General features: G+C 68.4%; 55 protein-coding genes, 2 tRNA genes and 1 pseudogene (2 of these 58 running past the window's edge). 32 read left to right on the top strand and 26 right to left on the bottom strand.

Annotated features, from left to right (window positions below):
• Positions 1-786 carry the 3' portion of an SURF1 family protein gene (locus ACIBG5_RS28370; protein ID WP_396394491.1) on the top strand. Its footprint begins 78 nt before the window's first position, so the window shows 786 of its 864 coding nt (coding positions 79-864); its start codon lies beyond the left edge, outside the window; it ends in the stop codon at positions 784-786.
• Positions 783-1,136, top strand: a complete 354-nt coding sequence (locus ACIBG5_RS28365; RefSeq protein ID WP_360438077.1) for a DUF3817 domain-containing protein — start codon at positions 783-785, stop codon at positions 1,134-1,136. The genes ACIBG5_RS28370 and ACIBG5_RS28365 overlap by 4 nt, the downstream gene beginning before the upstream one ends.
• Positions 1,137-3,422: 2,286 nt before the next feature.
• Here ACIBG5_RS28365 and ACIBG5_RS28360 read toward each other — a convergent pair.
• The 8 genes and pseudogenes from ACIBG5_RS28360 to rpmH form a co-directional block, all read right to left on the bottom strand.
• Positions 3,423-4,379 carry a ParB/RepB/Spo0J family partition protein gene (locus ACIBG5_RS28360; RefSeq protein ID WP_396394490.1) on the bottom strand — a complete coding sequence of 319 codons (957 nt, stop codon included), beginning with the start codon at positions 4,377-4,379 and terminating at the stop codon, positions 3,423-3,425.
• Positions 4,380-4,523: 144 nt separating this feature from the next.
• The gene (locus ACIBG5_RS28355; protein ID WP_165553441.1) at positions 4,524-5,459 is read right to left on the bottom strand and encodes a ParA family protein; all 936 of its coding nucleotides are present in this window, start codon (positions 5,457-5,459) and stop codon (positions 4,524-4,526) included.
• Between the two features lie 476 nt (positions 5,460-5,935).
• Positions 5,936-6,607 carry a 16S rRNA (guanine(527)-N(7))-methyltransferase RsmG gene (gene rsmG / locus ACIBG5_RS28350; RefSeq protein WP_396394489.1) on the bottom strand — a complete coding sequence of 224 codons (672 nt, stop codon included), beginning with the start codon at positions 6,605-6,607 and terminating at the stop codon, positions 5,936-5,938.
• A gap of 27 nt (positions 6,608-6,634) precedes the next feature.
• Entirely contained in the window at positions 6,635-7,141 is a 507-nt protein-coding gene (locus tag ACIBG5_RS28345) for a protein jag (RefSeq protein WP_393386732.1), read from the bottom strand.
• A gap of 340 nt (positions 7,142-7,481) precedes the next feature.
• Positions 7,482-8,456, bottom strand: a pseudogene (gene yidC / locus ACIBG5_RS28340) (membrane protein insertase YidC); the annotation flags it as partial.
• Positions 8,457-8,465: 9 nt separating this feature from the next.
• Complete coding sequence (gene yidD / locus ACIBG5_RS28335) at positions 8,466-8,777, bottom strand: membrane protein insertion efficiency factor YidD (protein ID WP_360438067.1); 312 nt, start codon at positions 8,775-8,777, stop codon at positions 8,466-8,468.
• Complete coding sequence (gene rnpA / locus ACIBG5_RS28330) at positions 8,774-9,133, bottom strand: ribonuclease P protein component (RefSeq protein ID WP_360438064.1); 360 nt, start codon at positions 9,131-9,133, stop codon at positions 8,774-8,776. Before rnpA ends, yidD begins: the two co-directional genes overlap by 4 nt.
• Before the next feature lie 26 nt (positions 9,134-9,159).
• A complete protein-coding gene (gene rpmH / locus ACIBG5_RS28325; RefSeq protein WP_130386492.1) occupies positions 9,160-9,297 on the bottom strand; it encodes a 50S ribosomal protein L34 in 138 nt (45 codons plus the stop codon).
• Between the two features lie 1,216 nt (positions 9,298-10,513).
• Here rpmH and dnaA point away from each other — a divergent pair.
• The 6 genes from dnaA (at position 10,514) to ACIBG5_RS28295 (ending at position 17,799) form a co-directional block, all read left to right on the top strand.
• Complete coding sequence (gene dnaA, locus ACIBG5_RS28320) at positions 10,514-12,058, top strand: chromosomal replication initiator protein DnaA (protein WP_396394624.1); 1,545 nt, start codon at positions 10,514-10,516, stop codon at positions 12,056-12,058.
• 521 nt (positions 12,059-12,579) lie between these two features.
• Positions 12,580-13,725: a DNA polymerase III subunit beta gene (gene dnaN / locus ACIBG5_RS28315; protein WP_396394488.1), complete on the top strand. Its 1,146-nt coding sequence runs from the start codon at positions 12,580-12,582 to the stop codon at positions 13,723-13,725.
• Between the two features lie 26 nt (positions 13,726-13,751).
• Positions 13,752-14,672 carry a phosphogluconate dehydrogenase (NAD(+)-dependent, decarboxylating) gene (gnd, locus tag ACIBG5_RS28310; RefSeq protein WP_396394487.1) on the top strand — a complete coding sequence of 307 codons (921 nt, stop codon included), beginning with the start codon at positions 13,752-13,754 and terminating at the stop codon, positions 14,670-14,672.
• A gap of 1 nt (position 14,673) precedes the next feature.
• Positions 14,674-15,813 (top strand): DNA replication/repair protein RecF, encoded by a 1,140-nt coding sequence (gene recF, locus ACIBG5_RS28305; RefSeq protein ID WP_396394486.1) that lies wholly within the window; start codon positions 14,674-14,676, stop codon positions 15,811-15,813.
• Positions 15,806-16,384 (top strand): DUF721 domain-containing protein, encoded by a 579-nt coding sequence (locus ACIBG5_RS28300; RefSeq protein ID WP_396394485.1) that lies wholly within the window; start codon positions 15,806-15,808, stop codon positions 16,382-16,384. Before recF ends, ACIBG5_RS28300 begins: the two co-directional genes overlap by 8 nt.
• A 56-nt stretch (positions 16,385-16,440) precedes the next feature.
• Complete coding sequence (locus ACIBG5_RS28295) at positions 16,441-17,799, top strand: hypothetical protein (protein ID WP_396394484.1); 1,359 nt, start codon at positions 16,441-16,443, stop codon at positions 17,797-17,799.
• 13 nt (positions 17,800-17,812) lie between these two features.
• Here the strand turns inward: ACIBG5_RS28295 and ACIBG5_RS28290 are convergent, their stop codons facing one another.
• The 3 genes from ACIBG5_RS28290 to ACIBG5_RS28280 are packed head-to-tail and all read right to left on the bottom strand — an operon-like array spanning position 17,813 to position 19,598.
• Positions 17,813-18,370 (bottom strand): hypothetical protein, encoded by a 558-nt coding sequence (locus ACIBG5_RS28290; RefSeq protein WP_396394623.1) that lies wholly within the window; start codon positions 18,368-18,370, stop codon positions 17,813-17,815.
• A gap of 2 nt (positions 18,371-18,372) precedes the next feature.
• Positions 18,373-18,966 (bottom strand): hypothetical protein, encoded by a 594-nt coding sequence (locus ACIBG5_RS28285; RefSeq protein ID WP_396394483.1) that lies wholly within the window; start codon positions 18,964-18,966, stop codon positions 18,373-18,375.
• Positions 18,963-19,598 (bottom strand): hypothetical protein, encoded by a 636-nt coding sequence (locus tag ACIBG5_RS28280; protein ID WP_396394482.1) that lies wholly within the window; start codon positions 19,596-19,598, stop codon positions 18,963-18,965. Before ACIBG5_RS28280 ends, ACIBG5_RS28285 begins: the two co-directional genes overlap by 4 nt.
• Positions 19,599-20,049: 451 nt before the next feature.
• On the opposite strand from ACIBG5_RS28280, the gene gyrB reads away from it, so the two are divergent.
• The 6 genes from gyrB to ACIBG5_RS28250 all read left to right on the top strand — a co-directional run bounded on the left by gyrB (position 20,050) and on the right by ACIBG5_RS28250 (position 26,159).
• Positions 20,050-22,026: a DNA topoisomerase (ATP-hydrolyzing) subunit B gene (gyrB, locus tag ACIBG5_RS28275; RefSeq protein ID WP_396394622.1), complete on the top strand. Its 1,977-nt coding sequence runs from the start codon at positions 20,050-20,052 to the stop codon at positions 22,024-22,026.
• An 81-nt stretch (positions 22,027-22,107) separates the two neighbouring features.
• On the top strand, positions 22,108-24,789 hold the full coding sequence (gene gyrA, locus ACIBG5_RS28270) for a DNA gyrase subunit A (RefSeq protein ID WP_396394481.1): 2,682 nt from the start codon (positions 22,108-22,110) through the stop codon (positions 24,787-24,789).
• A complete protein-coding gene (locus tag ACIBG5_RS28265; RefSeq protein WP_396394480.1) occupies positions 24,789-25,709 on the top strand; it encodes a DUF3566 domain-containing protein in 921 nt (306 codons plus the stop codon). The genes gyrA and ACIBG5_RS28265 overlap by 1 nt, the downstream gene beginning before the upstream one ends.
• Positions 25,710-25,828: 119 nt before the next feature.
• Positions 25,829-25,905: transfer RNA gene (locus ACIBG5_RS28260), tRNA-Ile, on the top strand.
• A gap of 33 nt (positions 25,906-25,938) precedes the next feature.
• Positions 25,939-26,070, top strand: coding sequence for a DLW-39 family protein (locus ACIBG5_RS28255; RefSeq protein ID WP_396394479.1), 132 nt, complete (start codon positions 25,939-25,941; stop codon positions 26,068-26,070).
• Between the two features lie 13 nt (positions 26,071-26,083).
• Positions 26,084-26,159 (top strand) — tRNA-Ala (locus ACIBG5_RS28250).
• An 84-nt stretch (positions 26,160-26,243) separates the two neighbouring features.
• Here the strand turns inward: ACIBG5_RS28250 and ACIBG5_RS28245 are convergent.
• Positions 26,244-26,588, bottom strand: coding sequence for a ClpX C4-type zinc finger protein (locus ACIBG5_RS28245; protein ID WP_360438032.1), 345 nt, complete (start codon positions 26,586-26,588; stop codon positions 26,244-26,246).
• 111 nt (positions 26,589-26,699) lie between these two features.
• On the opposite strand from ACIBG5_RS28245, the gene ACIBG5_RS28240 reads away from it, so the two are divergent.
• Positions 26,700-27,536 carry a class I SAM-dependent methyltransferase gene (locus ACIBG5_RS28240; protein WP_396394478.1) on the top strand — a complete coding sequence of 279 codons (837 nt, stop codon included), beginning with the start codon at positions 26,700-26,702 and terminating at the stop codon, positions 27,534-27,536.
• Here the strand turns inward: ACIBG5_RS28240 and ACIBG5_RS28235 are convergent.
• The 3 genes from ACIBG5_RS28235 to ACIBG5_RS28225 all read right to left on the bottom strand — a co-directional run bounded on the left by ACIBG5_RS28235 (position 27,518) and on the right by ACIBG5_RS28225 (position 29,714).
• On the bottom strand, positions 27,518-28,105 hold the full coding sequence (locus ACIBG5_RS28235) for a dihydrofolate reductase family protein (protein ID WP_396394477.1): 588 nt from the start codon (positions 28,103-28,105) through the stop codon (positions 27,518-27,520). The two genes, ACIBG5_RS28240 and ACIBG5_RS28235, sit on opposite strands and share 19 nt — an antisense overlap.
• A complete protein-coding gene (locus ACIBG5_RS28230) occupies positions 28,102-28,908 on the bottom strand; it encodes a metalloregulator ArsR/SmtB family transcription factor (protein ID WP_396394475.1) in 807 nt (268 codons plus the stop codon). Before ACIBG5_RS28230 ends, ACIBG5_RS28235 begins: the two co-directional genes overlap by 4 nt.
• Before the next feature lie 302 nt (positions 28,909-29,210).
• On the bottom strand, positions 29,211-29,714 hold the full coding sequence (locus ACIBG5_RS28225) for a nitroreductase family deazaflavin-dependent oxidoreductase (RefSeq protein WP_396394474.1): 504 nt from the start codon (positions 29,712-29,714) through the stop codon (positions 29,211-29,213).
• 56 nt (positions 29,715-29,770) lie between these two features.
• Here ACIBG5_RS28225 and ACIBG5_RS28220 point away from each other — a divergent pair, with 56 nt between their 5' ends.
• From ACIBG5_RS28220 to ACIBG5_RS28205, 4 genes are all read left to right on the top strand, one after another.
• On the top strand, positions 29,771-30,568 hold the full coding sequence (locus tag ACIBG5_RS28220) for an LLM class flavin-dependent oxidoreductase (protein ID WP_396394473.1): 798 nt from the start codon (positions 29,771-29,773) through the stop codon (positions 30,566-30,568).
• 39 nt (positions 30,569-30,607) lie between these two features.
• Positions 30,608-31,246 (top strand): SDR family NAD(P)-dependent oxidoreductase, encoded by a 639-nt coding sequence (locus ACIBG5_RS28215; RefSeq protein WP_396394472.1) that lies wholly within the window; start codon positions 30,608-30,610, stop codon positions 31,244-31,246.
• Positions 31,247-31,339: 93 nt separating this feature from the next.
• Positions 31,340-31,951: an FMN-binding negative transcriptional regulator gene (locus ACIBG5_RS28210; protein WP_360438011.1), complete on the top strand. Its 612-nt coding sequence runs from the start codon at positions 31,340-31,342 to the stop codon at positions 31,949-31,951.
• 250 nt (positions 31,952-32,201) lie between these two features.
• Entirely contained in the window at positions 32,202-32,846 is a 645-nt protein-coding gene (locus tag ACIBG5_RS28205; protein ID WP_396394471.1) for a VanZ family protein, read from the top strand.
• 79 nt (positions 32,847-32,925) lie between these two features.
• Here ACIBG5_RS28205 and ACIBG5_RS28200 read toward each other — a convergent pair whose 3' ends face one another.
• The gene (locus tag ACIBG5_RS28200; protein ID WP_396394470.1) at positions 32,926-33,531 is read right to left on the bottom strand and encodes a pentapeptide repeat-containing protein; all 606 of its coding nucleotides are present in this window, start codon (positions 33,529-33,531) and stop codon (positions 32,926-32,928) included.
• Between the two features lie 146 nt (positions 33,532-33,677).
• Here ACIBG5_RS28200 and ACIBG5_RS28195 point away from each other — a divergent pair, with 146 nt between their 5' ends.
• On the top strand, positions 33,678-34,565 hold the full coding sequence (locus tag ACIBG5_RS28195; RefSeq protein WP_396394469.1) for an NAD-dependent epimerase/dehydratase family protein: 888 nt from the start codon (positions 33,678-33,680) through the stop codon (positions 34,563-34,565).
• A 30-nt stretch (positions 34,566-34,595) separates the two neighbouring features.
• Complete coding sequence (locus tag ACIBG5_RS28190) at positions 34,596-35,354, top strand: protein phosphatase 2C domain-containing protein (RefSeq protein ID WP_396394468.1); 759 nt, start codon at positions 34,596-34,598, stop codon at positions 35,352-35,354.
• A gap of 9 nt (positions 35,355-35,363) precedes the next feature.
• Here ACIBG5_RS28190 and ACIBG5_RS28185 read toward each other — a convergent pair whose 3' ends face one another.
• The 3 genes from ACIBG5_RS28185 to ACIBG5_RS28175 form a co-directional block, all read right to left on the bottom strand.
• Entirely contained in the window at positions 35,364-36,287 is a 924-nt protein-coding gene (locus ACIBG5_RS28185) for a DUF4328 domain-containing protein (protein ID WP_396394467.1), read from the bottom strand.
• Positions 36,288-36,356: 69 nt separating this feature from the next.
• Positions 36,357-37,931 carry a glycerol-3-phosphate dehydrogenase/oxidase gene (locus ACIBG5_RS28180; RefSeq protein WP_396394466.1) on the bottom strand — a complete coding sequence of 525 codons (1,575 nt, stop codon included), beginning with the start codon at positions 37,929-37,931 and terminating at the stop codon, positions 36,357-36,359.
• On the bottom strand, positions 37,928-38,560 hold the full coding sequence (locus ACIBG5_RS28175) for a TetR/AcrR family transcriptional regulator (protein ID WP_396394464.1): 633 nt from the start codon (positions 38,558-38,560) through the stop codon (positions 37,928-37,930). The genes ACIBG5_RS28180 and ACIBG5_RS28175 overlap by 4 nt, the downstream gene beginning before the upstream one ends.
• Positions 38,561-38,678: 118 nt before the next feature.
• On the opposite strand from ACIBG5_RS28175, the gene ACIBG5_RS28170 reads away from it, so the two are divergent.
• From ACIBG5_RS28170 to ACIBG5_RS28160, 3 genes are read left to right on the top strand one after another with little or no spacing between them, the layout of a single operon-like run.
• Complete coding sequence (locus ACIBG5_RS28170) at positions 38,679-40,238, top strand: FAD-binding oxidoreductase (RefSeq protein WP_396394463.1); 1,560 nt, start codon at positions 38,679-38,681, stop codon at positions 40,236-40,238.
• A gap of 29 nt (positions 40,239-40,267) precedes the next feature.
• Positions 40,268-40,987 (top strand): SDR family oxidoreductase, encoded by a 720-nt coding sequence (locus tag ACIBG5_RS28165; protein WP_360437986.1) that lies wholly within the window; start codon positions 40,268-40,270, stop codon positions 40,985-40,987.
• The gene (locus ACIBG5_RS28160; RefSeq protein ID WP_396394462.1) at positions 40,984-42,015 is read left to right on the top strand and encodes an S-adenosylmethionine:tRNA ribosyltransferase-isomerase; all 1,032 of its coding nucleotides are present in this window, start codon (positions 40,984-40,986) and stop codon (positions 42,013-42,015) included. Before ACIBG5_RS28165 ends, ACIBG5_RS28160 begins: the two co-directional genes overlap by 4 nt.
• Positions 42,016-42,208: 193 nt before the next feature.
• On the opposite strand, the gene ACIBG5_RS28155 is transcribed toward ACIBG5_RS28160, so the two are convergent.
• Positions 42,209-42,811 carry a TetR/AcrR family transcriptional regulator gene (locus ACIBG5_RS28155; RefSeq protein ID WP_396394461.1) on the bottom strand — a complete coding sequence of 201 codons (603 nt, stop codon included), beginning with the start codon at positions 42,809-42,811 and terminating at the stop codon, positions 42,209-42,211.
• Positions 42,812-42,856: 45 nt separating this feature from the next.
• Between ACIBG5_RS28155 and ACIBG5_RS28150 the strand changes: the two genes are divergently transcribed.
• Positions 42,857-43,273, top strand: coding sequence for a PPOX class F420-dependent oxidoreductase (locus tag ACIBG5_RS28150; protein ID WP_396394459.1), 417 nt, complete (start codon positions 42,857-42,859; stop codon positions 43,271-43,273).
• Here ACIBG5_RS28150 and ACIBG5_RS28145 read toward each other — a convergent pair.
• Positions 43,270-44,010 (bottom strand): rhomboid family intramembrane serine protease, encoded by a 741-nt coding sequence (locus ACIBG5_RS28145; protein ID WP_396394458.1) that lies wholly within the window; start codon positions 44,008-44,010, stop codon positions 43,270-43,272. The genes ACIBG5_RS28150 and ACIBG5_RS28145 overlap by 4 nt on opposite strands.
• A 62-nt stretch (positions 44,011-44,072) precedes the next feature.
• Positions 44,073-44,615: a peptidylprolyl isomerase gene (locus ACIBG5_RS28140; RefSeq protein WP_131511674.1), complete on the bottom strand. Its 543-nt coding sequence runs from the start codon at positions 44,613-44,615 to the stop codon at positions 44,073-44,075.
• A 247-nt stretch (positions 44,616-44,862) separates the two neighbouring features.
• Between ACIBG5_RS28140 and ACIBG5_RS28135 the strand changes: the two genes are divergently transcribed.
• A complete protein-coding gene (locus ACIBG5_RS28135) occupies positions 44,863-45,756 on the top strand; it encodes a hypothetical protein (protein WP_396394457.1) in 894 nt (297 codons plus the stop codon).
• Positions 45,757-45,841: 85 nt separating this feature from the next.
• On the opposite strand, the gene ACIBG5_RS28130 is transcribed toward ACIBG5_RS28135, so the two are convergent.
• Positions 45,842-46,192, bottom strand: a complete 351-nt coding sequence (locus ACIBG5_RS28130; protein ID WP_396394456.1) for a hypothetical protein — start codon at positions 46,190-46,192, stop codon at positions 45,842-45,844.
• A gap of 174 nt (positions 46,193-46,366) precedes the next feature.
• The gene (locus ACIBG5_RS28125; RefSeq protein WP_396394455.1) at positions 46,367-46,840 is read right to left on the bottom strand and encodes a methylated-DNA--[protein]-cysteine S-methyltransferase; all 474 of its coding nucleotides are present in this window, start codon (positions 46,838-46,840) and stop codon (positions 46,367-46,369) included.
• Positions 46,841-46,961: 121 nt separating this feature from the next.
• Here ACIBG5_RS28125 and ACIBG5_RS28120 point away from each other — a divergent pair, with 121 nt between their 5' ends.
• The 3 genes from ACIBG5_RS28120 (at position 46,962) to ACIBG5_RS28110 (ending at position 50,913) form a co-directional block, all read left to right on the top strand.
• Positions 46,962-47,687 carry a DUF4328 domain-containing protein gene (locus ACIBG5_RS28120; protein WP_396394454.1) on the top strand — a complete coding sequence of 242 codons (726 nt, stop codon included), beginning with the start codon at positions 46,962-46,964 and terminating at the stop codon, positions 47,685-47,687.
• A 235-nt stretch (positions 47,688-47,922) separates the two neighbouring features.
• The gene (locus tag ACIBG5_RS28115; protein WP_396394452.1) at positions 47,923-50,118 is read left to right on the top strand and encodes a DUF4328 domain-containing protein; all 2,196 of its coding nucleotides are present in this window, start codon (positions 47,923-47,925) and stop codon (positions 50,116-50,118) included.
• A gap of 12 nt (positions 50,119-50,130) precedes the next feature.
• Positions 50,131-50,913, top strand: coding sequence for a sugar phosphate isomerase/epimerase family protein (locus tag ACIBG5_RS28110; RefSeq protein WP_396394451.1), 783 nt, complete (start codon positions 50,131-50,133; stop codon positions 50,911-50,913).
• Here the strand turns inward: ACIBG5_RS28110 and ACIBG5_RS28105 are convergent.
• Positions 50,892-51,440, bottom strand: coding sequence for a TetR family transcriptional regulator (locus ACIBG5_RS28105; protein WP_360437953.1), 549 nt, complete (start codon positions 51,438-51,440; stop codon positions 50,892-50,894). The two genes, ACIBG5_RS28110 and ACIBG5_RS28105, sit on opposite strands and share 22 nt — an antisense overlap.
• A 93-nt stretch (positions 51,441-51,533) precedes the next feature.
• On the opposite strand from ACIBG5_RS28105, the gene ACIBG5_RS28100 reads away from it, so the two are divergent.
• A complete protein-coding gene (locus ACIBG5_RS28100; protein ID WP_396394450.1) occupies positions 51,534-52,679 on the top strand; it encodes an FAD-dependent oxidoreductase in 1,146 nt (381 codons plus the stop codon).
• Here ACIBG5_RS28100 and ACIBG5_RS28095 read toward each other — a convergent pair whose 3' ends face one another.
• Entirely contained in the window at positions 52,680-53,681 is a 1,002-nt protein-coding gene (locus tag ACIBG5_RS28095) for a LacI family DNA-binding transcriptional regulator (RefSeq protein ID WP_396394449.1), read from the bottom strand.
• Positions 53,682-53,806: 125 nt separating this feature from the next.
• On the opposite strand from ACIBG5_RS28095, the gene ACIBG5_RS28090 reads away from it, so the two are divergent.
• Positions 53,807-55,309 (top strand): alpha-N-arabinofuranosidase, encoded by a 1,503-nt coding sequence (locus tag ACIBG5_RS28090; RefSeq protein ID WP_396394448.1) that lies wholly within the window; start codon positions 53,807-53,809, stop codon positions 55,307-55,309.
• A 26-nt stretch (positions 55,310-55,335) separates the two neighbouring features.
• Positions 55,336-55,799, top strand: the start of a protein-coding gene (locus tag ACIBG5_RS28085; protein ID WP_396394447.1) for a family 43 glycosylhydrolase. The gene runs 1,759 nt beyond the window's last position; only the first 464 of its 2,223 coding nucleotides appear in the window; the start codon lies at positions 55,336-55,338; its stop codon lies beyond the right edge, outside the window.

Below are 55,799 nucleotides of genomic sequence, written 5' to 3'. Positions count from 1 at the left end.
GCGGTGATGTCCGTGCTGGGTGTGTGGCAGTTGGACGTGTACCGGTCGAAGACGGACGCGGCCACGGCCAAGCGGGCCGAGGGTGCGCCGGTCGCGTTGCAGTCGCTGTTCTCCATCGACGAGGGTCTGCCGGCGAAGGCTGTCGGCCGGCGCGTGACCGTGAGCGGTACTTGGGCGGCGGGTGCGGACCAGGTGTTCATCGCGGATCGGCGGCAGGGTGATCGGGACGGGTTCTGGGTCGCGAGCCCTTTGATGGTTGACGATTCGGGTGCCGTGATGGTCATCCGCGGCTGGGTTGCCTCGGTCAACGATCCGGCCGCGGCGGCGCCCTCCGGGCCGGTCAAGCTGACGGGAACGGTGACGGCGTCGGAGGCTGAGGACTCGTCCGGCGACGCCGCCAAGGGGCGGGTGCTGTCGTCGCTGCGCATCCCGACGATCGTTCACATGGTCGACTACCGGTTGTACGACGCTTTCGTCATCCAGGCGTCCGTCGAGTCCGGCGACGTACCTTCCCCCGCACCGGCCGTCGTACCACCGCCTCCACCACCGACCGACCACGCCGGGCTCCGGAACGTCGCGTACGCCTTCCAGTGGTGGATCTTCGCGGCCTTCACCCTGTGGATGTGGTGGCGAATCGTCATGGACGCACACCGGACCGACTCGGAGTCTGACGGCTCCGGTGACGGGACCGATGGTGGGTCCGATGGTGGGTCCGGTGGTGAGCCTGGTGGAGAAGGTGACCGGGGCGGTGCGGCTGTGGAGTCGAGCGGTACCGTTTCAGCGTGACCTCACCAGCCGACCCCGCCACCTCCGCCACCCCGCAGCCACTCACGCCGGCCGTCCGCGGTGCACTCACCCGGTATCGCGTGATCGCCTACATCGTCGGTGTCATGCTGCTGGTGCTGCTGTTCGTCGCGATGCCGCTGAAGTACCTCGCCGACGACCCGAGCGCAATGGACGTCGTCGGCCCACTCCACGGCTTCCTGTACGTCATCTACCTACTCGGCACCTTCGACCTCTTCCGCCGAGTCCGCTGGTCCCTCCCCCGCCTGATCCTGATGGCCCTCGCCGGCACCATCCCCTTCCTCTCCTTCTACGCCGAGCGCAAAACCACCCACGAACTCCTGGGCCGCTAACCGCCCAGTTGCCTCTCGTCACACCCCTCCACGAGCTCACCCAGCCGACCCGCGCCTAGCGCAACCAGATCCACCACGCACGCCCGGACAACCGCCTCGCTCTCGTGGTCAGATTCCTGGCTCCCGCGCTGGAACTGGTGGCAGTTGTATCTGCGTTGGGGAGCGACGAGGTCTCGGAGGCTGGTGAGGTCACCTGCCGGCGAGTCCTTCAGCTGACTACCTCCTGCGGCGATGAGGCGATCCTCTGGAGCCTCTCCCTTGCCTGGCCACCGACCTCTTTACGCCACCAAGCCCGCGAATGTTTCACATGAAACATTCGCCGCAAGTCCCCAAGTATCTTTGTCGACAAATCCCACCGATCGTCCGACAGAGCCGCAGCCGACCAGAACCCCAGAATTCCTCCCCCAGCGCGATCCTCAGCACCCTCGCGCAGCAAGCCCGTGCAGGAGAGACACCACCGTCCAACTGCGAGCTGCGGCCATCAGAACGCTAAGAATCACGCCCACAGAGCAATCCAGCGGTTCCGCCGCACGCGTACCCCGCCGAACCCACGCAACCGGGTGACCCAGCCTCCTCGGGACTCCGCCCTGGGCCAACCGCGACCGACTCCTACGCCGCCGTTCGGTACACCCCGAGACGGTCAGACGAACAGCCGCGGCCAGGTCTACAACCCACCGCGGGTCTCATGTTTCATGTGAAACATCCGGGGGCTTCGTAGCGCAGATCCCGCCGAGCGAGTACTCCTCCCACCCCGGTGCGGATACCCCTTGGCAACTGCCCAGTCCGCCATCCCCCGGGCCTCCGACCGTACCGACAAGCGGGTAGGGAGAGCTCAGACCGGTTTGGGCGGGGCGCCTCGCTCACGGCGTCGCCGTCTTCGCGGTCGACCCGTCGGCCGGCTTCGGGCGACTACCTCCCTGGCTCAGGTTCACCTGAAGGCAGCCGTCCGAAACCGCGGCCAGTTCGGCCAGCGGGTACGGGTGGAATGGGGCCAGCGAGCTCGGACGATCTCGCCGACCCCAGGGCATCGGTGCTCTCGGCAGCTGCCCTCGTCCCCCGACCCGGGATCCGCCGGCGTCCGCTCGTACCGAAGGACGGGTAGTAGTCCCCCGGTTCGCAGCCAGGCCCGCTCCGCGGCGCCGCACCGCGCCGGGTTCGAGCTACTACCTCCCGTCCTTCGGTACATCCGAAGGACCAACCAGCTACACCTGATCGGCGGGAAGCCTCCCCTGGGTGGAGATCGTGCCGCCGAGGGAACTGCTGAACCAAAGGAACGCCCGCGTCGTCCGGCCAGGCCGGGTCGGGAGCGCCGACGTTGCCCCGCGGGGCACGAGCCGCTGGGTGGGACCGGGGCTGCCGCCCCGACCGAGCCAGGCCGGCGCGCGACGGCGTTGCCCCGCCAAGCACGAGACGCTGCGCGGGACAGGGGTGTCCGGCGATCCTGGGCTGCTCGACTTGGGCTGCTCGACTTGGGCTGCTCGACTTGGGCTGCCCGGCGCCGACTGCGCTAGCCGGCTCGGGCAGTCCGGGTAGGTCTGGCCAGCGGGCCGGCCCGAGTCGCCTGTCCGACTACGCCGCCGGGTTGGTCGGTGCGTGGGTGGGATGGATGAGCGTCGGAGCGGCTGTTCCCTCCGCTGGTCGGCCGAGTACGCCCGGAGGCCGACACCGGGTGATCGCGCCGTGGTTGCACACGTGGGATGTGCGCGCGCAAGCCGCAAGTCCCACTGGAGGATCGGCAACCGCTCCGCGTACCCCGGCACAGTCGGCTGCTCCAGGACTCCGGCACAGTCGGCTGCTCCACGGCTCCGGCACAGTCGGCTGCTCCACGGCTCCGGCACAGTCGGCTGCTCCACGGCTCCGGCACTGTCCGCTGCTCCAAGACTCCGGTGCGTCGAGGATGACGAGTCCCAACATGTTGCCCGTCACGCAGCTGCGGAGGTTGGCTCGTCGGGGTGCCCAGGATGGGGTCGGGATGCCTGGGGCGCATGGAGCAGGTCTTGGGTCGGTCGTGGTGGTCAGCGGCCGCCAGACGCGCGCGCAGCAAAGGTCGGGCGTGGGTGGCGGAGTTGAGTGGTGGCGTCGCGCCGGGCGTACTGGCGGGGCTTGCTCCTCGGGGAGTGCACGCGCGGGCGATGGGGCCGGCAGGCGGGAGCGTGGTTTGTGTCCGCACAGGAGCATGCCGAGGAGGTCGGAACCGCCAAGGCCGGGGTACTGCCCGCGAAGCTTGTGGTCCGGCCGCCAGGGTCGTGGCGCTAGCCGCGGCGGCGGGCGTCCTGCTTGCCTGGATTACGGGTTGGGCTTGTTGGGGTCCATGAGGGTGACGATGCGCTCTAGGTCGTCCAGGGACGCGAACTCGACGGTGATCTTGCCCTTGGTCTTGCCGAGGTCGACCTTGACGCGGGTTTCGAACCGGTCGGAGAGGCGGTCGGCCAGGTCGACGAGGCGGGGGGCGACCGGCTTGTTGCGGCGCCGTTGGGCTGGGGTGGCGTCGTCGGCGTTCATGTCGCCCAGGGCGACGATCTCCTCGACGGTGCGGACGGAGAGGCCTTCGGCGACGATGCGCTGGGCCAGGCGCTCGATGGCGTCGCCGCTGGGGAGGCCGAGCAGCGCGCGGGCGTGACCCGCGGACAGGACACCGGCGGCTACGCGGCGCTGTACGCCGGCCGGGAGTTTCAGCAGGCGCAGCGTGTTCGAGATCTGCGGGCGCGAGCGGCCGATCCGGGTGGCGAGGACTTCCTGGGTGCAGCCGAAGTCGTCGAGCATCTGCTGGTACGCCGCTGCTTCCTCGAGCGGATTCAGCTGGCTTCGGTGCAGGTTCTCCAGCAGCGCGTCCCGGAGCATCACGTCGTCCGAGGTGTCGCGGACGATGGCCGGGATCGTGGCGAGGCCGGCCTCCTGGGTCGCGCGCCAGCGGCGCTCACCCATCACCAGCTCGTACTTGTCGTGCTCCAGCCGGCGAACGACGATCGGCTGAAGCAGCCCGATCTCCTTCACCGAGTGGACGAGCTCCTCCATCGCCTCCTCGTCGAAGACGCTGCGCGGCTGCTTCGGGTTCGGGGTGATCTTCGAGACCTCGATCTCGGCGAACTCGGCACCCGGCACCGCGGTGAGCTCCGACTCACGCCTTGCGACCGGGGGCGCTCCCGGAATCGAACTGGACTTGCTGCCGAGGGTGGCGGTGGTCCCAGGGGCCGGCGTGCTGGGGATCAGCGCGCCAAGTCCGCGTCCGAGTCGGGTGTTCATCGCGCTCCCTCGAGTTCGACAACCTGCTGATGTCCTGCGGTCCTACCGAGCACCGTTTCACGTGAAACAGCCCGCCCAGGAATCCTGCTGGAGCAACCGTAACCGGTGTCCCAGTGCGCCGGGCGGGCCAGGGCCGTCGACGGATCAGGTGTTGTTGCGCATGGCGATCTCACGGGAGGCCTCCAAGTAGGAGAGCGCTCCGGCAGATGCCGGGTCGTACGCGAGCACCGTCTGTCCGTGGCTCGGTGCCTCCGAGATCCGGACCGAGCGGGGTACGGCGGTCCGCAGTACGGCGTCACGGAAGTGACCCCGAACCTCTGCCGCTACTTCACCGGCCAGCTTGGTACGGGCGTCGTACATCGTGAGGAGGATCGTGGAGACGTCGAGGCCCGGGTTCAGGTGCGACTTCACCATGTCGATGTGGCGGAGAAGCTGGGACAGACCCTCGAGCGCGTAGTACTCGCTCTGGATCGGGACCAGGACCTCGCGGGCGGCGGTCAGCGCGTTGACCGTCAGCAGGCCGAGCGACGGCGGGCAGTCGATGAAGACGTAGTCGTACTTCTCGCCCGCGGCTTCGGTCTCGGCCAAGTGCGCATCGAGGGCGCGCTTCAGCCGGCTCTCCCGGGCCACGATGCTGACGAGTTCGATCTCGGCACCGGCCAGGTCGATGGTTGCCGGGATCACCATGATCCCGGGGTGCTCGGCGCAGGGCTGGAGAAGCTTGCCAAGCGACTCGCCCTCGATGACCGCCTCATAGACACCCGGGGTGCCTTCCGAGTGATCGATGCCCAGGGCTGTCGAGGCGTTGCCCTGGGGGTCGAGGTCGATGACCAGTATCCGCGCGCCGTACAGCGCGAGGCCGGCGGCGACGTTCACGGTCGTCGTGGTCTTGCCGACGCCACCCTTCTGGTTGGCGACAACGAAGACCCGGGTCTCGGCAGGCAGCGGGAACTCGCGGCCCATAGTGCGTCCTTCATTCACCAGCAGGGTCCGTTCGGTGGCGGCGGCGATCGGAGTCTCGAGAAGTCGTCGCTGAAGCTCGTCCGACGTGGCCCGCGCGGCGATCTGTGCGGCAGTCATAGCGCCCATTCCAATAGGTGCGGGACTTGGCCCGAAGAGGATGTCGGTAGGGGTCGGGGCGGGTCTGCCCCCAGCTTCATCCACAGGCGTCTGTGGACGAATCCCCGTGTGCGGAGGCAGTTTCATGCGGTCGTCATCCACAGGCGGTGGAGACTCGGAGAAGTTGTCGTCGGCATCCACCAGCGATGCCGTTTCACGTGAAACACCATCATCTCCCGGCTCCCCGGTTTCACGTGAAACGGGAGATTCGTCAGGAGCGGATGCGGTGTCCAGTACTTGGTCGAGGCCGGTCGCGGCGACGGTTCGGAGAGCAGAACTGTCGATCGGCGGCCGGTACTCATCGCTCGCCGGCTCGGGGTCTGCCGTCAGCAGTTGGGAGTTGGATGCGGGTTGTGCGGGCCAGCCGATCGCTTGGGAACTCTTGGCTTCCCCGGTGCTCTTCTCGGGCCATCCGAGGGCACGACTCACCAACCCACTCACCTCCCGCGTCTTCCGTGCCGGGATCCCCCTGCAGCACGTCCGGCCACAATACTCACGACTGTCGTCGGCTGGGCCAGTTCATCGACGCCGAGTTGGTGAATGTGCCACAGCTCAGCTCCGCGGGCTTCGAGTTCGCGTTCGGAGGCGTCCAATTCCTCCTCGACGGACGAGCCTTTCATCGCCAGCATCAGCCCCCCTTCGACGCACAGTGGCAGGCACCACCCCGCCAGTTTGCCCAAGGGAGCGACGGCCCGGGAAGTCACCACGTCGTACGACGCCGGGGGAAGTTCTTCGGCCCGTGCGCGGACCACAGTCGCGTTCTCCAGTCCGAGGGACTCGACCGCCTCCTGGAGGAACGTCGTGCGCCGGAGCAACGGCTCGACGAGCGACACGTGGAGGTCTGGACGAACGAGAGCGAGCACGATCCCCGGCAGGCCGGCACCGGTGCCGATGTCGGCGACCGTTGACTCCTCGGGGACCAGTCGCTCGAGGACCGCGCAGTTCAGCAGATGGCGATCCCACAGCCGCGGAACCTCGCGAGGACCGATCAGCCCGCGGAGAGTTCCCTCGGTGGCCAGCAGTTCGGCGTACGCCGCAAGCCGGACCGCCGCCCGTGGATACAGCTTCTCCACGAGCGGCGGCGTTTCACGTGAAACAGGTTCGGTCACAAGGTCACACGTCCGGCGATCATCGGATCACGACGGCTGGACGACGACGCGGCGGCGCGGCTCCTCGCCCTCGGACTCGCTGGTCAGGCCGGCGGCGGCCACCACGTCATGGACGACCTTGCGCTCGAACGGCGTCATCGGGTCCAGGCGTACCGGGGTCCCGGTCGCCTTCACCTCCTCGACGGCCTTCCGGCCGACCTCTTCCAGCTCGGCCTTCCGGTTCGCCCGATAGTTCGACACGTCCAGCATCAACCGCGACCGCTCACCGGTCTCCCGGTACACGGCCAGCCGGGTGAGCTCCTGCAGCGCCTCGAGCACCTTGCCGTTCTCGCCGACGAGGTTGTTCAGCTCCGCACCGACGATCGAGACCGCGGCACGGTCGCCGTCGATGTCCATGTCGATGTCACCGTCGAGGTCGGCGATGTCCAGCAACTCCTCGAGGTAGTCGGCGGCGATGTCGCTCTCCGCCTCGAGCGCCTTCAGACGATCGGCAGCGGAGTCGGTGGACTCCTCTGTCGCCTCGTTGTTCTGCATGCCGTCGCTCACGGCCACTCCTTCACAATGTCGAGATCCGCCCCACGGGGACCCAGGTCATACGCAAGCAGGAAGAGGAATCGGCGCAGGCGGGTCAGCGTGATCCGCCGGACTTCTTCTGCGCCGCCTTCTTCTGGGCGGCCGACTTCGCCGCCGGCTGGCGCTTGGCTGCCGTCCTCTTCTTGCCGGCCGGCTGCTTCTTGGCAGCACCGGCCTGAGTCTTCTTCGCCGCGTTCGGCTGGGTGTTCGACGCCTGCCCATTGCTGGCGGCCTTCGCACCGTCCGCCGCGCCGTCGGAGTCCGATGCGCCGCTCGCAGCACCGCCGGCGGCAGCTCCGCCCCTGCGGTCGCTGCGCGACTGCCGCTTCGGCTGCTGCCGCTGCGCCGGACGCCGGTCCGAACCGGGCTCCGTCGTACCGTCGGCAGACGCCAGGCCCTCGTCGGCCGGCTTGCCCGCGCGCAGGTTGTGCTCGCGCTTGCGGGCCTCCATCGCGTCGTACGCCGGCGTGCCCGGAGCCGGGTTGCGACGGATCACGTAGAACTGCTGACCCATCGTCCACACGTTGGAGACGAACCAGTAGATCAGCACACCGATCGGGAAGTTGAAGCCACCGATCAGGAAGAAGACCGGGAAGACGTACAGCATGATCTTCTGCATCTGCGCGGCCTGGCCGGTCAGGGCTTCCTTCGGCATGTTCTTGCGCATCAGCTGCAGCTGCGTGGTGAACATCGTCGCGGTCATCAGGATGATCAGCACGACCGCGACGATCTTGACGTTGTTCTCGCCCGGACCGCTCGCCTTCAGGAAGGTCTGCGAGATCTCCGCTCCGAAGATCTTGGCGTGCTGCAGCGACTCGACGTACGGCTCCATGATCTTGCTGTGAGCCTTGCCGTTCGCCGCGTAGTCCAGCACCCGGAACAGGGCGAGGAAGATCGGTGACTGGAGCAGCAGCGGCAGGCACGAGGAGAACGGGTTCGTCCCGGTCTCCTTGTACAGCTTCATCATTTCCTGACCGAGCTTCTCCCGGTCGTGGCCGTACTTCTTCTGCAGCTCCTTCATCTTCGGCTGCAGAAGCTGCATGTTCCGGCTGGAGCGGATCTGCCGGACGAACAGCGGGATCAGCAAGGTGCGGATGACGACGGTCAGGCCGGCGATCGAGAGCGCCCAGGCCCAGCCGCCGTTCGGGTCGAGCACCTGGCTGAGTAGCCAGTGCCAGCCGACGAGCAACGCCGAGACAGCCCAGTACAGGGGCGTCATGACGGCGTTGAACAGGTCTACGATCCCGTCCCACAACGCGAGTTCGGGGATGGCCAGAAGAGTCACTCAAGCACCTCGCTGCGCAGGCCCGGCGTCGCTAGACGGCCCGGGCTGGTTGGCGGAGATCGAGTCTCCGCGCTGGTCGACATCTGTGGGTGGAACGGGGTCGTAGCCGCCGGGGTTCCACGGGTGGCAGCGAACGAGTCTCCTCGCCGCCAGCCAGCAACCGCGCACCGCGCCGTGGCGTTCGACCGCCTCCAGGGCGTACGCCGAACAACTCGGGTAGAACCTGCACACCTGCCCATACATCGGGCTGATGGTCAGCCGGTACAACTTCAGAAAACCGATGATCCCGCTCTTCACGGGATTGATCCTCATCGTGGGTCCAGGATCCGCCGCAGCGCGCCGTCGACGTCCGCGGCCAGTTCGTCGTACGACGCCGAAGCGGACGACGGAAGGGCGCGGACGACGGTCAGGCTGCCGGCCGGTAGATCAGGGAGCCGCGTGCTCAGGACAGCACGCAGACGGCGGTGGACCCGGTTCCGCAGAACCGCGTTGCCCACCGCCTTGTTCACCACGAATCCGACGCGAGCGGGCGCGGCCTGAGCGTCGTCCGCCCGGTCGTCCCGCACCAACAGATGGAGGACCACCGCACGCCGCCCGGCCCGCCGTCCCGATCGGACGGCGCGGCGGAAGTCGTCGGACCGGCGTAACCGGTTCGACGCGGGCAACACGAGGTGGTCACCGTCGAGGAGGTCGGTCAGGCCGCGAGGCGCTGACGACCCTTGCCACGGCGGGCGGCGATGATCGCGCGCCCGGCACGGGTACGCATCCGAAGACGGAAGCCGTGCTTCTTGTGCCGGCGACGGTTGTTCGGCTGGAACGTCCGCTTGCTCACTGGAATGACTCCGGTTACTCGAGATCACAATGATCGACAGATCCACTGATAGATCTGCCGCTGGTGCAGTCCTGCACACACGCCACTCAGGAACCAGTGTGGTCCAGCAGGGAGCGCAGCACAAAAGGGCCGGTTCAACACCGACTGATCAACGGTACGTGGCCGCCTGTGGACAGGTCAAACCAGCCATCCCCATAGTTATCCACAGGCCTGTGGACAGAATAGTGGGCACACGGTCGGTCACCGGTCGTCACGCAGTGGTCAGGATGGTCACCGACCGCGATCTGCCCGACACGACTACGCTCCGCCGTCTACCCGACACGCCGGACGTTTCCCCCAAATTGCTGTTCATAGCCTGTGGATGACGGCTTGTAGCAGGCTGGGCAGACTTGTTAGCGTCTCTCCCTCACACCAGAGGTCCCACACCCCGCGATCGGTAACCAACCTGCTCCACGCGTCGTTCACAGTTGTGGACAACCGTGTGGAAAGTACGGCGCCCGACTGCGGACAACGGCAACCGCGCCGAGCCGGAACGGGCGACGCACCGGCTGCACGGGTGTCGGGTCTAAAGGTCGCGCTGCCCGGGTCCAGCCCGGAACGCGCCGGCCACCGCAGCGATGGATTCGGGGAGCAACGCGTGGTCGAGGACCATTCCGCCAGTGCGGAAATCACAGAGGTGGAATACACCGTCGACGGCAGACAGGATCTGAGGCCGGAACCGGCGGTGGATTTCCGGTCCGAGATCCCGTCGGCCCCGGAGCCGGCGCCGCGGACCGATCCGGCCGATCACCTCAGCCCCTCTCTTCCGATTCCCCTCCCCGAGCCCCCCGAGTCCGGCTACCGCCCGCGGTACCGGGGCTACGGGTACCGCTCCGAGCTGGAGCGAGCAGCCACCGATCTGCCGACCGGCCCGGAGCCGACGCCGACGCCGGTGCCCACCCCCGAGCCTCCAGCGGGTACGGCGTACTTCGGTGCCGCACCGGTGGTCGGCAATCTCAGGTACTCCGGTGAGACCAGCAACAACTGGACCGGTGCACGAGGACCGGCTGAACCGCCAGGAAACGATCGCCCCGTGTATGGGGACGGAGCAGGACCGGTGCGGAACGAGGGTGATGGGCGTGCGAACAATGAGAGCGGCGCTGCTGAGGTTCGGGTGGCCGAGCCGCAGATCGGTCGGCCTCGGGTTGCCGAGCCACGATCCGAAGGACCGGGTCCGGTGACGGACCTCGGTGATGCCTGGACCCGGGTCCTCGCGGGCCTTCCGCCGAACCAGCGTGCCTGGCTGACCAACTCCCGCCCGGTGACGCTGCACGAGAGCACCGCCATCGTCGCGGTGCCCGACGACTTCACCCGCGGCCAGCTGGAGACCCGGCTGCGCCCCGACCTCGAGCGGATCCTGTCGGAGAGCTTCGGCCGCGACATCCGGATCGCCGTGACGGTCGACCCGTCGCTCGACCCGGAACTGCGTGAACCACAGGCGCCGCCGCAGCCCGTCGTCCGCGAGCCGCTGCGGACCGACGGGGCGTACCAGCCGACGATCCAGTCCGCGCTGAGCGAACCGGTCCACAACGCGCCACAGTTCAGCCCGCCGCAGCAGCCGGCGCCGCAGCACTACGAGCAGCCCCGCGGTCCCGCGCCGCAGCAGCAGCCGTTCGGTCACCAGCTCGGCTCGGTCGCCCCACCGCCGAACGGGATGCCCCAGCCGGCCACCGAGGCACAGGGGGAGGCGCGGCTGAACCCGAAGTACACCTTCGAGACCTTCGTCATCGGCAGCTCGAACCGGTTCGCCCACGCGGCCGCGGTCGCCGTCGCCGAGGCGCCTGGCAAGGCGTACAACCCGCAGCTGATCTACGGCGACTCCGGTCTCGGCAAGACCCACCTGCTGCACGCGATCGGCCACTACGTCCGCAGCCTCTACACCGGGGCCCGGGTCCGGTACGTGTCGAGCGAAGAGTTCACCAACGACTTCATCAACGCGATCCGCGACGACAAGGCGTCCCAGTTCCAGCGCCGGTACCGCGATGTCGACGTCCTGCTGATCGACGACATCCAGTTCCTCGAGGGCAAGATCCAGACCCAGGAGGAGTTCTTCCACACCTTCAACACCCTCCACAACGCGAACAAGCAGATCGTGATCAGCTCCGATCGCGCGCCGAAACGCCTGGAGGCGCTGGAGGACCGGCTGCGGAACCGGTTCGAGTGGGGCCTGATCACCGACATCCAGCCGCCCGACCTCGAGACCCGGATCGCGATCCTGCGGAAGAAGGCGGCCACCGAGCGACTGACCGCGCCGCCGGAGGTGCTGGAGTTCATCGCCTCGAAGGTGCAGACCAACATCCGTGAACTCGAGGGCGCACTGATCCGCGTCACCGCGTTCGCCAGCCTGAACCGGCAGCCGGTCGATCTGAGCCTGGCCGAGATTGTGCTGAAGGACCTGATCCCCGAAGGCAGCAAGCCCGAGGTGACGGCCAGCATGATCATGGGCCAGACCGCGTCGTACTTCGGTCTGTCGATCGACGACCTGTGTGGCTCGAGCCGGAGCCGGGTGCTGGTGACCGCGCGGCAGATCGCCATGTACCTGTGCCGCGAGCTGACCGACCTGTCGTTGCCGAAGATCGGTCAGCAGTTCGGCGGCCGCGACCACACCACCGTGATGCACGCCGAGCGGAAGATCCGGCAGTTGATGTCGGAGCGGCGCAGCGTCTTCAACCAGGTGACCGAACTGACCAACCGGATCAAGCACCAAGCGAAGCAGCAATGAGGCCCGGTGACCGCGTCCAGAATTCTGTACGCCGAGTGCTACGACGCGGTCACCGGAACCACACAGCCTGGGGATACTCCTGTGGATAACTGGGGGTATCACCGTGGACACATCGCTGTGTGTTGTGGATTGGCTGTGGGGACAGAATTCTTCATCACCAGGCGTCCTCAGACAGACCGGGATTCGTCCACACGCCGTCCACACGCCGATTCGGTACCTGACCTGCGAAGTCGTCGCTTTTCCACAGTATCCACCGGTGCTAAGAACCCTATGGAATCTGTAGAGAGTTCCCAGTCCACAAAACGATCGAGCGGCCCAACCTGGGGAAAACCCCGGTCTCGCGCCGGCTTGCGGCACCTGTCAGGCTGTCCTCGGAGCACAATGAGGGGCAGCACGCAGAACCACCGGAACGACGCCGACGCGACCCGCCCGAAGCGCCACGTCACGCCCGATTGGCGCAGAGCACACTTGTCCGTGGCAGGATCTGCCTGGCACACAGCCGAATCAGGAGGCACCCAGCGGTGAAGTTTCGCGTCGAGCGCGACGTACTGGCCGAGTCGGTGGCCTGGGCCGCGCGCAGCTTGCCCAGTCGTCCCAGCGTCCCGATCCTTGCCGGCCTCCTGGTCGAGGCCGAGGACGGGCAGATCACCCTGTCCGGTTTCGACTACGAGACCTCCGTCCGGGTCACCGTGCCTGCACAGGTGGCCGACAGCGGGAAGTGCCTGATCTCCGGCCGGCTGGTCGCCGACATCTCCAAGAGCCTTCCGAACCAGCCGGTGGACATCGCCGTCGACGGTGCGAAGGTCCAAGTCACGTGTGGCAGTTCGCGCTTCACGCTCCAGACGCTTCCCACCGAGGAATATCCGGCCCTGCCGGAGCTTCCGGCCGCGAGCGGGACGGTCAAGGCCGACGTCTTCGCCCAGGCGGTCTCGCAGGTGGTGACCGCGGCCGGGCGTGAGGACACGCTTCCGGTGCTGACCGGTGTCCGGGTCGAGATCGAGGGATCCATGATCTCGCTGCTGGCCACCGACCGCTACCGGCTGGCGATCCGCGAACTCGAGTGGAACCCGCAGTCCCCCGACGCGTCCGCGGCCGCGCTGGTGCCGGCCCGGGTGTTGTCCGAGACCGCGAAGGCGATGACCGGATCGGACGTCATCGTCTCGCTGGCCGCGCCGGGCACCGGTGACGGCATCGTCGGCTTCGAGGGCGAGGTCTCCGGCGGCAACCGGCGGGCGACCACCCGCCTGCTGGACGGCGAGTTCCCGAAGGTTCGCGGCATCATCCCGACCGACGCCGCGATCGCGACCCGGGTCCGGATCGACACCGCCACGCTGGTCGAGGCGGTCAAGCGCGTGGCCCTGGTGGCCGAGCGGAACGCGCCGGTCCGGCTGACGTTCAGCGACGACACCGTGACCCTGGACGCCGGCAGCGGTGACGAGGCCCAGGCGTCCGAGTCGATCGAGGCCCGCGTGTCCGGTGAGCCGGTGACCGTAGGCTTCAACCCGACGTACCTGCTCGACGGCCTGAACGCGATCGGTACGCCGGTAGCGCACCTGGCCTTCACGCAGGCGACCAAGCCGGCCGAGCTGACCGGTGTGCGGGACTTCGACGGTGATCCGATCAGCGAGTTCCGGTATGTCCTGATGCCGGTCCGCCTGAACAGCTGAAAGCCAACAGAACAAGGGGATTCACGATGGAGCTCGGCCTTGTCGGTCTCGGCAAGATGGGCGGCAACATGCGCCAGCGGATCCGCAACGCAGGCCACACCGTGGTCGGGGTCGACCACAACCCGGACATCTCCGACGCCAAGGACCTGGCCGACATGGTCGGCAAGCTCACCGCGTCCGGCCAGCCCAAGGTGGTCTGGATCATGGTGCCGGTGCAGGCGATCGATGCGGTCGTCGCCGAGCTCTCGGACCTGCTCTCCCCCGGCGACATCGTGATCGACGGCGGCAACAGCCGCTGGACCGACGACACCCGCCGGGCCGCTCAGCTCGCCGAGAAGGACATCCGCTTCGTCGACTGCGGTGTGTCCGGTGGCGTCTGGGGCCTGGAGAACGGCTACGCCCTGATGTGCGGCGGCGACAAGGACACCGTCGACATCGTGATGCCGATCTTCGAGGCGCTGAAGCCCGAGGGTGAGTTCGGCTTCGTGCATGCCGGCAAGGTCGGCGCCGGGCACTTCTCGAAGATGGTCCACAACGGCATCGAGTACGGCATCATGCAGGCGTACGCCGAGGGCTACGAGCTGCTCGAGGCCGCCGACGTCGTGGAGAACGTGCCGGAGGCGTTCGAGTCCTGGCGCGAGGGCACCGTGATCCGGTCCTGGCTGCTCGACCTGTTGGTCGCCTCGCTGAAGGACGACAACCACCTGGCCAAGATCCGCGGGTACGCCGACGACTCCGGTGAGGGCCGCTGGACCGTCGAGGCCGCGATCGACCACGCGGTGCCGATGCCGGCCATCTCGGCCGCGCTGTTTGCCCGGTTCGCCTCCCGGCAGGAGGACTCGCCGGCGATGAAGGCGATCGCCGCGATGCGCAACCAGTTCGGCGGTCACGCGGTGAAGGGCGCCGAGGCCGCGGATCCGTCGTACGCGACACCGCCCAAGCACTGAGGTGTATGTCACCGCCCTGGGTCTGCTCGACTTCCGGTCCTACGCGCAGGCGGAGGTCGAGCTCGCTCCGGGCGTGACCGCCTTCGTCGGGCCGAACGGCCACGGCAAGACCAACCTGGTCGAGGCGATCCACTACACCGCGACCCTCGGGTCACACCGGGTCGCGAACGACGCGCCACTGGTCCGGGCCGGAGCCACCAGGGCGATCGTGCGGACCGAGATCCGCAGCCAGTACGACCGGGACGTGGTCGTCGAGCTGGAAATCAATCCTGGGAAGGCAAATCGGGCCCGGGTGAACCGCTCGCCCGTACCGCGGCCACGCGAAGTGCTCGGCCTGCTCCGTACGGTGCTGTTCGCGCCGGAGGATCTCGCGCTGGTGAAGGGCGATCCGTCCGAACGACGCCGGTTCCTGGACGAGTTGCTGACCTTGCGGTCGCCGCGGATGGCCGGCGTACGGCAGGACTACGACCGCGTGCTCAAGCAGCGGAACTCGTTGCTGCGCAGCGCCTCGATGGCCCGCCGGCAGAACCGGGCCGGCGCCGCCGAGGGACAGTTGCGCACGCTCGAGGTCTGGGACTCGCATCTCGTCCGCGCCGGGTCCGAACTGCTCGCCACCCGGCTGGAGTTGCTGGAATCCCTGCGTCCATTGGTCTCGGGCGCGTACGACGCTGTTGCCCGAGGCAAGGGTAATGCGCGGCTGGAGTACAAGTCGTCGGTCCTGCTCGAGCCCGGTGTGGTGTCGCGGGAGCAGCTCGCCGAGGTGCTGGGCGCAGCGGTCCGGGACAAGCGGCAGGACGAGCTCGAGCGGGGTGTGTCTCTGGTCGGACCCCATCGCGACGACGTGGTACTCGGGCTCGGGGACTTGCCCGCGAAGGGGTATGCGAGTCACGGTGAGTCGTGGTCGTTCGCGCTCGCGCTGCGGCTGGCGTCGTACGAACTGCTTCGAGCGGACGGGGGTGAACCGGTGCTGATCCTGGACGACGTGTTCGCCGAGCTCGACACGCAGCGCCGGGACCGGCTGGCCGAGTTGGTCGCGCCGGCCGAGCAGGTGCTGGTGACCGCGGCGGTCGGCGCGGATGTGCCCGCTGAGCTCACCGGTGTCCGGTTCGATGTCGGTGAAGGATCCGTGCGGCGTGCCTGAACCCCGGAATTCCTCTGAGAGCGGCTTCGAGAGCGAGGCGGCTCCGGAGCGTCCGGGCGAACCTGACCACGACAAGCAGGGACTGGACCTGGCGAAATCGCTCGCCGGGCGGCTGAAGCAGCAGGCCGCGAACGGCCCGATCAAGCCGGTCAAGCGGACGCGCCGGCGGCCGCGGATCGACGGCGCCCAGATCAGCAGCGCGCGTCCGGACGACCGGGATCCACAGAAGCTGACCAACACGCTCGGCCGGCTGATGCGCGACCAAGGCTGGGAAGTCGACGTCGCCGTACACGGCGTGATGGCGCGCTGGCCGTCGATCGTCGGTCCGGAGATGGCCGAGCACTGTACGCCGGAGTCCTACGAGAACACCGTGCTCACCGTGCGTACGTCGTCCACCGCGTGGGCCACCCAGCTCAAGCTCCTCGCCCCCGACCTGGTCCGCCGCCTCAACACCGAACTGGGCGACGGCACGGTCACCCAGGTCAACGTGCAGGGCCCCCACACCCCCAGTTGGCGCAAGGGCCCCCGCACCATCCGCGGCGGCCGCGGCCCCCGCGACACCTACGGCTGAACCAACTGCCGAGCAAGTTGCTCCAGCGACCCGCGACTCCCCTAGGATCGGGCGCGATGCGCACGATCGTCGATGGTTTCCGCGAGATGGTCCACCTGATCGGAGACACCTTCCGGCTCTGGTGGCGGAACCTCCTGCCCCTGACGACCTGGTGGCTGGCCGGCTTCCTCGGCTTCAAGGCCTGCGTCGAGGCCGCGATCTGGCTGGACGAGCATGCGCACTCGAGCCTCGGTACCGGCGTGTTCTCGATCGGTGTGCTGCTCCAGATCGCCGCCGCCGTCGGCATGATCCGAACCTGTGCGACCTCGCTCTACCGCTGGCGCGACGCAGCGTCCAACCAGAGCGAGGAGACCTCCGACCCGACGCAGCAAGGCGTGATGGAGTTGCTGGCCGTCACCCTGCTGCCGCTGGTCGCGGTGTGGTCGGCCTGGGGATTCCTCGAGGACCAGATCGGATCGCTGACGTCCACGAACAACGTCCAGCGTGGTCTGCAGTCGGGTGCCGCCTTCTTCGAGCTCGGCGGCGGCCAGTGGCACAAGTACCTGCCGGCGATCGTGATCCTGCTGGTCCTGCGCCGGGTGATCGAGGCGGTCGACGACCGCTGGCCGAGCCGGCCGGCGAAGTTCGTCCAGGTCTGGGCAGAGGCGTTCTTCCTGCTGATCACGGTCGTCGTCACACCGTTCGCGGTCGCCGACGCCAAGGACTGGATCAGCGAGCGGAACTTCTGGTACTGGTCGCTGGACTGGTGGGGCGGGCTGAAGGACTTCTTCGCGGGGATCCACATCCCGATCCCGGCCGGGATCGAGTTCCTCTGGGGCTTCTTCTGGGAGAGCCTCTGGCCGCTGTTCAAGCTCGGCGTCGCCGAGCCGCTGACCTGGCTCGCGATCACGACCGTCGTCTTCGGTCACCGGGTGCTGACCAGTGGCGGTGTCTTCAAGGGCACCCGGGTGGAGCGCCGCCTCGGCGATCAGCTCGAGCAGGAGGCACCGCAGCAGAACCGGATCGTTGCCCTCACCAACAAAGCCCCGAACCTGCTGCTCGGCGGACTGCGGGAGAAGTTCTACCCGACGCTGAACGCGTTCCGACTGCTGGTCCGGGTCGGCCCGGTCTTCCTCGGCGTCGTCTGCATGGTCTACACGTTCTGGCTGCTCGGCAGCGACTGGGCGTTCGTCCTGATCCAGCGGGCGATCGGACCGGAGAGCATGCACTGGGGCCTGATGGTCCACGAGATCGCAGACCTGGGCCAGAGCCTCATCTTCGAGCCGCTACGGATCGCCTTGCTGGCGGCTGCGTTCGACCTGTGTATCTCGGTCGGAGCCCAACGCCGTGCCGAGGCCGCCGAGGCGGAAGCGGCCAAGGCGGAAGCGGCCAAGGCGGAGACGAACGAGGCGGACAAGCAGCCGGTCAACGCCTGACGGCGGGCCGCCCTCAGGGAGTCAGGATGACGCGCCGGCGCTCTTCCAGGTTCTGAACGACGACGCCGGTCAGATGCGGGACGGCCGACTCGGGGACGACGTACACCCCGGCGAGATCTCCAGGCTTGTTCCGGTAGAACGGCTGGTCCTCGTTCGTGCAGTACGTCGGCAGCTCGAACTTGTACGGCTGCTTGGTCTGCCAGAGGTTGCCGCGGTCGTCGCGCAGGCTGGCCGTGCAGCTGAAGCCGTTCTCCTTCATGTACAGGCCGTCGAGCGGCTTCACCGTCATCTTCGCGACCACGATGACCGAGCCGGCCGGCTTGTCGTCGAGCGAGATCTCCTCACCCTCGTCGTCCACGAGGGTGGTGTAGGTCTCCAGCGAATCCAGCTTCCACTCGACGTCGCCGATCGTCACCGGTCCCTGCTTGACCACCTCGGTGACCCGGCCCTCGTCGAACAACTCCTCGTCGTTGTCGATGTAGTCCCGCAGCATCAGGAAGCAACTCGTCGACAGCAGCGCGAGCATCAGGGCGAGCTGTACGCCCCACCGGACCGCGCGGTGCCTGGTCATCTTCACGCCACCCTCACCTCGCGGTTCCCGAACACGTACTGGGCCGCGGCTCCGTCGACGAGCCGCTGAGCCACCTCTTCACTCGGGATGCCGAGGTCGACGTCGATGGCGACGTACAGGACGTTGTACAGCGGCGCGGGATCGAGCCGGAGCGTCAGACCCTTCAGATCCGACGGGTTGACCTCGAAGACGACGGCGCCGATCTGGGCGAAGCCGGGGTCCGGGAAGTCGACGCCGGACTCGGTGATGCCCAGCGGCCGGTAGATGGTGCCGCCGTCGGCGCGCAGGGTCGGGTTGCCCGACAGCGGCTCGGAGACCCCGCGGACGGCGTCCCACTCGAGCGCGATGAACACGCCGTCCGTCTCGATCGGTTCGTCGTCCTCACCCGCGCTGCTCTCCATCACCGTCTTGGCGAACTTCATCCGGTTGATCGTCACGGACGAGTCGCCGTACGGGAGTTTCTCGCCGATCGTGCCGTGCACGACCTCCACGTTCTGCTTCTCGTACACGTGGTCCGGGGTGGCGAGCCGGGTCAGTCCACCGAGCAGGATGAACAGGACACCGACCAGGACGGTGGCGGGGCGATACAGCTTCACTTCTTCTCCCCGTTGTCGACGACGATGGCCGGCTTGAGCTGGACCACCGCATCCGCCTCCGGTTGCTGCCAGTACGGGTCCTCGTTCGCGCCGAGGAAGCCTTGGTCGGACTCGAAGCGCTCGCCGAGGACACCGATCTCGACCACGTCGGCGGTGAAGTCCGGCGGTATGTCGAACTTGGTCACGCAACTGACCGGGGGCAGACCGAAGACGACGACCCAGCCCAGCTGTCCACGGCAGGTCGCCCCGTTGGACTCGATCAGATCCTTGCCGTCGCCGGGGACCAGGCGGAGCAACCGGCCGTCCAGGGAGTCGCTCGTGTCCTCTTCGTCGTCCATGTTCTTCAGGTCGAAGTACACCAGCAGCTCGGCCTCGGCCGGCGAGTACTCCTTCTTCGGGTGCTGGACGATCTCGGCCTTGGTGAAGTTGTACTCCCACTTGCCGGACGTCACCGTCACCGGCGCGGTCAGCGTGGGCACGGTCCGGCCCGTCTTCTCCTTCCACCCACCGGTGGCGAGGACGATCAGGGCCAGGACGACGACGAGGGCGATCGCGATCAGCCACTTGCGCCGATGCCGGTGGATCACCCGCTCCGCGATCATGGCGTCGATGACGTCGTCGAGACTTTCCACGGCAGCGATCCTAAGGGCGATGGGGTGCGCGACGGCCCGCCTCGTCCACGCCCGCCGCGGTCTGTTCAACCGGTCTGTACCGGTTCACGTCGTCTCAGTTCCCAGACGGTCAGTGGTGAACCGACCGGAGGCCACTGAGCGGCCGTGAGCGCTTTCTGGCCCCCCACCCGCGAGAGGGGACATGGAGATGAGGGAGAAAAGACGCCCTGACCCGAGTTTCAGGCGCCTGGTGGCAGGTTCTGCTTCGGTCGACAGGTAAGATGGAGCCTGTAGAGCGAACCGCGCCTCTGACAACACTGTAGGGGGCGGTTTCCACTGTGCAGCGATGCTCCGCGAACGCGGGGTCCGAGGAGGACAACAGCCGGTGACCGACGAGCCGACCGAGATCGACGCCAACCAGTCCGCCGACCCCATCGGCACCGCCGCACCCGACAGCGTGGAACTTCCCGCGATGCTCGACAAGATCCCGTCGAACATCGTCGAGCGCGAGTACGACGCGAGTGCGATCCAGGTCCTGGAGGGTCTGGACGCGGTCCGGAAGCGACCGGGCATGTACATCGGGTCCACCGGTGAGCGTGGTCTGCACCACCTCGTCACCGAGGTGGTCGACAACGCCGTCGACGAGGCGATGGCCGGGTACGGCGACCGGATCGTCGTCACCCTGCTGCCCGACGGCGCGGTCAGCGTCGAGGACAACGGCCGCGGCATCCCGGTCGACATCGTCGAGTCCGAGGGCAAGCCGGCGGTCACCGTCGTACTGACCGTCCTGCACGCCGGCGGCAAGTTCGGCGGCGGCGGCTACAAGGTGTCCGGTGGTCTGCACGGGGTCGGTGTGTCCGTCGTGAACGCGCTGTCCAGCCGGCTCAAGGTCGACGTGAAGTTGAAGGGCAAGCTGTACACGCAGTCCTTCTCGCACGGCGTCCCGGACGCCGACCTCGCCGAGATCGGTACGTCGGAGTCGAACGGGACCACCGTGACGTTCTGGGCGGACCCGGATGTCTTCGAGACCACGACGTACTCCTACGAGACGCTCACCACCCGCTTCCGCGAGATGGCCTTCCTGAACAAGGGCCTGGAGATCGTGATCCGGGACGAGCGGCCGGACCACACCGAGGACGGCCACCCGGTCGAGCAGGCGTTCAAGGCCGAGAACGGCCTGGTCGACTACGTGAAGTACCTGACCGGCATCCGCGAGACCGTGCACCGCGACGTGATCTCGTTCGAGGCGGCGTCCAACGGCGAGAACAGCATGAGTCTCGAGGTCGCGCTGCAGTGGAGCGGCTCGTTCCAGGAGTCCGTGCACACCTTCGCGAACGCGATCAACACCCACGAGGGTGGTACGCACGAGGAAGGCTTCCGGGCCGCGCTGACCTCACTGGTCAACTCGTTCGGCGAGGACCAGGGCATGATCAAGAAGAAGGAGGACAGGCTCACCGGTGACGACATCCGGGAGGGTCTGACGGCGATCATCTCGGTCAAGCTGGCCGAGCCGCAGTTCGAGGGCCAGACCAAGACCAAGCTCGGCAACACCGAGGTCAAGGGCTTCGTCCAGCGGGTCGTGAACGACAAGCTCGGCGCCTGGTTCGAGCAGAACCCGGCCGAGGGCCGCGAGATCATCCGCAAGGCGACCGCCGCGGCGAGCGCCCGGATCGCGGCCCGCAAGGCGCGCGACCTGGCCCGCAACCGCAAGGGTCTGCTGGGTGGCGGCGGCCTACCGGGCAAGCTGGCCGACTGCCAGTCGACCAACCCGGAGGAGTGCGAGGTCTACATCGTCGAGGGTGACTCGGCCGGTGGCTCCGCCAAGGGCGGTCGGGACCCGAAGTTCCAGGCCATCCTGCCGATCCGCGGCAAGATCCTGAACGTCGAGAAGGCCCGGATCGACAAGGTCCTGCAGAACAACGAGGTCCAGGCGATCATCTCCGCGCTCGGCACCGGTATCCACGAGGACTTCGACGAGGACAAGCTGCGGTACCACAAGATCGTGATCATGGCCGACGCCGATGTCGACGGCCAGCACATCCGGACCCTGCTGCTCACGCTGCTGTTCCGGTTCATGCGCCCGCTGATCGAGCGCGGACACGTGTACGCCGCGCAGCCGCCGCTGTACAAGATCCGCTGGAGCAACCACGCCGACGAGCTCGCGTACACCGACCGGGAGCGCGACGGCCTGCTCGAGGCCGGCGCCGAGGCGGGCCGGAAGCTGCCCAAGGAGAATCCGATCCAGCGCTACAAGGGTCTGGGCGAGATGAACGCGAACGAACTGTGGGACACCACGATGGATCCGGCCAACCGGGTGCTGCTGCAGATCACCCTGGACGACGCGATCCGCGCCGACGAGACGTTCCAGACGCTGATGGGAGACGACATCGAGGCGCGGCGCAGTTTCATCCAGCGCAACGCCAAGGACGTCCGCTTCCTCGACATCTGATGGATGGGTGGTCCGTTGCCCCGGGCCACGATCCGCTGGCGCCATCGACCGACGTACTGACCTGAACGGGACGAGCTTTTCATGACCGAGACCCCCACCACTCCGGGCCACGACCGGGTCGAGCCACTCGACCTGCAGACCGAGATGCAGCAGTCGTACCTCGACTATGCGATGGCAGTCATCGTCGGCCGCGCACTGCCCGAGGTCCGCGACGGCCTCAAGCCGGTGCACCGCCGCATCCTCTACGCGATGTACGACGGCGGCTACCGGCCGGACCGTGGTTTCAACAAGTGCTCTCGTGTCGTCGGTGACGTGATGGGTCAGTACCACCCGCACGGCGACTCGGCGATCTACGACACCCTGGTCCGGCTGGCGCAGCCGTGGGTGATGCGGGCCCCGCTGATCCAGGGTCAGGGCAACTTCGGTTCCCCGGGCAACGACCCGGCGGCCGCGATGCGGTACACCGAGTGCCGGATGGCGCCGCTGGCGATGGAGATGGTCCGCGACATCGACCAGGACACGGTCGACTTCCGGGCCAACTACGACGGCAAGTCGCAGGAGCCGGTGATCCTGCCGGCCCGCTTCCCGAACCTGCTGGTGAACGGCTCGTCCGGCATCGCGGTCGGCATGGCGACGAACATCCCGCCGCACAACCTGCGCGAGGTCGCCGCCGCGGTCAACTGGGCGCTGGAGCACCCGGACGCGACCCAGGAGGAGCTCCTCGACGCCTGCCTGCAGTACATCAAAGGCCCCGACTTCCCGAACGGTGCACTGATCGTCGGCTACAAGGGCATCGACGACGCCTACCGCACCGGCCGTGGTTCGGTCACGATGCGCGCGGTGGTCGACATCGAGGAAGACGCCAAGGGCCGGACCAGCCTGGTCGTCACCGAGCTGCCATACATGGTCAACCCGGACAACCTGGCCTTGAAGATCGCCGAGCTGGTCAACACCGGCAAGATGAGCGGGATCGCCGACATCCGCGACGACAGCTCGTCGCGGACCGGGCAGCGGCTGGTCGTCGTGCTGAAGCGGGATGCTCAGCCGCGCGTCGTACTGAACAACCTCTACAAGCACACGCAGCTGCAGGACACCTTCGGCTGCAACATGCTCGCGCTGGTCGACGGCGTACCGCGCACGCTCAGCGTGAACCTGTTCATCAGCCACTGGATCGACCACCAGATCGAGGTCATCCAGCGGCGGACCCGGTTCCGCCTGCGTGAGGCGGAGAAGAACGCGCACATCTACCGCGGCTACGTGAAGGCGCTGGACGCCCTCGACGAGGTGATCGCGCTGATCCGGCGCAGCCCCGACGTCGACGAGGCCCGCACCGGCCTGATCGAGCTGCTGGAGATCGACGAGATCCAGGCCCAGGCGATCCTGGACATGCAGCTGCGCCGGCTGGCCGCACTGGAGCGGCAGAAGATCATCGAGCGGTTGCAGGAGCTCGAGGCGATCATCGCCGACCTCGAGGACATCCTGGCCAGCCCGGAGCGGCAGCGGTCGATCGTCAAGGACGAGCTCGCCGAGATCGTCGACAAGTACGGCGACGAGCGGCGGACCGAGATCATCGCGGCCGACGGCGACCTCTCGGTGCAGGACCTGGTGCCGGACGAGGACGTCGTCGTCACCATCACCCGCGGCGGATACGCGAAGCGGACCAAGACCGACCTGTACCGGACCCAGAACCGGGGCGGCAAGGGCGTCCGGGGCGCGCAGTTGCGGGCCGAGGACGAGATCAGCCACTTCTTCGCCACCACGAACCACCACTGGATGCTGTTCTTCACCACCAAGGGCCGGGTCTACCGCGCCAAGGTGTGGCAGCTGCCCGAGTCGGCCCGCGACGCCAAGGGCTCGCATGTGGCCGGCCTGCTCTCGTTCCAGCCGGACGAGGACATCGCTCAGGTACTGACGCTGCGCGACTACGAGCAGTCCGACTACCTGGTGCTCGCGACCAAGAGGGGCCTGGTCAAGAAGACGGCGCTGACCGACTACGACTCGGCCCGGCAGAGCGGCATCATCGCGGTGAACTTCCGCGAGGAGGACGACGAGCTGATCGGCGCCGACCTGGCCACCGCCGAGGACGACCTGCTGCTGGTGTCCCGCAAGGGCCAGTCGATCCGCTTCACCGCGAACGACGAGCAGCTCCGCCCGATGGGCCGGGCCACCTCCGGTGTGACCGGGATGAAGTTCCGCTCCGGCGACGAGCTGCTCTCGATGTCGGTGATCCGGGCCGGCGCCGACGAGGAGACGCAGTACGTCTTCACCGTCACCGACGCCGGGTACGCCAAGCGCAGCCGGATCTCGGAGTACCGCCAGCAGGGCCGCGGCGGCCTCGGCATCAAGGCGGTCAAGCTGAACGACGAGCGCGGTTCGCTGGTCGGCGCGATCATCGTGGTCGCCGAGGACCAGGTGCTGGCGATCAAGGTCAGCGGCCAGGTGGTCCGCAGCCGGGTCGACAGCGTGCCGGTGAAGGGCCGCGACACGATGGGCGTCCGCTTCGCCGGCGTCGGCGAGTCCGACGCGGTGGTCGCGATCGCCCGGAACACCGATCTGACCGTGAACGGCGAACTCGACGGGGATCTCGACGGCGAGGAATCCGGAGCGGCCGAAGCGGGTACACCCTCCGAAGGTGCCCAGGATGTGGACGGATCGACAACCGAATCCACCCCTGAGGGCGTCAACAATGATGACCAGCGTTCGACGGACGTCGACGGCGCGGCTACCGTCGAAGAGGACGATGCCGGCCAGGAGGGTGACTGATGACCAACCGCGCGAGGCCGACATGGCCAGACGGTGCGGCGGACAGCTCCAAGGCCCAGCGGTCAGCGCAGGGCCGGGAGCAGTCCACGCCACCGGCCGACCCGGCCTCCAACGGTCGTTCCAACGGCCAGCCGAGACCAGGTGCTCCGAACGGCCAGCGTGCCAGTGAGTACCGGCCGCAGCAGCGACCCGGCTCCGCGCCGGGTGGCGCGCCTCTTCCTGGCCAGACCGCTCGGCCGCCTCAGCAGCAGCCGGCCCGCCCGCAGCAGCAGCGCCCTGGCCAGGTTGCGCCCGGCCCGAGCACGCCTGGTCGCCCCGAGCCCTGGTCCCCCGGTGCGACGGGTGCGCCGCGAGCGACTGGGCCGGCGGCCGCGTCGTACGGGCTGACCGAGGAGCCGGCCAAGACCGAGACGTTTGGTGACCGGCTCAGCGCGGCGCGTCAGGCGGTGCTCGACAAGGCATCGTCGGTGACGACCACCAAGCCGGAGAAGACCGAGACCAGGCTCTCCGCCAAGGCCGTGAAGGCGCCGAAGGCATCGCACCGGCCGCAGACCCGCAAGGCCCGGCTGCGGATGTCCCGGATCGACCCGTGGTCGGTGATGAAGACGGCGTTCCTGCTGTCGATCGCGTTCGGCATCGTCACCTGGGTCGCGGTGTTCATCGTCTGGTCCGCGATCGGCGCGGCCGGTGTGTTCGACAACATCAACAACACCGTCCAGGAAGTCCTGGGTACGCCGACCGCCGAACCGTTCCGGATCGAGAACTACATCAACACCGGAAAGGTGATGGGATTCACCACGCTCCTGGCGTGCGCCGACGTACTCATCATCACCGCGCTCGCGACGCTCGGATCCTTCCTCTACAACATCGCCGCCACGCTGCTCGGCGGCCTCGAAGTCACGCTGGCGTCGGAGGACTGACGGCGTACCCGAGTCTCCGGTCGGGCCCTGCTCAGGCTCTGCGCGGGGCCGACCGGAACCGGTTTGGGAGAGGGGCACTTGGTGCGGTAATCTCTCCCGGGTTCGATCCCGCAGAACGCGGGCCTATAGCTCAGACGGTTAGAGCGCTGCCCTGATAAGGCAGAGGTCACTGGTTCAAGTCCAGTTAGGCCCACCACCCCCATGGCGAACCCCGATCCGAGGAGTCCCGGTGCTGAGAAAGATCCTGCTGGTGCTGGTCGCCTGCATCGGTGGATACTTCGCCTACAAGAAGACCCAGCAGTCCCGCGCCGAGAAGGACCTCTGGGCCGAGGCCGTCGACCCGGTCACCCCGGGTCGCTGACCACTACCCCCACGGGGGCGTAGCTCAACTGGCAGAGCACTGCCTTTGCAAGGCAGGGGTTAGGGGTTCAAGTCCCCTCGTCTCCACCACACGAAAAGGCCGGTCTCCACTGGGGACCGGCCTTTCGCGTGTCTCCTGCACCCTGCGCATGCGCTGGGTGGTGCGCGCTGGGGCTATTCCTCGTTGGAGAAGCGTTCCCAGGCTGATTGGCGGGTGGTGCCCAGGGTTTCGCCGATCTTGGCCCAGGTGACGGAGCGGGCGCGGAGTACCTGCACGCGATCGTGGACGGCGGCCTCGACCTGGCCGCGGGAGGCGTCGAGTTGGACCATCTCGGCGAGGAGTTCGTCGTCGGTCTTGCCGTCGAGTGGCGGGAAGGTCGTCATGGGCTGGCCGCTGATCAGTTGTTCGCACAGGACCACGCACTCGTTGCAGATGAACGCCCCGGGCCCGGCGATCAGCCGGCTCACCTCGTCCTTGGCCTTCCCACAGAACGAGCAGCGCATCACGTTGTCCGGCATGGCACTCTCCCATCTTGTCAGGGCTCCCCTGACACGCCTGTCAGGTTAAACCTGACAACCTCGGGGCGTCAACGGGTGACACCGGAGCCTGCGGTCGTCATGGTGGGCTGCATGACGGACGAGAACCCGGACCTCGAGGTGAACAGGCAGTTGTGGGATCGGCTGACCGAGGTCCACACGACCGGAGAGTCGACGTACTACGACATCGACGGACTTCTCGCGGGCCGGTCGTCGCTGACCTCGATCGTGCGGTCAGAGGTCGGGCCCGTCGACGGTCTGGATCTGCTGCACCTGCAGTGCCACTTCGGGCTCGACACACTGTCGTTCGCGAGAGAAGGCGCGCGGGTGACCGGCGTGGACTTCTCGCCAGCCGCGGTCGAGTATGCACGCGGGCTGGCGACCCGGGCGGGCCTTGCGGCGACGTTCGTCCAAGCGGATGTCCAGCAGTTGCCGGAGGAGTTGGACGACCGGTCCGATGTGGTGTTCGCGTCGTACGGCTCGCTCTGCTGGATCGCTTCGCTGGACGCGTGGTTCGGCGGAGCGGCTCGCGTACTGCGACCCGGCGGCAGGCTCGTCGTGGTCGAGGTGCATCCGTTGATGCTGATGGTCGACTCGGTGGCACCGGTGGTGTTCGGTACGGCGTACCTGGGCGGCGCCGCTCAGGTCGATCAGTGGGAGGGAACGTACGCCGGCGGAGACGTGCCCATCTCGCAACCGTCGATCGGCTATCCGCATGGACTGGGCGAGGTCGTCACGGCAGCGGCCCGGGCGGGCTTCGCCGTCGACGACCTGACCGAGTACCTCCGCGACGAACAGGAACACCGTTCAGGCGTCCTGGTTCGCGACGCCGACGGCTGGTACCGGCTACCCATCGGCGGCCAGGACCTCCCAGTCACCTACTCCCTCCAAGCAACCAAGCCCGGCCCGAGTCAGCGGGTGCGGTCGTAGATGAGGGCTAGTTCGCCGAGGTTGCCGGTGTCTTGGCGGGTGAGGGTCCACTTGGAGGCGGGGAGGTTGTCGTCGAAGAGGCGGTCGCCGTTGCCGGCGATTTCGGGGGTGATCATCAGGTAGAGGCGGTCGAGGAGGTCGGCTGCCAGGAGAGCCTTGATCACGGTGGTGCTGTTGTTGACGAGGATGTCGCCTTCGCCGGTGGCCTTGAGTTCGGTGACGACGTCGGCGGCGGGTGCGTTCACGATGCGGGTGCGCTCCCAGGGAGCCTCGGTCAGTGTGGACGAGAGGACCACCTTCTCGGTGTCGCGGAGCCACTTCGCGTAGCCGCGATCGCGCGGGTCGGCAGTATCGTCGTCGGCGAGCGGGGGCCAGAAGCCCAGGAAACCTTCGGCGTTCACTCGACCGAGCAGTGCCGTCGTTGCGCCTTCCCAGATGCGGGTGAGGTGGTCGCGGGCGACGTCGGTGACGGCGTACGGGACGATCGCTCCGAGATCACCGGGGCCACCGGGACCGTTGTACCGGCCGTCGAGGGTGAGGCTGATGTTGGCTTTGACTGTGCGTGTCATCGCTGTACTCCCTTGTCGTTGAGTTGGGTGGTGAGGTTGTCGAGGACCTGGCCCCAGCCGGCAGCGATGCCGGCGATGTACGGGACGGCATCGACGGTCGTCTCGTTGATGCGTATGTCGACCTGCAGCCGGGTGCCCTCGGGGACCGCCGCGAACGTCACGTCGTGGTCGCTGTGAAAGGAGACAACGTCGGAGTCGTCCAGCAACCTCAGATCGAACCCGAGACGTGACGATGCTTCAGCGATGTGGACCTGTCCGCGCGAGCGGTAGAGCTGCTCGCCGTCGCGGTAGTCGAGGACGGCGCGACCACCGACCCTCGGCTCGAGGATGCAGTCGGCGATCGTGACGGACGGCGGCGCCCACCAGGTTGCGAGCAGGTCCGGATCGACCCAGTGCTGCCAGACGACGTCCGGGGCCGCGGCCAGGATGCGCTCGAACGAGAAGGTCCGTCCGTCCGCCCAGCGTTCACGGTCCGCGATCGCGGATTCGGCGTCGATGGAGGCCCGGTGGCGCGCGATGACGGCTCGATCGCCCGCCTGCGCCTCGATCGCTCCGACCAGTTCACCGAGTCGGCGTTCGAGGGACCGCAGTGGCGCGGCCTCAAGGGCGTAGACGCGCCGTTGCCCGAGCGGGGTGACCGTGACCAGGCCGGCCCGACCCAGGGTCTGGAGGTGCTTGGTGGTCTGCGGCTGGCGCAGTCCGGTCAGCTCGGCCAATTCACCGACGGACCGCGGCCGCTCGGCGAGCAGCTCGACGAGGCGCCACCGCGCCCCGTCGCCAAGAGCTGATGCGATCTGGTCCATGCCTCGAAGTATTCATAACCAAGAATATTCCTGTCAATGAATATCTCGGGATGTCTCGATCCTGGCCGCTGGAGAGCTAAGGCAGGCAGAGGCAGATTGGGTGGCCTTCTGGGTCCAGGACGACACCCTCGGGCGGGCAGACCAGGGCGTAGCCGGCGTGCGGTGGATCGTCGGGACGAGGGTCTTCGTAGCGGATGTACGGCCAGCTGAGGAACCGGGAGTAGAACCGGCCCAACTGTCGCGGGCGCTCGGCCGTGATGGTCAGTGCGCCGAGGCGGATCCGTGGTGCAGCGTCCGTCCCGTCACGGTACGCGGCGGTCGAGGACGAAGGCTTCGATGTAACGGGTGCCGGCTCGGACCTCGTAGTTGCGCCAGCCCGGGTAGTAGGCCAGGCCGGCGGTCCAGATCTCGTCGCGTTCGGCGGAAGTGGCCAGCCGGGCGCGGACCGGATGGTTGTCGCCGTCGACAGAGATTTCGGCCTCGGGGTCGGCCTTCAGGTTGTAGTACCAAGCGGGATGCTTCGCCTGGCCCCAGTTCGAGGCGATCAGGCCCAGGAAGGCGCCGTACGGTACGCCGAGCACAGGCACGCACCGCGGCTGCCCGGTCTTGGCGCCGGTTGTGGTCAGTAGCACCGTCGGTACGCCGAAGACGACACCGGCCACCGTCTTGCGGCCCTTGGTAGCCCTGGCCAGTGCGCGATCGAGGTGGTGCGCCGTGCGGCTGAAGAACCATGCCCCCGTGCTGCTCGCGGCGAAGGTGCGCAGCGCCTTCTGGACGCGGTTGGCGTCGGCGAACGGCGAGGTCATGCCCCAGCATCCCACGGCACTGGAATAGCAGCAGAGAGGGACGAGTTGCGGCTGGTATGGGACTTGAGATCGGTGTGATCCTGCCGACGTCGACGCCGGATCCGTCGCGGCCGATTCTGGGCGACGTACGGGAGAGCGCCCGGTTCGCGGAGGAGATCGGGCTGGATTCCGTGTGGTCCACGGATCATCTGATCGCAAGTGGGCCGATGCTGGACAGCTCGGTCGTGCTGGCGACCGCGGCCGCCGTGACCGAGCGGATCACGGTTGGCTTCAACGTGATGCTGCTGGCGCTGCGGCCGGTCGCGTGGGCGGCCAAGCAGGTCAACACGCTGCAACTGGTGTCCGGCAACCGGCTCGTTCTCGGTGTGGGGACAGGGAATCCGGCGCATGGTGACATCGGCTGGCGGGCGGCGGGCGTGGAGTTCGCGGATCGCGGCCGGCGCACCGACGAAGCGTTGAAGGTGCTGCCGGATCTGATCGCCGGCCGGTCCGCGGTACTCGCGGACGGGCTCGAGGCCAAGCTCGCACCCGGCTCCGTCGTCCCGCCGATAGTTGTCGCGGGCAACGGTAAGCCGGCGGTACGACGGGCAGCCCGGTACGGCGACGGATGGGCGACGATCGCGATGTCACCGACAGAGATCCGGACGAACCTTGCCCAGATCAACAAGCTCGCCGCGGACCACGACCGTCCGCCGCTGAAGGCGACCGTCGTCGCGCCGGAGCTCGACGCCGACCCGTCGCGCGCGGCCGACCAACTGCAGGCCTACGCGGCGGCGGGCACCGAACGCGTGATCTTGGCTCCCTCCGGCGACTGGCGCCGCGACTACGAGTACGCCGCCAAACTGCGGTCCTGATTTGACTCTGACATTGATGTCAGGTCGTACGGTCCAGCTATGGCAGGAGTACTGATTGTCGGAGTCGGGCCGGGGATCGGCCTCGCGGTGGCGAAGCGGTTCGTGCGGGAGGGGATGAGCGCCGCGCTGATCGCGCGGTCCGAGCAGACGCTCAAGGTCGCGGCCGATGCGCTCGCCGGTGCCGAGGTGTTCACGGCGACGGCTGACAGCACGGATGAGGTCGGCCTGCGGGCCGCGCTCGATCGAGCGACCGAGGAGTACGGCGTACCGGACGTGGTCGTCTACAACGCCGCGGTCATCCGGTCGGACGCGGTCGGCGAGCTGACCGCCCGCGAACACCTGGACGCGTGGGCGGTCAATGTGGTCGGTGCGATCACCACCGCGGCGCACGTCGTACCGGCGATGGCGGAGCGAGGCGGCGGCACGTTCATCATCACCGGCGGGATGCCCGAGCCGAAGCCGGACTACGCCAGCCTGTCGCTGGGCAAGGCCGGGGTACGCACGCTGGTGACACTGCTCGACCAGCAGTACGGCGCCTTGGGCGTGCACGTGGCCACCGTCACGGTCGCCGGAGGGGTTGCACCCGGTGGGGCGTGGGACCCGGACGGCATCGCCGAGCAGTACTGGCGCCTGCACATCCAACCGCGAGCCGAATGGACACACGAAGTTCTGCACTGAGTGGCCTGGGCGAAGCCTGACCGGAATGGACCTGTCGCCGGGCGGCCGGCGCCAGGGAGACTGGGGCTGTTCGCCATCGACAAGGATCCCTGCATGTACGTTCCCGCGCACTTCGCCGCCGACGACGAAGCGGTGCACGAACTGCTCGCCCGCCACCGAGCCGCCGACCTGGTGACCATGACCCCGGACGGACTGGTGGCGACCATGCTGCCGTTCATCTACGACCGCTCGAGGAACGTCCTGCTCGGGCACTTCGCCCGCAACAACGACCACTGGCAGCAGCCCGTGCTCGGAGACGCGCTGGTGATCGTGCGCGGGCCGGACGCGTATGTCTCGCCGGCCTGGTACGCCTCCAAACGCGAACACGGCCGAGTGGTCCCGACCTGGAACTACATCACCGCGCACGTGCACGGGACGATGACCGTGTACGACGACCCGGCCTGGGTCGAGAACGTCGTACGCCGGCTGTCCGATCTGCACGAGGCGGGCCGGGCGGAGCCGTGGTCGGTGGACGATGCGCCGGAGAAGTTCGTGAGCGGGCAGTTGCGGGCGATCGTCGGCGTGGAGATCGCGATCAAGCGGATCGAGGCGAAGTTCAAGCTCAGCCAGAACCGGCCCGAGGCGGACGTCGACGGGGTGATCACCGGCCTCACCGCCGACGGCGAAGAAGCCACGGCCACCGCCGTCGCCCAACACCGCCGCTGACCCGGAGGCCTCAGGAGACCCCGGCTCGACCGCGAGCGGGCCGCCGATGGGCGTGGAGCAAATGATCGTTGCCTAGAGCACCTTCCTTCCGTGACAGTTTGTGCACGGATTGTCACGGACTGTTTGCGGGTGCGTGCAGATGTCCGGACCCCTCTGGCGAGCGTGGGATCGGACGACAGATCGTCTGATGTGGAAGAGATCGACGAGAAAGCGTTCGAGTCAGCCGGTCGACCACGGGAGGCTCCGACGAGTGCTCGAGACTTATCGCGGCATCCCACACCTACTCGACACCTGGCTCGTGCTGACCGGCATGGCACTGCCGGTCGCGCTCTCGTCGTTGCGGCGGCTGGGGGATCTGGTCCCTCGGCTGGCCGCCTTCTGCCTGCCGGCGGCGCTCGCTCTGGTCCTGGCGGCGACGCTGAGCCCGACCGCGCACCGGCTGGCGAGCGTGGGCCAGTGCGGAACACAGTTGGCCACCACCGGCGGCCTGACCTCGCTCCAGGGCCTGCTCAACGTCCTGCTGTTCGTGCCGGCAGCCGGAATGCTGGCGCTCGCCAGCGGACGCCCGGTCGACGGAATCGCGGCCGGTATCGGGCTGTCCGCGTCGGTGGAGGCGGTTCAGGCGCTGATCCCGCAGCTCGGGCGCTCCTGCCAACTGCATGACCTGATCGCGAACACGCTCGGCACGTTCGCCGGTGTCGGTCTGGTCGCCGGCCTGCGGACGCTGACCCGCCCGAGCCGCCTGGTCACCGGTCCGTACGTCGTCGAGCATGCGGCGATGATCGTCGTCCGCGGGCGCCAGCCGGCCCGCCACCGCCGCGGCCGGCTCGTCCCGCGGCCGATCCCGGTGGCGAAACCACCTAACGGCTTCCGGGCGGCGGCTCGGGCCCGATGACGATACTCCGGATACTTATCCACAGGCTGTGGATGAAAACGGGGGATAACTGCGCAACTACGCGGAGATATCCACAGGCTCAGGGGCGTACGTCCAGCCCGAGGGAGGTCGCGATGACCATCGCCTGGGTGATGTCCACCCGCGCGTCCTTCAGCTCGACCGTGAGCGGGTCGAGTGTGGACAGGTCCGATCCGCGCAGATCGGCCCCAGTGAAGTCGGCCCGATGCAGCGACGCCCCCGACAGGTCGAGATCCCGCAGCGCCGCCTTCGCCGCCCGTACGCCGGTCAGGTCCGCCTCACGGAACTTCGCCCCGGTGAACTCGGTCCCGCGCAGATCTTCACCCGGCAGCCCGGCGAACGACCAGTCGCCGCCCGACACCTTCAGCAAGTTGTAGGTGCAGTCGTCGAAGAAGCTGCCGAGCAGCTTGCACCCGGTGAACGTGGCGTCGAACAGCGAGCACCGGACGAAGGTGCAGTTCACGAACGCCGCGTCCGTGTGGGTGGAGGCGTTGAACCTGACGCCGCGGAACGTGCACTCCTGGAAGGTCCCGCCCCGGTTCTCCATCTCGGTGAAGTCGCTGTCGATGAACAGCACCCGCTCGTACGTCTGCCCGGACGGATCGGCGTCGTCCCAGTCCCGGATCGTCGACTCCGTCGGCACCGCCACGTGCCCTCGGTCTGCCATCGCTCACCCTCCACCCGCTCGCCGGAGCCCTCACCCTGCCACGCCGTACCGACACGCGTGTACGCCGAGATATCCACGACGTAGTTGTGATGGTGACGAGGGCCAACGTTCAGCCCACCGACAAATACGAGTCGCACGATGGAAGCGTGACCGGAACTGAGCGGGTGATGGTGTTCGGCGCGGGAGGTTTCCTCGGCGCCAGGATCTGCGCACTGCTCGCCGACCGAGGGGTGGAGCACCGCGGTCTGAGCCGGAGCCGGGGTGAGCCACACCGGCTGTGCGACCTGGCCACGATGCACTCCTACGCGCTGGACACACAGATCGGCATGTACAAGCCCACTGTGGTCATCAACGCAGCCGGCGCCACGCTGGGTGAGCCGGCCACCCTGGTCCGCGCGAACGTGACGGCCGTCGAGGCCCTGCTCGCCTCGGTCCGGGACAACGCCAGCCACGCCCGCTTCGTCCAGCTGGGCTCGGCCGCCGAGTACGGCGGCGCATCGCACGGCACCAGCCAGGACGAACAGGGCGAGCCCCGCCCGGCCGGCCCGTACGGCCTCACCAAACTGGCCGGATCAGAACTGGTCCTTCGCGCCCAGCGCAACGGCGCGGATGCCGTCGTACTCCGGATCTTCGACGTGATCGGGCCTGGTGCGCCGGAGAGCACGCTCACGGGCCGGGTGATCCGGGATCTCCGCGGCCGGCAGCTGATCGAGGTCGGGTCGCTGGACGTCTGGCGGGACTTCGTCGATGTGCGGGATGTGGCTGAGGCGGTGGTCGCGGTCGCTCTCACCGACGTCAAGGTGCCGCCGGTGCTGAACGTCGGGACCGGACGGGCGGTGCTGGCGCGGGACGTCGCCGGTCAGTTGTTCGAGCTGAGCGGTCAGCCGGCCCGGATCGTCGAGGACATCCACGACGGGACACCGGCGGTCGCCTGGCAGCAGGCCGACACCGCCCTGATCGGCAAGCACCTCGGCTGGTCGCCGAAGATCTCCCTCGACCAGTCGCTCACCGACAGCTGGGCCGCCCAGACCTAGCCCGGGCCGGATGGGAGGGAGAATGGCCGGGTGGAGATCCGCTCGATCAGTCTGCCCGCGCCGGATCGGCGACCGCCCGCGATGAACGAGGACCTCGTGCTGACCGGACCTGACTTCGCCGTCGTGCTCGATGGTGCGACTGCCGGGCAAGGCATCGACTCCGGCTGCCGGCACACGGTCGCCTGGCTGGTCGCGCAGTTGGCCCGCCAGCTCGCCGTACCGCTCCTCTCGCAGTCGTCCGCGCCGCTGCCCGAGCTGCTGGCCGACGCGATCGCGGCCGTCTGCGCCGTGCACGCCGGCACCTGTGATCTCACGAACCCGGACAGTCCGTCCTCGACAGTCGCGATGTTCCGCGCCGGGCCGGACCACGTCGAACACCTGGTCCTCGCCGATTCACCTCTGGTCGTCCGGGCCCCGGACGGAGCGATCACCGTCCACAGCGACAACCGCGTCGAGCTCCTGCCCGAGTACACGTTCGAGGCCGTCCGCCGGCTCCGCAACCAGCCCGGTGGGTTCTGGGCCGCGAGCACCGTGCCGAAGGCGGCGTACGAGGGGCTCATCGGTACGACGGATCGCGCGGACGTCGAGCTGATCGCCGTACTGAGTGACGGGGCGGCGCGGTACGCCGAGCGCTACGGGCAGTCGTGGGAGGACCTCCTCGAGGTGCTCGAGACGGAAGGACCGGCAACGCTGGTCGAGCGCGTCTGGAAGTACGACGAGGCAGCGCACCCGGACACCTTTCGCGGCAAGCGGTACGACGACGCCACCGCCGTACTGTGTCGACTCTAGAGTCGGGCTCTAGGACGGCGGTCGGTAGGAAGGGAACGTCGGACCCGGGTTGGTGTACCGCGGCGCGTACTGCGGAGGGGGCGGTGGCGCCACGGCAACCGGCGGCACGGCGACCTGGTCGTGCTGCCACCGGCTGACGCGGAGCAGCAGCAATGACGCGGCCACCCCCGCCGCAATGAGCAGGACCGTCGCCACGGTGAAGCCGATGGTGACGCCCAGCGCGACCCGGACCATGAAGTCCTGCAGGTCGTAGATATCGACGTATTCACCGGTCGCGTCGGCGGCGTCGGCGGCGTCGACCAGGCGGACGATCCACACGATGAAGCCGATCAGCGCGATCCCGCCGCCGCCGATCAGGATCACCCAGAACCCGATCCACGCCGCCCACCAGCCGTACAGCAGCCCGCGCACCTCGCCGGTCCGGGACGCACCCGGCTGGTCCCGCGGCTCGCTCGCGGCGACGACGTCCTCGACGATCCGCAGCGGGTACCAGAACTGCACGATCGGGCAGAACCACGACCCGATCACCCAGCCCTGCACGAGCCGGTGCGGGCGCAGGGTCGACGGCTTCGGACCGAACGGCGAGGTGATGAAGTCGGTGTTCTCACGGGCCCGCCAGAGCCACAGGATGAAAGTGATGGCCGTGCCGACCAGCAGGTAGCCGACCAGGTCGAGCAGTGGGCCGCTGCCGGTGACCGATCGAGCACCCCGGTCGATCTCCTCCTCGGAGAGCAAGCCGTACACGAATCGCTTCACGTCGTCGTACGAGCGCCAGAGCAGGACCGACTGGATCACCGCGGCGACCGCGGTCAGCCCCATCAGCACGATGCTGACCTGCGCGATCCGCCGCAACGGCCGGTACTTCGGAGGCGCCGGCGGCGGGGTGTAAGGCCCCGGTTGATGCGGATATGCGTACGGCCACGGCTGCGACATGTGCTCACCTCCCCCAGCCAAGCTAACCCAGCGGTGGGAGCGTTCAACCTGTCGCGTCCAGAGACAACGTCAGACCGCCGCGAACGCCTCCCGGACCGCAGGCAGCGCCAGCTCCCGGTCCGCCGCGGACAGGCCGATCCGCGTCCGCCGGTCCAGTACGTCGTCCTCCGTCAGCGCCCCTTCATGGCGAACCGCGAACAGCAACTCGGCGTACGTCGTCCGCAGCCCCGGCGCGATCGGCTCCAGCATGGTCGGCGCCCCCGCGATCACCTCCGGCGCCTCCACGCCGTACCGCTGGACGAACCGCGACGGTGCTCGTACGGCGGCCAACCGGACCCGGTCGGCCGCGCCCACCAGCGGGATCCGGTGCGTCAGGCACGGCCGTCGTACCGCGAGAGCGGACTGGTCGAGCGCTGTGTCGAGCGCGTCCTGCGCCATCCGCCGGTACGTCGTGAGCTTCCCGCCGACGATCGTCACCAGCCCGTCCGAACCGGTGATCACCGCGTGCCGGCGGGAGATGTCCGCGGTCTTGTGCTCACCGTTGTGGTGCCCGGTGTCGAGCAGCGGCCGGAGTCCGGCGTACGTCCCGAGCAGGTCGGCCCGGGTCAGCGGCGTCTGCACCGCATAGTTGATCGTGTCGAGCAGGAAGTCGATCTCCGCCTCGGTCGCCCGCGGTACGTCGCTCACCGGACCGGGCGCGTCCACGTCAGTCAGCCCGACGTACACCCGGTCGTCCGGCGCCGGGATCGCCATCACGACCCGGCGCAACTGATCCGGCACCGGCACGGTCAGGACGGCGGACAGCCCGCCGAACGCGGACTGGGGGAAGACCAGATGCGTCCCCCGGCTCGGGCGCAGTTTGATGCCAGAGGCAACCTGATCGGCCCAGATCCCGGCTGCGTTGATCACCGCCGACGCGTCCACCTGCAGCCGGTGCCCGGTCAACTGGTCGACCAGTACGGCGCCTCGCCCGGTGACCTCTGTCGCCGCGACCCGGGTGAGCACGCGAGCGCCGTACTGCGCCGCGGTCCGCGCGATCGCGATCACCAACCGCGCGTCGTCGTACAGCTGCCCGTCCCAGGTCAGGAAGCCACCGCGCATGCCGTCCGGACGCAGCGTCGGCGCGTACCGCAGGATCTCCGCCGAGCTGACCCGGCGCGAGTGCGGCAGGTAGTCGTCGCTGGTCCGAGCGAACGTGCGCAGGATGTCGCCGCCGAGGAACGCGCCGCGCAGTAGCGCCGCCTGCGCGAACTTTGCCTGCGGCAACCATGGTGCGACCTGCGGGACCGGATGGACCAGATGCGGCGCGGTCGTCTTCATCAGGATGCCGCGCTCGACCGCGCTCTCGTACGCGATGCCGACATGGCCCGACACCAGGTAGCGCAGACCTCCATGCACCAGCTTCGAGCTCCACCGGCTGGTGCCGAACGCCAGATCATGCTTCTCCACCAGAGCGACGGACAGTCCGCGAGCAGCCGCGTCGAGGGCGACGCCGGCACCGGTCACCCCGCCGCCGACGACCAGCACGTCGACCTTGCCGGTCGTCTCCAGCCAGTCCAGTTCGCGGGCACGGCGAGTCGCGTTCAAGCTGGCGTTGCCCACGGTGTTGAAGGCCTTCCCCGCCCCGCCGGCCCGGTCGATCATGGCGCCAGGTACCTGGTGAGCATCTCCCGGAGTTGCTCGTCGAGCATCGGGTACTCGTCCTTCGCCGCCATCACCGGCCCGGACACCGCCGAGGCCAGCGAGACGAGGATGATCTGCCGGGCGAGCCACATCGGGTCGCCGGTCCGGATCGAGCCGTCCGTCTGCCCGGCCTTGATGCCTTCCTCGACCAGCGCCAGGTGCGCGACCGTGCTGCTGCCACGGCGCTCGAGCAGGTACGGCGTGAGGAACTCCGGGTCGAGCTCGATGATCTTGCGCATCAGCGGGTGCACCCGGGTCTTCGCGACCACCTCGACCACGCCCTCGACGAGCCGGGACCGGCCGTCGGCCGCGTCCGGCTGGAACGCCGACATCAGCGCGGTGGTCCACTCCCGGGTCATCAGAGCCGCGACCACGGCCTGCACGTTCGGCCAGCGGCGGTAGAGCGTGGCGCGGGAAACCTCGGCGTGCCGGGCGATGTCGGCCATCGTCATCCGGCGCATCCCGATCGCCAGCAGCAGCTCGTAGGCCGCGTCCAGGATCCGTTCCTCGCCGATCGCGTTCGCGGGCGCCGGGCGCGCGCTGGTCTCCGGCCCTGGGTCTGACACCGAGTCGCTGCTACGCTGAGACATCACACGTCAGAGTGTATCAGCGACTTTGCCGTCCCGGAACTGTCCGTGGGAGGTGGGAGCCAGGGGGTTCCACCTCCCACGGACGCTACCTCGCAGGTGCACCGAAAGGGAGCCCACCTTGACCGAATCGGACCTCCCTGTTGTGCAACTCACGCCGGGACGCTGGGGCGATCCGGCCCACCCCGTCGACCTGCCCGCCGCGGCCGTGGATGCGTTGAAGCATCTCGGCGTACGACGCCCCGCCGCAGGCCCCGTGGAGCCAGTGGACCGGCCCGGGCTGACGGCCACACAGCTGAGCTTCCTGGCCGGAGTGGTGGGAGCGGAGCACGTCACGACCGACCTGGACTCCCGGTGGGCGCACACGCGCGGCTATTCGACACCGGACCTGCTGCGGCACCGCGCCGGCGACACGTCGGACATGCCGGACGCGGTGGTGTACCCAGGGAGCCACGACGAGGTGCTGGCTGTGCTGGCGGCTTGCTCGGACCACGACCTGGCGGTGGTGCCGTACTCCGGCGGTACGTCGGTGGTGGGAGGACTGGCGGCATCGCGGGCCTTCGTCACCGTGGACCTGCGGCGGCTGGACCAACTGGTCGAGATCGACGAGGTGTCGCGGACCGCCACGCTGCAGGCCGGCGTACGGGGTCCGGCGGCGGAGGCGCTGCTCGCCGCCCGCGGCTACACCCTGGGCCACTTTCCACAGTCCTACGAGGGCGCGAGCATCGGCGGCTATGCGGCCGCGCGGTCGAGTGGGCAGTCCTCGGCCGGGTACGGGCGGTTCGATCAGATGGTTGTCGGGCTGACGCTGGCGACTCCGCGCGGGACTGTGGAGCTCGGCCGGGCGCCGATGTCCGCGGCCGGTCCGGATCTGCGTCAGTTGGTGCTCGGGTCCGAAGGCGCGTTCGGGATCATCACGTCGGTCGTCGTACGGATCCGGCCGCGGCCCACCGAGCGGCACTTCGAAGGCTGGCGGTTCGAGAACTTCGAGGCGGGGTTGACCGCGATCAGGCGGCTGGCGCAGGACGGGCCGTTGCCGACCGTACTGCGATTGTCCGACGAAGCGGAGACCGCGGTGAACCTGGCGGATCCAGATGTGCTCGGTGGTGGGACGGGCGGCGTACTGGCGATCGTCGGGTTCGACGGGCCGTACAAACAGGCGACAGCGGACGTGCTGACCGCAGCCGGTGGGCAGAACGTCGGCGAAGGGCCTGGCGAGACCTGGCGGGTCGGCCGCTACCGGGCGCCGTACCTGCGGGATCCCTTGCTGGACGAAGGTGCGTTGGTCGAGACGCTCGAGACAGCCGCCTTCTGGTCGAAGGTGCCCGCGCTGAAGGCCGCCGTGACCGAGGTACTCGTGAGGTCACTGACTGACCAAGGTACTCCGCCGCTCGTGCTGTGCCATGTCTCGCATGTCTACGAAACAGGCGCCTCCCTCTACTTCACTGTCATCTCCGCGCAGACCGGCGATCCCGTCGGCCAGTGGCGTACGGCGAAAGCCGCGGCAAGCCAGGCGATCGCGGTGGCCGGCGGCACGATCAGCCACCACCACGGTGTGGGCACCGACCATCGAGAGGCGTACGCGGACGAGATCGGGCCGCTGGCAGTCGAAGCGCTCCAGGCCGTCAAGCACGTGCTCGACCCCGGCCATGTCCTCAACCCAGGGATCCTCTTGACCTGAAGTCGACTTGAAGTATGACAGTGGCGGACATGACACCTGAATCCGCCAACCGCCCTGTCGCCCTCGTCACCGGCGCGTCCGCCGGCCTCGGACTCGCGCTGGCGCACGGCCTGGCCGACCGCGGCTGGGCGCTGGTGATCGACGCCCGTGGCGCCGACGCCCTCAAGGACGCGGCCGACGCGCTGGCCGGCCGCACCGACGTGGTCCCGCTCGCGGGCGACGTCACCGACCCCGAACACCGTGCCGACCTGGTCGATGCCGTCACCGAGCTCGGCCGGCTCGACCTACTGGTCAACAACGCCAGCTACCTCGGCCCGAGTCCCCTGCAGCAGTTGGGTGCCGCAGACCTCGACGAACTGCGCCGCGTCTATGAGGTCGACGTGGTCGCGCCGATCGCACTGGCCCAGGCACTGCTGCCTGCACTCACGACAGCATCCGGTGTGCTGCTCAACATCAGCTCCGACGCCGCGGTCGAGGCGTACGAAGGCTGGGGCGGCTACGGCTCGGCCAAGGCTGCACTCGACCACGCCAGCCGAGTGCTGGCCGCTGAGCACCCCTCGCTTGCTGTCTACGCCGTCGATCCGGGCGACCTCCGGACGGCGATGCACCAGGCCGCGTTCCCCGGTGAGGACATCTCGGACCGGCCTGAGCCGGCGACCGTCGTACCGGCGTTCCTGCGACTGCTGGACAGCCGGCCGGCGAGTGGTCGCTACCGAGCAGCCGACTTCGCCGCGGCGGTGGCGCCGTGACGGTCCATCCACAGACCCGATTCGTCCTGCCCGATTCGCTGAACGCTTCCGAACCACCCGAGGCCAGAGGGCTCTCGCGGGATCAGGTGAGGCTGCTGGTCGCGGAGGGGTCGACCATCACGCACACCCGATTCGACCGGATCGGTGAACATCTGCGGCCGGGTGACCTGCTGCTGGTCAACACTTCCGGCACACTGCCCGCGGCGGTGGACGGCTCGTGGATCACCGGCGCCGGTGTGGCCCCTGTCGTCGTGCACTTCTCCACCGCGCTCGACGACGGCACCTGGGTCGTCGAACTGCGTGATGCCCGCTCACCGATGCTCGGAGGTACGGCGGGCGACCAGGTGGAGATGCCCGAGGGTGTGCTGACGCTGCTGGCGCCGTACCAATCGGAGTCCAACCGTCTGTGGCGTGCCACGCCGCCGGTGCCCGATGTGCTCGGCTATCTGGCTCGTCACGGCAGGCCTATCAGCTACAGCTACGTCGGGCGGCGTTGGCCACTGGCGTCGTACCAGACCGTCTTCGCCCGTGAGCCCGGTAGTGCGGAGATGCCCAGCGCCGCAAGGCCGTTCAGCTTCGAGCTGGTGAGTCACCTGGCAGCGCAGGGCGTCCTGATCGCACCGATCCTGTTGCACTGTGGTGTCTCGTCCCTGGAGAGCTACGAACCTCCGCTGCCCGAGCGGTACGACGTACCCGCGCACACGGCCCGTCTCGTCAACTGGGTCAGGGCCAACGGCGGTCGCGTGATCGCCGTCGGCACGACCGCAGTCCGAGCCATCGAGTCAGCCGTCACCTCCGACGGCACAGTCACCCGGTCAAACGGCTGGACGGACCTTGTCCTCGGCCCGGATCACCCGTCCCGCGTCGTCGACGGCCTGATCACGGGGATGCACGCCCCGGAGGCCTCGCATCTGCTCCTGCTGGAGTCGGTCGCCGGCCCCGACGCCGTCCAGCGTGCCTACACCGCCGCCCTGAACGAGCACTACCTCTGGCACGAGTTCGGCGACGCTTGCCTGCTGCTGCGTTGACGGCGGCGGCAGATACCGCTCGTTGCCCGGGCGGGCCCGTTTGTCCACTGCACGTGGGCTCATGTGGATGTCCTTACCGATGTGGTCCCCCGTCGGGACGTCACCTGATTAGACGAGCATCCGGGCCCGCCTGTCATCCGGATTCATCGAACCGAGCGGAAATTGTGGCCTAGGCCTATTGGTTGCGGATGGGTCAGTGGGCGTAGCCGTGCAGGAAGGTGTGGACGCCGGTGGTGACGGCCTCGGTGATGTCGTCCGGCGTCACCGGTCCGCCGCGGTACGACGGGTTGGCGCCGGAGACGAGGAGGGAGAAGTGCAGAGCCGCCCGCATCGGGTCGTCGATCCGCAGTAGTCCATCGGCTGCGAAGGCGGCCAGTCGCTCGGCGAGAGCACGTCGTACGGCGAGAGGTCCGGCTTCCTGCCAGGCGTCGACGGCTTCCTGGGGGATGTGGCCGGCCTCGGCGTTGACCTGGCGGACCAGTGCCGAGTGCTCGGCGTAGTCCGGCATCGGCGTACGCCAGTGGATGCCGAAGGCAACCAGGTTGGCCTCGAGGTCGGTGACGTGACCGAGGTGCTGCTCGATGATCTCGAGCTGGGCGGCGGCGACCCGCGTCGCGCTCTCCTGGATGACCGCCCGGAACAGCCCGGCCTTGTCGCCGAAGTGGTTGTAGAGCGTGCGGCTCGAGACGCACGCCTCGGCCGCGATGACGTCGATGCTCGCCCGCGCGTACCCGTCCCGCGCGAACACGGTCAACGCGCCGGCCAGCACCTCCTGCCGCTTCCCGGCCCGTGCCATGGCGTCTCCTGGCTTAGTTACAACGACCGTTGTACTTTAGCAGGTATGGCATTCACGACAGAGGAACTGGCGTACCTGAGGTCCCAGCCACTGGCCCGGCTCGCCACCGTCGGCCCCGACGGCCAGCCGGACGTCGTTCCGGTCGGCTTCGAGTACGACGGCCACTACTTTTACGTCGGCGGGGTCGACCCGGCGAAGACGCGCAAGGTCCGCAACGTCGAAGCAGGCCACGAACAGGTGGCGCTGGTCATCGACGACCTGGTCTCGACCAACCCCTGGTCGCCGCGCTTCCTCCGGGTCTACGGCACGGCCGAGGTCGTCACCCGCGACGGCCGCTTCGGCGACGGCACGTACTTGCGGATCACGCCGACGACCACGTGGAGCTGGCACCTCGACGGCCGCCCGGTCGACCACGACCAGGAGGAGTTCGGCCCGCGCCGGACCGAGCACACAGCCGGCTAGGTTCGGGCTTTGCTGCGGCGGTGTTTGGTGATCTGGAGGAAGATCCACCCGACAGCCGCGCCGGTGAGGAACCCGCCGAGGTGGCCTTCCCAGGAGATGTTCGGGATGGTGAACGAGATGACCGCCGTGATCGCCACGTAGGCGATGATCCAGGTGACATCGAGTCCGCGGGCCCGGCTGACCACCAGCAGCGCGCCGACCAGACCCAGTACGGCGCCGGACGCGCCGAGCGTCGCCGAGACCGGGGAGGCCAGGATCCACACCGCCACACTGCCGCCGAGGGCGGACAGCAGGTAGAGGATCGAGAACCGGAGCCGACCGAGCATCTGCTCCAACGGCGGACCGAGCTGGTAGAGCATGAACAGGTTCGAGAAGATGTGGAAGAGCTGCACGTGGGTGAAGGCCGACGTGAGCAGCCGCCACGGCTCGGAATCCACCAGGAACGGGACGAGCACCAGGTCGTTGACGACCCGGCTGCTGCCGATGCGCACGGCGATGAAGACCAGCACGTTGAGCGCCACGATCACGATCGTGACGATCTGCCCGTTGACGCGGGCGACGCCGCCGAGCGACGTCCGGGTGCGCGGGACCGACTTCACGCCTTCGTTGAAGCAACTCGGGCATTGGAAGCCGACAGAGGCGCTGTTCATGCACTGCGGGCAGATCGGCCGGTCACAGCGCTGGCACCGGACCCCGGCGGGCCGATCCGGGTGCCGGTAGCAAACGGTCTCGGTCACGCGGGTGGGTTCCTCCCAAGAGGCGCGCGGGCCGGGCACCGAGGCCCGGCCCCACGCGGAAATCAGGCGTTCTTGCGCTCGATGGTGACGCTGTTGATCACGATCGGCTCGATCGGCCGGTCGCCGGGTGCGGTCTTCGCGGTCGCGATCGCGTCGACGACCTTCTTCGACTCGTCGTCAGCGACCTCACCGAAGATCGTGTGCTTGCGGTTCAGGTGCGGCGTCGGGACCACGGTCACGAAGAACTGCGAGCCGTTGGTGCCGCGGCCGAACTGGATACCGGCGTTCGCCATCGCGAGCAGGTACGGCCGGTCGAACTGCAGCTCCGGGTGGATCTCGTCGTCGAACGAGTACCCCGGGGAGCCGGTGCCGGTGCCGAGCGGGCAGCCGCCCTGGATCATGAATCCGTCGATCACCCGGTGGAAGGTCAGGCCGTCGTAGAACCGCGCGGTGCTCGGCGCGCCGGTCTGCGGGTCGGTCCATTCCTTGGTGCCCTCGGCCAGGCCGACGAAGTTGCTGACCGTCTTCGGCGCCTGGTTGGGGAACAGCCTGATGACGACGTCACCCTTCGTCGTCTGCAGGGTCGCGTACAGCTCTTCGGCCACGGGTGTTCACTCCTCATCAGAAACGGCTTACCCCTCGATCCTGTCATGTGAGTCCAACCGGAGGCGGAGCGGCTGGCCGGAGTGTGATCGAACCGGCCGGTAGTGGGTACTGGTAGGCCGGTTTGTCGGCTGAGTACGTCGTACGATGCAAACCAGAGCGGAAATGTCCAGATCCGTACCAGCACAGCGTCCATGTCGCCGATGGGCCGGAACGCCGTCCGGGACGGACGGCACCGAGGAGGGAATCGTGGGTTCGAGGAAGACCAAGGGCAGGGTGGAGACCGCGAAGGACCGGGTCAAGCCATTCGCCGAGTCAGCATCGGAGAAGATCGGGCCGGCTGTCGGCCAGGTCCGCGAGCACCTCGGGCCGGCCGTGGGCACCGCACGGGAGAAGGTGTCGCCGTACGCCGAGAAGGCCGTCGAGCGCGGCGCCCACTACGCCGGAGTCGCGGTGGAGAAGGCGAGCCCGGTGATCGACGACGCGCTGGCCAAGGTCGGCCCGGCCACCGAGCAGGCCGCCGAGAAGGCACGCGAGCGGTTCAATGACGACGTGCTGCCGAAGGTGACCGCCGCGCTGGCGTCGCTGGCGGCCGCGGCCGAGCCGGTCGTGCAGGAGACCTCACGCCGGGGCAGGGCTACCAGGGCCGCGCTCAACGGTGAGATCGACGCGCCGAAGAAGAAGAGCCACAGGCTCCGCAAGGTCGTGCTGTTCCTGGGCTTCGGGGCCCTGGCGGCGGCGGCCGTGAAGAAGCTGCTGACCCCGCCGGAGCCGGCCTGGCAGTCGACCCCGACGAGCGGCCGCGACTACAGCTCCGCCCCGGCCGGTACGACGTCCCGTCCGGACACCGCCGCGTCCTCGAACGGCAAGACGGACACGGCCAAGACGGACACGGCCAAGACGGACACGACCAAGACAGACACGACCAAGACGGACACGGCCAGGACCGACACGGCCAAGACCGAGGCGCCGAAGACCGAGGCGCCGAAGACCGACGGTCCGAAGGTCGAGTCGAAGCCGGAGCCCGCCAAGCCGGCTGAGGCGAAGACCGACGACACCGAGGTGAACGCGGCGGCCAACGGCACCACGAAGAAGGCGGCCACTCCGCGCAAGACGAGCAGCCCGAAGCCGTCCGACTCCTGACCCGACACACCGCAACGGCGAAGGCCGCGATCCCCGGCTGGGGTTCGCGGCCTTCGTTTGCTGACGGCGCCTTGCGCGTACGGCGTCAGTTCGGTCGCGGATCCTGGTCGTGCTGGTCGCCCTGCTCGTCGTACTCGTCGTCGTGGTCCGGCTTGGTCATGGTGTAGCGGCCGGCCGACAGGAGCTGGGTGGCATAGCGGTGCGTGATGCACGGGTAGGTGCCGCCGCAGTGCAGGCAGACGGCATCGTTGCGGTGCAGCCAGGGCAGGACGCCGAAGCGCTTGACCCAGGTCAGCGGTTCGCGGTCGGGGGCGTGCAGTTGCAGGGCCGAGCGGGCCGCGTTCTGGATCTCAGGCGCGGACCACTCCTCGGCACTCTTGTCCATCAGTGCGCTCAGGTCGGGGTGGAGGTGTGCGGTGGAGCGGGTTTTGGTCATCTATGCGTCTTCCGGGGCAGGGTTGGTGGCGACTGAATCGCTCGCTTCAAACGTGACGATCCGATCGCTGTTAGCAACGGTAGTCCTCCAGTAGCCCTCACCGCGCTTTCGCACGCGTCGCCCGGTGTCAGATCTTCGTCAGGTTTCGCAGCGTGCCGGGTGTGTGCCTGATCGTCAGGTCCACAGCGTCTCGAGAGTGATCCGCGCCTCGAGCTCGAGCAGGTGGCGTTTGAGCGGGATCCCGCCGCCGAAGCCGACCATCTTGCCGCCGGCGCCGACGACCCGGTGGCAGGGCATCACGACGGCGATCGGGTTCCGGTTGCAGGCGGTGCCGACGGCCCGGGCAGCACCCGCGTCCCCGACGATCTTGGCGACCTCGCCGTACGTCTGCATCTCGCCGTACGGGATCCGGCGGAGCTGCGCCCAGACGGCGCGCTCGAACTCGGAGCCGCCGCGGACCGAGAGTGGCACGGTGAACTCCTGCAGTTCGCCGGCGAAGTACGCCTTCAACTGCTCCTGGGTCTCGGTCAGCAGCGGATCGGCCTCGAGGGGCCGGTCGGCGCGACCGAAGTGCAGCCGGCACAGCCCGGTCTCGTCGACGGCCAGGGACAGGTCGCCGATGGGTGAGTCGACCACGGACCAGCGCATACCGACCATCCTCGACCCAGGCACCGACAGTTTCCGGCGGAATTACGACGGATACCGACACCAGCGGGTTCGCGACGTGATGTCCTCGCCCGGTCACGCGGTGTTGTGCTATTTCTGATCCATGCCGAGCCAGGCGCAGCAGCCGCCGCTGGACCGCTGGTTCAGCTCCGAGCACGCGATGGGGCTGGCCGCGTCGATCCTGATCGGTGTGGTCACGGCGACCACCTGGGCCACCGCCTGGTCCGACTGGTACTCGTTCCAGACGCTGAAGAAGTACGGCGACGACCACGATCAGCTGGCCGGGGCCGACCTGATCTCCGGTTCGCTCGGCATCGTCGCGGCGCTGGCGCTGCTGGCGGCCGCGGTGGTGTTCATCGTCTGGCTGTGGCGGGTCCGGTGGAACGCGGAGATGTTCTGCCGCGGCGAGCACCGGTTCACCCGGGGCTGGGTGCTCGGCAGCTGGATCTGCCCGGTGGTGAACCTCTGGTACCCCAAGCAGGTCGTCGACGACATCGTCGCCGCCAGCGATCCGCGGACCCCGCCGCAGACGGTGTCGCTGAAGACCATTCCCGGCACCCGGTTGGTGTGGGCCTGGTGGCTGACCTGGGTGGCCGGACTGGTGACCGGCAACGTGGTGCAGCGCGGCGTGCTCGGCGGCGCGACCGAGGTCGGGCAGCTGCGGACGAACGTGATCCTGTCCAGCCTCTCTGCCCTGTTCACGACCGCGGCCGCCGTTCTCGGGGTGGTCCTGATCCAGCGGATCGACGAGCTGCAGACGCGGCGGCCGTGGGTGCCGTGGTGGGCGGCCGGCCAGCAGCAGACCGGCTTCCAACCTCCTGCGCGGTAAACCAAACCGTCACGCAGGGTCGGATGCCTCGTTACAAGAGGTGATGGGCGCACGAAAAGAACAGGTTAAGTCGATACCCTCTGTGCTGGGACCGACTGCACACGCGTACCTACTTCGTGGTATCAATGTGGCTCGGTCATGCGGGGGCAGGATTTGGCCGAGACGCCGAACAGACGGAGTTCCAGCAACGCGAGGGACGCACGACGTGAGCCACCCGCAGCCAGCAGTCCTTGTCTTGTCCTCCCCAGATCAGGAAGATTGGCAGCCGCACGCAGCCGAGGAGTTCCAGCACGTAGGGACGGTCGGCAAGCTCGCCATCGGGTTGCTCGGTGCATCCACGATCACCCACCTGCTCTCCACCTGGTCGGACTGGAACACCTACGGTGTCGTCCACCGCTACCTCGGCGGGATGCCGAACGTCGATGACGCCGACCTGAACCGCGCCGACGCGATCGCCAAGGTCACCGCGGTCCCGAACGTGATCATCTCCGTCGCCGCCGCGGTCGTCTTCGTCATCTGGTTGTGGCGAGCCCGGGTCAACTCCGAGGTCTTCTGCCAGGCCGATCATCGCCGGAGCCACGGCTGGGTGCTGGCCAGCTGGTTCTGTCCCGGACCGAACCTCTGGTATCCCAAGCAGATCGTCGACGACGTCTGGCTGGCGAGCGATCCGAAGACCCCGGTGTACGCCGATGACCTGCGCCGGTTCAGGACTCCCGCTCTCACGTCCGTGTGGTGGGTGGCCTGGATCGGCGCACTCGCGTTCGACGTGGTCGTCCGCCGCTTCCTGATGTGGATGGAAGCGACCGTCGGGTCGCTGCGCGGTATCGCCCTGGCCGGTACGGCGTCACTGGTGCTGACCGCGGTGTCGGCGGTCGCGGCGACGATGGTGATCCGCCGGATCAACACGATGCAGACCACCCGCGAGTGGGTGCCGTGGTGGGACCAGCGCGAGCCGAAGCTGATGGCGGTGCCGACGTACGCGAACGACGACACCGACGAGCAGCCCGCCATCTCCGAGCCGATCGCGGCCTCGACCCTCCCCCCGGCGCGGCGACGGGAGCTGCAGATGGCCGGCGGCGGTCCGGCCGCCAACCCGTTCGCGGCGCCCCCGGCGCCACCGGCAGGCTTCCCGGGCGACGGTGTGGCCGCGGCCAACTTCCCGGTCGGCGGCAGCCCGTTCGCCGCAGGTCCGGCAGCGCCCGCCGCGTTCGGTGGTGACGCGCCCGTCGAGGAGGCTCCGAAGTGGAGCCCGTTCGCCCCGGTCGTGGAGAGCTGGCAGAACGAGGACGTCGACAGCGGCCCCGCGACCGAGCAGTTCAACGCGGTGGAGACCTGGCGGGACGAGCAGCAGGCCCAGCAGACCAGCTACGCGCCGGAGCCGGGCCCGCGGACGAGCTGGAACGACTACCTGGGCGCCGGCAGCGAGGACCGGCTGTCGAGCGGCTCACAGCCGAGCAGTTGGCGCGACGAGACCCCGCCGATGACCGTCGTGGAGCCCGACCCGTACAGCTACCAGCCGCAGCAGCCGGCCCAGCCGGAGCCGTCCTGGGCCGCCAGCTACTCCGAGCCCTACACGTACGACAGCACTCCGGACTACCTCACCCAGACGACCTCCCCGGTGGAGGCCGAACCCGCACCCGAGCCTGAGCCCGCGCCAGTTGCGCGCGCCGGCCGCCGGGCCGCTCGGGTCGCGGTGGACAGCCCGTCGGCGATCGAGCAGCCGACGGTCGCCTCGCACTCCGTGCACGCGCCGTCCTCGCACACGATGCCGTCGTCGCACGTGTCGGCTTCCTCCGGCTACTACGAGCCGTCGGCACCCGCCCTCGGCCAGCAGCAACAGGACGACTTCCTGACCCCGTCCAAGCCGCTCCCGCCGGTCCCGTCGTACGGACCCGAGCCGTCCTACACGCCGGAGCCGACGTACACGCCCGAGCCGTCCTACAGCCCGGAGCCGACGTACACGCCGGAGCAGACCAGCTACACCTCGGACTACAGCTCGTCGTACGACGACTCGTCCTCGAGCTACCAGACGTCGTACGAGCCGACCTCGGACTACTCGTCGTACAGCTCGGAGTACACGAGCACCAGCAACTACGAGTCGACCGACTACGGCTACAGCAGCCCGACCTCGGACCACTCGAGCAACAACTACGAGACGCCGTCGTACGACTCCTACAGCCCGACGTCGTACAGCGGCTCGGAGTACAGCACGGGGTACAGCGGCAGCACCGAGTCCTACGAGACCTACAGCCCGAACTACGCGACGGAGTCCTACGGGGCGCCGTACACCCCGGACTACTCGCAGGCCGAGCAGCAGCCGTCGGAGTACCAGCAGCAGGCGTACTACACCCCCGAGCAGCACCAGCAGCCGGAGCAGGAGCCTGAGCAGCCCACCACGCCACGCACTCACCCGCGGCGGCGCTGGGTCTGATCTGATAGCGGTATGAGATTCGCCTTCTCCACGCTCGGCTGCCCCGGAGCACCACTCGACCACGTCCTGGAACTTGCCAAAGGCAACGATAATTCCGGCCTGGAGCTGCGAACCGCGCCGGACGAGTTCACCAACACCGGTCTGAGTACGTCGCAGCGCCGTGAACTGCGGACCCGGATCGAGGACGCGGGCCTGGAGATTCTCGCCGTCAGCAGCTACGTCAAGCTGTGCGCGGTCGAGGACCAGCCGCTCGAGGCCCACCTGGAACTCGCCGCCGACCTCGGCGCCCGCGGCGTCCGGGTCTTCCCCGGCGATGTCGACAGCGGTACGACGGACGGCCCCAGCGCCGGCGAGATCCGGGCGCTCGACCGGGTGACCTCCGCTCCCAGGGACTCGCAGATCCTGCTGGAAACCCACGACTCGCACTCGGCCGGCCGGAAGATGGCCGCGTTGTGCACGCTGCTCGACACCGACGTCCCCGGCCACAACGTCAAGGTGATCTGGGACAGCGCGCACACCTGGTCGCATGGTGAGACCCCGGCCGAGGCGTTCGAACTGCTGAAGCCGTGGATCGAGTTCGTGCAGATCAAGGACAGCGACTCGAGCCAGGACTACCGCCCGGTCGCGATGGGCGCCGGTGACTACCCGATCCGGGACCTGCTGCAGGTCCTCGACGGCACGGACTACCCGCTGTCCCTCGAATGGGAACTCAAGTGGCACCCGCACCTCCCGCCGCTGGAGGAGGCCCTTCCGGCCACGCAGGCCTGGCTCGATCAGGGCGACGAGGTCAGGTAACGCGTGATGGTCGGGCCGAGCCACGCGACCACTTCGTCGTGGGACATCGTGGCGATCGGCGCGATCTCCAGGATGTAGCGGCAGAGCGCGAAGCCGAGGGTCTGGCTCGCGACCAGGCCGGCCCGGACGCCCGGCTCCTCGACCGCGAGCGCGCGCAGCGTCGGCGCGAGCTGGGCGGCGAAGATGTCCCGCATCCGGTCGGCCGCGGCCTCGTTGGTGACCGATGACCTCAGGAGCGCCCGAAGCGTGTCGTCGCCCTCCCACCGAGTGACGAAGTGCCGCACCAGCGCGTCGCCCAGTTCGTCCGGTGGCAGGTCGCGCAGGTCTGGCAGCCGGAGATCGAACTCGGCTGCCGCCGCGAACAGCTTCTCCTTGGTGCCGAAGTACCGCATCACCATCGCCGGGTCGATCGCCGCGTCCGCCGCGATCGCCCGGATCGTGGCCCGCTCGTACCCGTCCGCGCCGAAGCGCTCCCGGGCCGCCGCGAGGATCGCCGCCCGGGTCCGATCCGACTTCCGTTCTGCCATGCCCACAGCATATGCCAACACTTGTTGACTTTTCTTCCTGGCGCTCCTACAGTAAAAGTCAACAAGCGTTGATAAACCTCGGAAGGAGCAACGATGACTCCGGAGCGTGCGGATGTCGTGGTGGTGGGTGCGGGTCCGGTCGGCCTCGCGGTGGCGGCCGGCTTACGGCTGCAGGGGCACTCGGTGGTCGTGGTCGACCGGCAGGCCGAGGGGGCGAACACCTCCCGGGCCTGCGTGATCCACCCGCGGACGCTGGAGATGCTGGATCAGATCGGCGTCACCAAGCGCCTGGTCGAGCTCGGCCTGGAGCTGGAGGACTTCGCCGTACGCGATGGTGACCGACGGCTCGTGCCGGTCGGCTTCGGCGACCTGCCGACCGACTACCCGTTCATCGTGATGCTCCCGCAGTACCTCACCGAGCGGATCCTGCTGGAGCGGCTCGAGGAGCTCGGAGGTTCGGTACTGCGTCCGTACGCGGCCACCGGCCTGACCCAGACCGCGGACGGCGCCGAGGTGACGCTGGACAGCGGCGACGTGATCAAGGCGCGGTACGTCGTTGCCGCCGACGGCATGAACAGCACCATCCGCGAGCTGGCCGGGATGCGGATGCCGGGCAACACGCTGCAGTTGTCCTGCAGCCTGATCGACGTCCGCGTCGACGGCGGGCTGCCGGTCGACGAGGTCGCGCTGTACTTCTCCCACGCCGGACTGCTCGTGGTCGCGCCACTGCCGGACGGCAGCTTCCGGCTGGTCGCGGAGGTGGGTGACGCACCGGAACACCCGGACGCGGCGTACGCGCAGCAGTTGCTGGTCGGCCGTGGTCCGCGCAAGAGCGCACCGAAGGTCACCGAGGTGATCTGGGGTTCCCGGTTCCGGATCCACGAGCGGGTGGCCGACGAGTACCGGACCGGGCGGGTGCTGCTGGCCGGCGACGCGGCGCACACCCACAGCCCGGCGGGAGGTCAGGGCATGAACCTCGGTCTGCGCGACGCGATGGTGCTGGCCGATGCGCTCTCGATCGCGCTGACCCGCGACGACGAGTCGGATCTCGACGCTTATGCCACCAACTCGCGCGCCGAGGCCGTTCGGGTGATCGGGCTGGCCCACCGGCTGACCCGGCTGGCCAATCTCCCGCGCCCGCTGCGCCCGGTCCGCAACGCCATCCTCGGCCTGGCCGGCCGCCGCGAGAAGGTCCAGGTCGCCTTCGCCAAGCAGCTCGCCGGCTTTCCCGGCCGCTGATCAGCCGGCGGTCGACTCGCGGATCTCCAACGTGTACGGAACGGTGAGGTCGCGGCGCGCGGCCTCACCGCTGCCGGAGATCCGCTCCAGCAGCAGATCGACGGCGTTGCGCGCCAGCCACTCCTTGTCCGGCGAGATCGTGGTCAGCGACGGCGAGTGGTACCGGCCGTCCTCGATGTCGTCGAAGCCCACCACCGCGACGTCGTCCGGCACCGACAGCCCCGCGTCGGCGAGCGTCCGCAGCGCGCCGAGCGCGAGCAGGTCGTTGAAACAGAACACGGCATCCGGTCGCTCGGGCAACGCCAGCAGTTCACGCATCGAGGCCGCGCCGTCGTCGCGGTGATAGCCGGTCCCGGCCAGCTCGAGCGCCGGGTCATGCGGCAACCCCGCCGCCTTCAACGCCTTTCGGTATCCCTTCCGCCGAACCGCTCCGGTGCCGGCTCCCCCACCGACCCCGATCGCTGCGATCCGCCGCCGGCCGATCGAGATCAGGTGCGTCGTCGCGTCGTACGACGCCTGGACCGAGTCGACCGCGACATGGTCGAAGGTGCCACCGGCGGGCCGTTCGCCCAGCAGGACAAGGGGTTTCGCCGTACCGGCCGTGCCGATCTTCGCCGGGGCTGTGGTGATCGGCGAGAACACGATGCCGTCGATCAGTTGCCCGCGCATCCCGTCCAGGACCAGCTTCTCGGCCGCGGCCTCGCCCTCGGTCTGATCGATCAGCACGGTGATGCCACGCCGTTTCGCCGCCCGGCTGATCGCCGCGCCGAGTTCGGCGAAGTACGGCGAGGCCATCTCGGGGATGGCTAGGGCGATGAAATCCGACCGGCCCTTGCGCAGCGAGCGGGCACTGACGTTCGGCTTGTAGTCCAGCGCGGCGATCGCGGCCTCGACCTTGGCCCGGGTGTGCGCGGTGATGTGCGGGTAGTCGTTGATGACGTTCGACACGGTCTTCACCGACACGCCGGCCCGTGCCGCCACATCGCTCAGCCTGGTCGCCATCCGTACCTCCTGTCACCGCCTGTCGCCTGAGTGTGCCATGCCCGCGGGGGGTGAACCCTTTACACCGGATATCAATCGTTGTAGACATCCACGTTAAACGTTGTAAACGTTCGCCGGGAGGCCTCGTGGCACGTCTTGTCGTGGATCGTGCGTTCGTGGTCGGTGAGCTCGACCGGCGCCTGTTCGGCTCGTTCGTCGAGCACATGGGCCGCTGCGTCTACACCGGGATCTACGAGCCCGGCCACGCGACCGCCGACCCGGACGGCTTCCGCCAGGACGTGCTGGAGCTGGTCCGCGAGCTCGGTGTCACCACGATCCGCTACCCCGGTGGCAACTTCGTCTCGAACTACGACTGGGAGGACGGCGTCGGGCCGAAGGACCAGCGGCCGCGCCGGCTCGACCTGGCCTGGCGGGCGATCGAGCCGAACCAGTTCGGCACCGACGAGTTCGTCGCCTGGGCCGGCAAGGCGGACGTCGAGCCGATCTGGGCGGTCAACCTCGGCACCCGCGGGATCAAGGAAGCGGTCGAGCTGCTGGAGTACTGCAACCTCCCGGCCGGCACGGAGCTGCCCGATCGCCGGGTCGCCAACGGCCACGAGGCGCCGTACGGCATCAAGGTGTGGTGCCTGGGCAACGAGATGGACGGCCCCTGGCAGATCGGCCACAAGACCGCCGAGGAGTACGCCCGGCTGGCCGAGGAGACCGCGAACGCGATGCGCCGGGTCGAGCCCGGTCTCGAACTGGTCGCCTGCGGTTCGAGCAACGCGGGGATGCCGACGTTCGGCGAGTGGGAGCGGGTCGTGCTGGAACGCACGTACGACCTGGTCGATCACATCAGCCTGCACGCGTACTACGAACCTCACGATGGTGATCAGGGCAGTTTTCTCGCGGCGGCCGAGGAGATGGACCGGATGATCTCCGCGGTGGTCGCGACCGCCGACCACGTGAAGGCGCTGAAGCGCAGCGACAAGGAGATCACCTTGTCGTTCGACGAGTGGAACGTCTGGAACCAGCGGCACTTTCCCGGCGAGCTCGGCCTCGGCATCCGCGAGGTGAGCCCGTTGATCGAGGACACCTACACCGTCGACGACGCGGTGGTGGTCGGCAGCCTGCTGATCACGCTGCTGCGGCATGCCGACCGGGTGAAGATCGCTTGCCTTGCGCAACTGGTCAACGTGATCGCGCCGATCCGGACCGAGCCGGACGGGCGGGCCTGGCGGCAGACCATCTTCCATCCGTTCGCGCTGACCGCCCGGTACGCCGGTCCGACCGTCCTGCAGACCGCGATTGGTGACGGGCCGGACATCGACACCGCCGCGTTCGGCCGCATCCCGGCACTGTGGAGCACAGCGACGTACGACGAGAACACCGGCGAGACCGCGATCTTCGTGGTGAACCGGAGTGAGACCGACAAGGTCGACCTGGAGATCCCGCTCGGCCGCGGTCTGCGCGTGGTCGAGCACCTGGCCCTGTACGACGACGACCGGGCCGCGGCGAACACCGCGGACGACCCTGACCGGGTGGTGCCCCGGTCCGTCGACGGCACCGAGGTCGTCGACGGGAACTGCACCGCCACGCTGCCGCCCGCGTCGTGGCACCTGATCCGCCTCCGCACCGACGAAGGCTGATGCACCAAACAGAGAGGAACCCGCCCGTGCCTCCGAGAAGATTCCTCGCCGCAGTCTGCGCTGTGGCTGCCCTGGCCGCCGGTACGACGGCCGCCACGGCCGCACCCGACCCGGCGGTGAAGACGACCAACCCGATCACGTCCAGCTTCGCCGACACATTCGCCGATCCGTCGATCATCCAGGGCCGGGACGGCTACTGGTACGCCTATGCCACCTCCGACCCGCTGGTCGGAGGCGGCCCGTTCGGCCTGATGCACATGGCTCGCACCAAGGACTTCGGTTCCTGGGAGTACCTGGGCACCGTCTTCACCGACGCGACCAAGCCGGCCTGGGCCGCGCCCGGATCGTTCTTCTGGGCGCCGGACATCCGCTACTTCGGGGGCCGGTACGTCATGTACTTCACCGTCACCGACACCACGGCCAACGCCGGCGGCGATCCCGCGATCGGTGTGGCCACCGCCCCGACCCCGGCCGGACCGTGGACCGCTAC

It is taken from the genome of Kribbella sp. NPDC050241 (assembly GCF_044459685.1).
GTDB lineage: Bacteria > Actinomycetota > Actinomycetes > Propionibacteriales > Kribbellaceae > Kribbella.
The sequence above is the reverse complement of the archived record's forward strand: the minus strand, read 5'-3'. Positions and strand labels throughout refer to the sequence as shown.

Coding starts and splice junctions, on each gene's coding strand:
- ACIBG5_RS28360 (WP_396394490.1), bottom strand. CDS start 4,379: ATGAACACCCGACTCGGACGCGGACTTGGCGCGCTGATCCCCAGCACG.
- ACIBG5_RS28355 (WP_165553441.1), bottom strand. CDS start 5,459: ATGACTGCCGCACAGATCGCCGCGCGGGCCACGTCGGACGAGCTTCAG.
- ACIBG5_RS28345 (WP_393386732.1), bottom strand. CDS start 7,141: ATGCAGAACAACGAGGCGACAGAGGAGTCCACCGACTCCGCTGCCGAT.
- yidD (WP_360438067.1), bottom strand. CDS start 8,777: ATGAGGATCAATCCCGTGAAGAGCGGGATCATCGGTTTTCTGAAGTTG.
- gnd (WP_396394487.1), top strand. CDS start 13,752: ATGGAGCTCGGCCTTGTCGGTCTCGGCAAGATGGGCGGCAACATGCGC.
- ACIBG5_RS28295 (WP_396394484.1), top strand. CDS start 16,441: ATGCGCACGATCGTCGATGGTTTCCGCGAGATGGTCCACCTGATCGGA.
- ACIBG5_RS28290 (WP_396394623.1), bottom strand. CDS start 18,370: ATGACCAGGCACCGCGCGGTCCGGTGGGGCGTACAGCTCGCCCTGATG.
- gyrB (WP_396394622.1), top strand. CDS start 20,050: ATGCTCGACAAGATCCCGTCGAACATCGTCGAGCGCGAGTACGACGCG.
- gyrA (WP_396394481.1), top strand. CDS start 22,108: ATGACCGAGACCCCCACCACTCCGGGCCACGACCGGGTCGAGCCACTC.
- ACIBG5_RS28265 (WP_396394480.1), top strand. CDS start 24,789: ATGACCAACCGCGCGAGGCCGACATGGCCAGACGGTGCGGCGGACAGC.
- ACIBG5_RS28245 (WP_360438032.1), bottom strand. CDS start 26,588: ATGCCGGACAACGTGATGCGCTGCTCGTTCTGTGGGAAGGCCAAGGAC.
- ACIBG5_RS28240 (WP_396394478.1), top strand. CDS start 26,700: ATGACGGACGAGAACCCGGACCTCGAGGTGAACAGGCAGTTGTGGGAT.
- ACIBG5_RS28235 (WP_396394477.1), bottom strand. CDS start 28,105: ATGACACGCACAGTCAAAGCCAACATCAGCCTCACCCTCGACGGCCGG.
- ACIBG5_RS28230 (WP_396394475.1), bottom strand. CDS start 28,908: ATGGACCAGATCGCATCAGCTCTTGGCGACGGGGCGCGGTGGCGCCTC.
- ACIBG5_RS28225 (WP_396394474.1), bottom strand. CDS start 29,714: ATGACCTCGCCGTTCGCCGACGCCAACCGCGTCCAGAAGGCGCTGCGC.
- ACIBG5_RS28220 (WP_396394473.1), top strand. CDS start 29,771: ATGGGACTTGAGATCGGTGTGATCCTGCCGACGTCGACGCCGGATCCG.
- ACIBG5_RS28215 (WP_396394472.1), top strand. CDS start 30,608: ATGGCAGGAGTACTGATTGTCGGAGTCGGGCCGGGGATCGGCCTCGCG.
- ACIBG5_RS28210 (WP_360438011.1), top strand. CDS start 31,340: ATGTACGTTCCCGCGCACTTCGCCGCCGACGACGAAGCGGTGCACGAA.
- ACIBG5_RS28200 (WP_396394470.1), bottom strand. CDS start 33,531: ATGGCAGACCGAGGGCACGTGGCGGTGCCGACGGAGTCGACGATCCGG.
- ACIBG5_RS28185 (WP_396394467.1), bottom strand. CDS start 36,287: ATGTCGCAGCCGTGGCCGTACGCATATCCGCATCAACCGGGGCCTTAC.
- ACIBG5_RS28180 (WP_396394466.1), bottom strand. CDS start 37,931: ATGATCGACCGGGCCGGCGGGGCGGGGAAGGCCTTCAACACCGTGGGC.
- ACIBG5_RS28175 (WP_396394464.1), bottom strand. CDS start 38,560: ATGTCTCAGCGTAGCAGCGACTCGGTGTCAGACCCAGGGCCGGAGACC.
- ACIBG5_RS28165 (WP_360437986.1), top strand. CDS start 40,268: ATGACACCTGAATCCGCCAACCGCCCTGTCGCCCTCGTCACCGGCGCG.
- ACIBG5_RS28155 (WP_396394461.1), bottom strand. CDS start 42,811: ATGGCACGGGCCGGGAAGCGGCAGGAGGTGCTGGCCGGCGCGTTGACC.
- ACIBG5_RS28150 (WP_396394459.1), top strand. CDS start 42,857: ATGGCATTCACGACAGAGGAACTGGCGTACCTGAGGTCCCAGCCACTG.
- ACIBG5_RS28130 (WP_396394456.1), bottom strand. CDS start 46,192: ATGACCAAAACCCGCTCCACCGCACACCTCCACCCCGACCTGAGCGCA.
- ACIBG5_RS28125 (WP_396394455.1), bottom strand. CDS start 46,840: ATGCGCTGGTCCGTGGTCGACTCACCCATCGGCGACCTGTCCCTGGCC.
- ACIBG5_RS28120 (WP_396394454.1), top strand. CDS start 46,962: ATGCCGAGCCAGGCGCAGCAGCCGCCGCTGGACCGCTGGTTCAGCTCC.
- ACIBG5_RS28110 (WP_396394451.1), top strand. CDS start 50,131: ATGAGATTCGCCTTCTCCACGCTCGGCTGCCCCGGAGCACCACTCGAC.
- ACIBG5_RS28105 (WP_360437953.1), bottom strand. CDS start 51,440: ATGGCAGAACGGAAGTCGGATCGGACCCGGGCGGCGATCCTCGCGGCG.
- ACIBG5_RS28100 (WP_396394450.1), top strand. CDS start 51,534: ATGACTCCGGAGCGTGCGGATGTCGTGGTGGTGGGTGCGGGTCCGGTC.
- ACIBG5_RS28095 (WP_396394449.1), bottom strand. CDS start 53,681: ATGGCGACCAGGCTGAGCGATGTGGCGGCACGGGCCGGCGTGTCGGTG.